This is a genomic window from Oligella sp. HMSC05A10, from assembly GCF_001808335.1.
Classification (GTDB): Bacteria; Pseudomonadota; Gammaproteobacteria; order Burkholderiales; family Burkholderiaceae_B; genus Oligella; species Oligella urethralis.
Genome location: NZ_KV792937.1, coordinates 1 through 57,671 on the forward strand (window position 1 = coordinate 1; position 57,671 = coordinate 57,671).

Consider the following 57,671-nt stretch of genomic DNA (forward strand, 5'->3'; position numbering starts at 1 on the left):
AGGAAATTTGAGGGGTTATTGCAAAGGTCTCACTTTGTGTATCTCAACACCTTTAATTCGCTTTCACACAGTTTAGGCAAATAAGCCTGCCTGATAGTCCTGAAAAGCTTGGATGATTTCCTCTCTCGTATTCATCACAAAGGGGCCATGTTGAAAGATTGGCTCATTTAGCGGCTTACCTGCAATAATTAGCACGCGGCTGTCTTCGCTGGCCGTGAGGCTGACCCCGTCAGCTTCTGGATCATTATTTAATAAAGCTAGTTGCGTCGCTGCAACTTCCGTGCCTGCGACCTCTACTCGACCGTCGTATACCACGATAAAGGCATTATGCCTTGCCGGGATCGCCGCTTCAAAGCGCTTACCGGCAGCTAGCATAACATCGAGATATAGGGGCTCCGTGTGTTCACGTTGTACGGCTCCTCGCACGCCGTGGCTTTGACCGGCAATCACCGTGACCTTTAGCCCTTCAGCTTCGCTGCCATAGCTTGGCAGTTCCGGCTGTTGGAAATCCTTGTACCAGGGCTCAATTAGCTTGTCTTTAGCTGGCAGATTTAGCCACAGTTGGAAACCACGCATCAGCCCGTTTTCCTGCTGAGGGATTTCGGAGTGAATTAGGCCACGACCGGCGGTCATCCATTGGACACCGCCATTTTCTAACAGCCCTTCATTACCTTGGCTGTCACGATGTAACATACGACCCTCGATCATATAGGTAACGGTCTCAAAGCCGCGGTGAGGGTGGTTAGGGAAGCCAGCGATATAATCATCGGGATTGTCACTGCCAAAGCAGTCCAGCATGAGAAAGGGATCCAGACGACGTTGTAAATTGCTGCTTAATAAACGGGTGAGCTTTACTCCAGCGCCATCGCTTGTCTGTTGACCGCGAAAGATTTCTTCTATCGTGCGTGATTTAGTGATTTTAGACATTGACTCATCCTGATAAATGTAAGTGGTTAGCTTTGATCTAGTCTAGTAGATGGTGCTAAGCGCCTGAAATACAAGGATAAAAGCGCTTGTTTTTATTGCCTTGCTAGGCGATTAAAGGGGGTCAATAGTTGCTCCATTCCTTTGATAATGGCTTGGCTACTCGCACGCCAAGGATTAATATCCAAACCGCCCCGCCGTGTATAGCGGGCCATAACAAATAAAGCTTCCGGCGCGCAATACTTCATTAAATCGCAGTAAATCTCTTCGACGCAGAGCTCATGAAAGCCGTTATGCTGTCGATAGGAGACGATATAGCGTAAAAACGCCGCCGGATCGATAGTCTGCCCTTGATAGGCAATGATCACTGTGCCCCAGTCGGGTTGATTGGTGACAGGGCAGTTGGACTTTAATAAGTTCGAATACAGGATGCCTGCTTGTTCGGCTTGTTCCGCTTCTGCGTCTGTCTCGCTATCGAGTAGCTGTAGTAAGGCCGGATTGGCGTCATAACAATCAATGCTTATCGCTAAGTCATCGACACAATCACCGAGTGGTTCGATGATTTGCGCGTCTTGCCACGACTGAGGGGACAGTAGTTGAATCGTGACTTTGCCACCGGCCGCTTGGCTGAGGTCCTTCGTCATGCGCTCGATCACTTGTTCGGGGGCATCGAATTTGCTCTGATTAAAGGAATTTAGATAAAGCTTAAAGGATTTAGATTCAATCAGGTATGGGTTGGACACTGCAAAATCAAAAGAGGCGATAGCTACCACTGGTTTACCTCTACTGTCTAACCAGGAGATTTCAAAGGCAGTCCAAAGATCAGCGCCAATCCAGTTAGGCGTGTTTGCGGCGCGCGAATCCTCACGTGTGACGACACGGGCAATGGGAAAGAGTAGGCTTGGATCGTATTGATTGGGGTACTGTGTTGTTTGCCCCAAGTTGCTATCACTGATTTGTTTAGGCATTGCTTTTTCTAATAAGTTGAACAATATGTTGTTGCTTCGTTGGATTCTCTTCTAAGTCGGGAAAAGGCTCGCTATCAAAGGCGGTATCACCCTCTGGATTATCTTGAAAATCAGGGCGTAAATTGACAAAGTCAAACAGCTCCCGGTCCATCAGATGCGACGGTACGATATTGGCTAAGGCTTTATAGGTATTCCAGACCTTTTTAGGACTTTCCTTTTCCCATTGGCGAATCATGCGATTAATTTCCTGCCGCTTGAGATTTTCCTGAGAACCGCAGAGATTGCACGGGATAATCGGAAAATTCTGCAACTCGGCAAATTTAATAATATCGCTCTCAGCGACATAAGCCAGGGGTCTAATAACGGTATGCTTGCCATTATCCGAGACCAACTTAGGTGGCATGGACTTGAGCTTTGCCGCGTAAAATAGGTTTAAGAAAAAGGTCGCTAAAATATCATCCCGATGGTGACCTAGGGCGATTTTATTGCAGCCGAACTCCTCAGCAACGCGATATAAAATGCCTCGGCGCAAGCGTGAGCATAATGAACAGGTGGTTTTACCCTCGGGGATCACACGCTTTACAATGGAATAAGTATCCTGATTTTCAATATGAAAGGGTACACCGATACTGCTTAAATACGTCGGTAGCACATGCGCTGGAAAGCCTGGTTGCTTTTGGTCCAGATTGACCGCTAGCAATTCAAAGCGTATTGGCGCACGCTTTTGTAGGGTGCGCAGCACTTCCAGTAGGGTATAGGAGTCCTTGCCGCCGGATAGGCAGACCATGACCTTATCACCGTCTTCGATCATGTTGTAATCGGTGATGGCTGTGGCTGTTTCACGAATGATTTTTTTAGTCAGCTTGTTATTACGCTGACGTTGGCGCTCCGATAGCTCGGACTCATGCTCATTTACGGTAGAAGTAGCTTGGTTTATACTCATAGACTTATAGTGGCTTAGCGGCTTACATTAAACTCAATGCCCACGGCATCACAATCATCAAAGGCTGAGGGCTTGCTGATGCGCAGTTTAACCGCCACCACTTCGCTAAAGTCATTGAGTAAGCGAGTGGTAATCATTTGCCCTAGCGCCTCCACCAGATGGACGTGCTTGCGTGTGCATTCTTCAATAATGGCTTGACGAAGCTGTCTATAATCAAGCACAGTCTTAATATCAAGATCGTTAACATCTTGTGTGGGTTGGACGCTGATCTCAACGTCTACATAAATGCGTTGTGTGTTTTTCAGCTCACGCGGTAACACACCGATGCGCGCCTCAATCGCAAGGCGCTTAAAAAAGATGGTAATGGTATTCATAGTATCGATTCAATGTGATTAGGCTATATTTTAGTCTCTTGGACGGAGAAATGCTTGTTTGAAAAGGATTTATGACAATGAGAACAGAGACGATTGCTACGGAAGCGACTGCTTATGATTCAATCATTGTCGGCGCAGGTGTGGCCGGTGTTACCTGTGCTGTTTGGCTTAAACGCATGGGCTATTCGGTGTTGTTGTTAGAGGCGACACAGCAGATTGGTGGTATGTGTGCGCGTAATCCCTTTATGGATGAGTGGAATCCTACCGCACCAGGGCTTAGCGGTAAGGAGGTTGCAGCTAATTTAGTGCGTAGTTTAGCCGCAGCCGAGATTGAGGTGCAGTTGCAGCATCAGGTGCAGTCGGTTGAGTCTAAGGCGGAGGGCTTTAGGCTACAAGTCGTTGCGCCAACTCAGCAGCAAGTATATGTTAGGGCTAAAAAGCTGGTGGTTGCTACTGGTGTGGATTATAAAGTGCCCGCAGAATGTGTTGGTCAGTCATTTGATGATGTGTTGATTGGCGCAGGCGCGCGCTTAAATAATTACGATTTTAAAGCGAAGCGCGTTGCGGTATTAGGGGGTGGGGACAATGCCTTAGAAAATGCGGTCTTTGCCCTAAACCGTGGCGCAGCCTCAGTACATGTGTATGCCAGAACCTTGCGTGGACAAAGCCATTGGTTAACGCGTTTAAAGGCTGAGCAAATAAGCGTGGGAGACTATGACTTTGATCCACAACAGAAAAAAGTCGCTCAGCAGTTTTATGATGTGGTTTTGGTATTTTATGGCTATGAGCCTCAAGCCCAGTGGCTCAAGGGGCTACCCATTGACCTTGATGATAAAGGCTACATTGAGGTGGATTTTCGTACGGCACAAACGGCGGTGCCCTCTCTGTATGCTATTGGCGAGGTCACACGAAGGCAGCATCCTTGTGTGGTCACGGCGATGGCTGATGGGGTGACAGCGGCTAAGGCAATACAGCGGGCGTTGGATTTAGGGGTTTAGTGTGTGGCTTTGTGAAGCGCAGCACAGATGCTTGGCAAGGTATGGATAAAGCGCAAGCTTGGGCGGTGCAAAATATCCACATCAACGCTAATTAGCTGCTCGGCTTGCACAGTGAGACCAAGCTTTTGCAGGCGAGCTAAGACAGCAGCTTGGGCGAGTTGTTTGCCATTGGCTTGATCGCTGCGATAGCCGTGGATTATAAATTCTGGCCGCTTGACTAAGAGTGCTTCCGGATCGACTAAAAAACTGCTTTGCTTGAGCTCAGCAAAGATATTCTCAGCCTGACAGCCTTTAAGCGCTGCGCTAAGAAAGCTCTGATCGCTGATACTGTAGAGGGGTTGCTCAGCAATCAGAAAAAATACACTTTTGCCTTGACGACTTGCGTACGTGGCGGTCATCTCATGCCAAGCCATTTCGACCTGTTGAATTTTATCTTCGATGAGCGCTGCTTTTTGGGGATCCGTTTGTGCTAGGGCTAGCAGTTGACGCCAATCAGCAAAAAGTGCCGGCACGCTCTGTGGCTGAGAAATCCATAGTCTCATGCCGAGCTTGCGGGCGATTTTTTCAATGCTGACTGAGCTTGAGTAGCTTAATAAAATATCCGCACCATAGCGTAGCAGTAGCTCTTGATTGGGCTCCAAGCCAGAGCCAATGCGGGGTAGCTTTTTAGCTGCTGCTGGGTAGTTGCTATACGCATCCACCGCAACTAATTGCTGTTGCAGCTCTAAATCATACACCATCTCGGTCAGATGTGGTGCCAAGCTAATTAGCCGTGGAGGCGACTGTTCAAGCGCCCACGCCTTGGTGGTGAGAAAGAGTAAATTTAAGCTTAAAGTAATTAAGCAAAGCCATTGTTTTATCTGCATTGGATAAACTAAAAAAGCTGCTTATGGGAAGCTTAGATTTTACTCCCACTTAAAGCAGCTTTTGAAGGAACTAAGGAACAATTATTGCTTGGGCTGCCAACTTAGGTTGACAAAGACATTGCTGCCTTGGCCGCGATAGCCGTGACTTGGCGCATATTTTTTATCGAACACATTATTCCAATGAAGTTGTGCCGAGAATTCCTTGCTCAGTTGCGCTTTGGCAGATAAATTCACAATGCCATAACCGCCTAAACGCTTTTCAGGTGTGTTGTCCTTATCATCAAAGCGTGAGCCGATGTGCATAAACTCAGCGCCTAACTCAAAGCGTTCATAACGTTGTACTACACCAGCACGATAGACTTGACGCGCCCGACGTAATAAACGCTTTTTAGTGCTGTCATCCTTGTGATCCAAGAAGTCTGCACCTGCGTAAATTAGCGTAGTGCCAAAATCGTGGGAGGCATTTAGGCTGATACCACGAATGCTTGCTTTTTCCGTGTTACTGGTAGAAGCTGGGAACATGCTAAGGTCATAGGGATTGATCAAGTCACGGTACTTACTATGAAAAGCACGTAAACTGGCTGAGCTAGTCTCATTTTCAAAGCTAATATGGGCTTCGAGATTACGCGATTTTTCAGGTTTTAGCTCGGGGTTGCCCTTAAAGCCCCATTCAAGTGGTGCATAGAGATCATAAAAGCTTGGCATTCTAAAACCAGTATTTGCCGCCACCCCCACAGTGACTTCCTCTGTGATATCCAGGTCATACGCTAAGCTACCGGTCGTGCGAGCGCCATAATCTGTGTAGCGATCGTTTCGGATGCTTGCTTGCACATGATGACGATCCATAAAATGGCCTTGGTAAATCGCACCAAAGGAATTGGTGTTGCGTTTGTTTTTATCAAATTGGCTTGAAGAAGCAATGCGCTCTTTGTAGCCTTCATAAAACACGGAGATGATTTGATCCGGCGTGAGGCTGAAGTCATGCTGCCAGCTAAAACTATTTTGATAGTTGCGATTATTTGAGTCACCGAAAGGACCGTTGTTAAACATGGAGGTTTTCACAAAGCCATAGCGCAAGGTGCTCTGCCACCAATCGGTGATTTTATTGCTGTTGCTAACACCGTAAACCTGCTGACGCTGTTTGACATGGGCACCGACGGGATCAAATTGACCCGCATCATAATCCCCATTTAAATAACTATTAAAAAAGTGCACACCAATGCGTTGTTCAGGCGCCCAGGTCCAACCGAAGCTGCCACTTAGGCTATGTTGCTGATAACCGTCATCGTCTGGATGATAGCTAAAGACATTGTCTTTGGTGGTGGCATTATAACCATCGGATCTGGCATAAAGCGCATTGAGGCTGTAATCAAAGGTGCCATCAGCGCCTGAGAAGCCAGCGCCACTGCGGGCCGTACCCTGGCTGCCAAAGCCAATATCTGCATAGGGGCTAAAGTCGCGGATCTCACCAGGAGCCACTTCGGTCACTAAATTAACCACTCCGCCCATGGCACTTGAGCCCCATAAACTGCTGGCAGAACCACGAACCATCTCAACCCGCTCAAAGGCACGAGGATTGAGGGTGCCCCATGGGATACTGTTACCGCTCACCGGATTATTGATGCGGATACCGTTTAGCATAATCAAGTTTTGATCACCCCATGCACCGCGCATGGAAATACCTGATGTAGTCTGCGGACCGCCACTATCGTACATTTGGATGCCGGGTTGGCGTGCTAGCGTGCGCAAAATCGTAGCGTCAGTTGATTGACGTAGTTGCACGCCGTCAATCACTGAGATATCACCAATGGCACGATCGATGGTTTGGGCACTACGAGAAGCAATAACTACCAGCGGTGGTAATGGTTGAATTTCCGGCTGCGTATTTTGAGTGTCGGTGCTTTGTGCTGTTGCAGTAGATGTAAATACATAAGCGACAGCCAAGGCTGTCGTCAAGGAGGAGACTTTAAACATGAACAATCCTGTGAATGTGCGACCCCGCACATAATGATAAAAAACCAGGTAGATTGCGGGCTGGTATCGGGCTTGAAAAATTAGATAGGAGACAAATTAATCATTACCGTTGCGGGGGCAGCACAGTTTTGCTCAGTTCCTAAAGGAGTGGGTGGAGTATGAGCAGCCTGTTTCCCATTTAACTTACGCAGCGACAGAATGGTGTTCTATTTAGCCGTAAGCACCCATCAATCCTGCAAGTATTGTAACAAAAATTCATTTTTTTATTAGGCGAGGGCTCATAATTAGGGGCTTTCGCCTAATAAGTGGTGTTTAAAAGCAACAAAATGTTATCAGCTCACACCAGCCCAAACTGCTTTTAAAGCGCCGTGCCTTTAGCATCAAGTGTGTGAGACGAAGTCTAGGCCGTGTTTAGTGAAGCGGGCTGACGTATAATATAAGACTTTATTTTTCTTTGTTTTAAAGGGTTTGTCGTGTCTTATCCAACCTTGCCTTATCCAATCGATTCTTATACACATGGGGCGGAGTTTGTCCGTCGTCTCAGCGGCGATGATATTTTGCTGCTGGATGGGGCGATGGGAACGATGATTCAGACCTACAAACTGGGTGAGCAGGATTTTCGGGGCGAGCGTTTTGCCGATCATCATAAGGATGTAAAGGGTAATAACGAGCTACTTTCTCTGGTGCGTCCAGATATTATCGCTGCCATTCATGAGCAGTATTTAGCGGCTGGCGCAGATATTATCAGTACCAATACCTTTGGTGCGACGCGCGTGGCGCAGGGTGATTATGATTTGCCAGAGATTGCTTATGAGTTGAATAAGGCCTCGGCTGAGTTGGCCAAGGCCGCCGTGTTGAAATACAGCACCCCAGAGCAACCCCGTTTTGTGGCGGGCGCCTTAGGACCGCAGCCTAAGACTGCTTCCATTTCCCCCGATGTGAATGACCCCGGTGCGCGTAATATCACCTTCGACCAATTAAGAGATGCCTATACGGAGCAGCTCCATGGCTTACTTGATGGCGGAATTGATATTGTTTTATTAGAAACAATTTTCGATACGCTGAATGCCAAAGCCGCTATTTTTGCGGTTGAGACGGTGTTTGAAGAACGTGGTGTGCGCTTGCCTGTGATGATTTCCGGTACGGTGACCGATGCGTCTGGTCGTATTCTTTCCGGTCAAACGGTTGAGGCCTTCTGGAACTCCGTGCGCCATGCGCGACCGCTGACCATCGGCTTAAACTGTGCCTTAGGCGCCGCCTTGATGCGACCTTATGTGGCGGAGCTGGCTAAGATCTGCGGTACCTATATCTGTGTTTATCCTAATGCCGGTCTACCAAACCCCATGTCTGAAACCGGTTTTGACGAGACGCCCGATGTGACCTCCTCCTTACTTAGGGAGTTTGCAGAGGCGGGCTTTGTTAACGTGGTTGGCGGCTGTTGCGGTACCACGCCTGAGCATATTACTGCCATTCGGGAGCAAGTACGTGGTGTGCCGGCACGCAAGGTGCCCGACATTCCAATTAAGACGCGTTTGTCCGGTTTGGAGCCCTTAAATATTGATGAAGACAGCTTATTTGTCAACGTCGGGGAGCGGACTAACGTAACTGGCTCTAAGGCTTTTTTACGCTTGATTCGCGAGGAGAAATACGACGAAGCCTTAGCGGTGGCGCGCCAGCAGGTGGAAAATGGGGCGCAGATTATTGATATTAATATGGACGAGGCCATGCTAGATGCTAAGCAATGCATGGTGCGTTTTCTGAATCTCATCGCTTCGGAGCCAGATATTTCACGGGTGCCGATTATGATCGATTCTTCCAAGTGGGAGGTGATTGAGGCCGGCCTGAAGTGTATTCAAGGCAAAGCGGTCGTTAACTCGATCTCCATGAAAGAGGGGGTGGAGGAGTTTAAAGCGCATGCAAAATTATGTATGCGCTATGGTGCTGCCGTGGTAGTGATGGCATTTGATGAGCAGGGTCAGGCCGATAATCTGCAACGGCGTATCGAGATTTGCGAAAGAGCCTATCGGATCCTGGTTGATGAAGTCGGTTTTGCACCGGAAGATATTATTTTCGACCCCAATGTCTTTGCCATTGCCACCGGGCTGGAAGAGCATAATCGCTACGCCATGGACTTTATCGAAGGGGTGAAGTGGATTCATGAGAATCTGCCGCATGCACGTATTTCCGGTGGTATTTCCAATGTCAGTTTCTCGTTCCGTGGTAATGAAGTGATGCGTGAAGCCATTCATACCGTCTTTTTATATTATGCCATTCGTGAGGGATTGACCATGGGCATTGTTAACGCCGGTATGTTGGGCGTGTATGCCGATTTGGATCAGCTCACCCGTGATTTGGTTGAGGATGTGATTTTTAATCGCAGTGAGCCGGTAGGTAAAACCGATCCGCATGATACCCGAACTAATACTGAACGTCTGGTGGAGCATGCAGAAAGCGTGCGCGGCAACGTCGTGCGTAAAGAGGAGGATCTGAGTTGGCGTGAAGCGCCAGTGCGTCAGCGCCTGATTCACGCCATGGTTCATGGCATCACAACCTATATTGTTGAAGACACAGAAGAAGTTCGTCAGGAAATTACCAATGCCGGCGGTCGTCCGATTGAGGTGATCGAAGGGCCGTTAATGGACGGGATGAATATTGTGGGTGATTTGTTCGGCGACGGTAAAATGTTCCTACCACAGGTGGTCAAGTCAGCCCGTGTGATGAAGGAAGCAGTGGCGCATTTGGTACCTTTTATTGAGGAGGAAAAGCGCCAGATTGAAGCGGCCGGAGGTGATGTACGCGCCAAGGGTAAAATTGTAATTGCTACGGTCAAGGGCGATGTACACGATATTGGTAAAAATATTGTGGACGTGGTACTGCAGTGTAATAACTTCGACGTGGTGAATATGGGCGTGATGGTACCCGCTGCCGATATTCTTAATAAGGCCAAAGAGGTCAATGCAGATATTGTTGGTCTGTCCGGTCTGATCACCCCCAGTCTTGAGGAAATGCAGTTTGTGGCGGCGGAAATGCAACGCGACCCTTATTTTACGGAGCGCAAAATTCCTTTAATGATTGGCGGTGCTACCACGAGCCGTGTACATACCGCAGTTAAAATCGCCCCGAATTATGAGGGACCAGTGATCTATGTGCCGGATGCCAGCCGTTCGGTGGGTGTTTGTACGGCCCTCGTGTCGGATGATGTGGATAGCTTTGTCGAAAAACTCGACCAGGAATATGAGCAGGTGCGTCAGCGTCATGCGAATCGCAAGGCCAATCCTATGATTTCCATTGAAGAAGCGCGGGCGAATCGGGTTGCCATCGATTGGAGCAATTACACCCCACCCAAGCCGAAGTTTATTGGCCGTCGTGAGATCGTGAATTTTGATTTGGCGGAGATTGTAAAGTATTTTGACTGGGGACCGTTCTTTAATTCGTGGGGGCTTTTCGGTAAGTACCCAGCCATTCTAGAGGATGAGGTCGTGGGCAAAGAGGCGCAAGAGCTATTTGCAAATGCCCAAGTCATGCTTAAAAAAATCATTGACGGTCGCTGGTTGACCGCCAGTGGCGTGGTAGGCTTTTATCCTGCCAATTCGATTAATGATGACGATATTGAGCTGTATACGGATGAGTCTCGTTCTGAGGTACTACTGACTTGGCGCAATCTACGTTCTCAAGGCAAAAAGCGTACTGGTATCGCTAATAAATGCTTAGCGGATTATATTGCCCCTAAGGCGAGCGGTGTCCAAGACTATATTGGCATGTTTGCCGTTACCGGTGGTTTGGGTATTGAAAAGCATGTTGCACGGTTTGAGGCCGAGGGCGATGATTATTCATCGATTATGATTAAGGCGCTAGCCGATCGCTTTGCCGAGGGCTTGGCGGAGGCCTTACACCATCGTGTACGTACCGATCTCTGGGGCTATGTGCCGGATGAGCACTTAGATAATCAAGCCTTGATTGATGAGAAGTATCAAGGCATACGGCCAGCGCCCGGCTATCCAGCCTGTCCTGAGCATACGGTCAAAGCGGCAATGTTTGAGGTGCTGGCGCCTGAGCATATCGGTATGCAACTCACTGAGAGTTATGCGATGATTCCAGCTTCTAGTGTGTCCGGTTTTTATTTTAGTCACCCCGAGTCTTCATACTTTAATGTGGGCACCATTGGTGATGATCAGTTGCATGATTATGCTGAACGTTGCAATATCTCTCTTGGACAAGCAAAACGTCAGCTTAGCAGCGTGCTTGAGTAGAGTTTAGCTTTAATCGATAAGGGGGGTAACATGGCGCGTTTTGGTTCACTCAAACAAAAGGAATTAGGCGATTTTCTGCGTCAGGCGCGAGCTAAGGTGACTCCCGGTATGGCGGGGCTACCCAATTATGGACGCCGTCGCACGCCGGGACTACGGCGTGAGGAGGTGGCTCAATTAAGCGGCATCAGTGTGACATGGTACACCTGGATTGAGCAGGGTCGTGACTTGAGAGTGTCGGCTGAGGTTTGGTCGGCACTAGCTGATGCGCTGCATTTAAACCCGGTGGAACGAGCCTATTTATTTCAACTCGCTGAGCAAAGTGATCCGGATCGGGAAAAGGCCTCCGCCGGTAGTTTGCCATTGTCCTTGGCGGATTCGGTGCAACAGATAAGCACACCTGCCTATATTCTGGATAGGTATTGGAATATTCTTTATTTTAATCCGCAGTTAGACGATCTGTTTGCTAACTGGCCTAGCCGTCAGGGTGCTAGCGCTGCGAATTTGCTGCGTTTTATTTTCTTAGAGCCCCAGGCGCGCCATATTATCGTCGATTGGGAGGAACGGGCGCGGCGTTCAGTGGCCGAGCTACGTGCTGATATTGCGCCTTTTATGGAAGAGAGTGAGGTGCGAGAGTTTCTCGACAGCTTTAGCAGTCTCAGTGGGGAATTTGCTCAGTTTTGGGGGCAGCGTGCGGTGCAAGCCAGAGAGGGTGGCAGTCGCAGCTTTAATCATCCGCAATTAGGTGAATTAAGCTTTGAACAACTCACCTTCAGACTGGCCACGCATCTGGACTATAAATTAGTGATGTTAATTAAGCACTCATACGCTACTGCTTGAGATAGGACTTGGCACCTCCGTCGCATGCTGTAACATGAGGGGCTAGCTCTTAACTAGGAGCTCCATACCGGTGCCCGCTTTTGAATAAAGGCATCAATGCCTTCGGCCACATCATCCTCCATCATATTTTGTGCCATTACCTCGCTCGCATAGGCATAAGCCTCGGCGAGCGGCATTTCAAGTTGCTGATAAAACATGCGTTTGCCATAACGAACCGCAGCATTGCTTTTGGCGACAATATCATTGACTAAACTCTGTACCCGTGCGTCAAGCTCGGCGGGTGTTACTACGTCATTAATCAGCCCCCACCGTTGAGCGCTGTGGGCATCAATAAAGCGTCCGGTAAAGAGCATTTCAAAGGCTTGCTTAGTTGGTACATTACGACTTAATGGCACCGCCGGGGTAGAGCAAAAGAGACCGACATTGATCCCTGATACGGCAAACTTCGCCGTGTCCGCACTTATCGCTAAATCACACGCCGCCACTAATTGACAACCGGCAGCGGTGGCAATGCCTTGTACCTTAGCAATGACGGGGACTGGCAAAGCACGAATTAGTTGCATTAACTGGCCGCAGTGAGTAAAAAGCTCACGGTAGTAATTTAAATCGGGTTTGCTGCGCATCTCCTTAAGATCGTGCCCGGCACAAAAAGCTCGACCCTGCGCCTCAATCACCACGCAACGTAGTGTCGTGTCCTCCTGCAAGGGTGCTAAGTAGTCGATTAAAGCCTGTAGTAGCGCCTCGGATAAGGCATTAAACTGATGGGCTCGATTTAGGCTAATGGTGATCACGTCCTCTTCGCGACGGGTGAGGATCAGTGCTTGATCAGCGTTGGGCATATTGTCTCCTGGTGGCTGTTTTTATTTTTATAAGCATAACATTTTCAAAAGCCTAGGGTAAATGTCTGACTGCGGCCAAGGCTGCCTAATTTGGTAGAATAGCCCATCTTTTATGGATTTAGAATGTTGGATGAATTATGCCTAATCAATTAAAGACCCCTACACAACAGGGTGGATGGGCCGAGCTCTTGGGTGGTCGCAATGGTTTAAGAGCGATCGCACTCTGCGGGGGCGTGGCGGTGCATGCGATTAATGTCTATATCGTCACCACGATTATGCCTTCGGTGGTGCGAGATATCGGTGGGATTGATTACTACGCATGGAATACCTCCTTATTTGTGGCGGCATCGATTATCGGCTCCACCGTAGCCGTACGCCTAATGGAGCGCTTGGGTTTACGTTCTGCCTATTTACTGAGCATTTTTGTGTTTATCTTGGGTTCTATCTTGGCTGCGCTTGCGCCCAGCATGCCTTTTCTGCTGTGTGGCCGCACTATCCAAGGCTTGGGTGGTGGCGTGATGCTTGGGCTCAGCTATGCTTCGGTGCGCTTGGTCTTTGCAGCACATTTATGGTCCCGTGCTATGGCATTGATCTCAACCATGTGGGGTGTGTCGACCCTAACCGGTCCCGCCGTCGGTGGTTTATTTGCCGAGCACGGTGCCTGGCGCCTAGCACTCTGGTCAACCGTGCCAATCGCCTTGGTTGTAGCTTGCTTGGTGTTAAGCCAAGTGCCCCAGCGAACGGTTGCCATGGACACGCATACAAAAAGCGAGTTGCCTTTGCTTAAGATTCTGTTGTTGAGCCTTTCCGTGATTATTCTGTCCTTGGGCAGTTTAGGCGATTCGTGGTTACTTAGAATAACGGTGTTATTGGCGGTGGGCCTGATTTTGTTTTTTATTGCACGCAGTGACTTAACAGGGGATAAGCCTTTATTTCCGACTGCACTGTATTCTTGGAAGCATCCCGTAGGGGCGTTGTTTGCAGGCGTGCTGTTACTTAGTATGGGGGTGACCACCGAGGTTTTTATCCCGTACTTTTTGGAGAATATTCATGGCCTGCGCCCCTTATTCGCTGGCTATATGGCAGCATCCATGTCTGCAGCGTGGACAGTAGGTACGCTTAGTACGGCATCTAAGTCGAGCCAGACGGTTAATAAGCTACTGTTTTATAGCCCTTTACTTTCCGCTAGCTCTTTATTCATTTTAGGCTTGTTGATGCCGTGGCAAGCACTGAGTAGCGAATGGTCTTTGGTCGGCTTATTAATTATTCCTTTATTTGGTATTGGCTTAGGGGTGGGCATGTCTTGGTCGCATATCTTGGCGCGTATTTTAATGGCTGCCGATAAGGGGCAGGAGAATCAGACCTCGAGTGCCATTACCACGGTGCAATTGTATGCAGTTTCTTTGGGTACGGCCTTGGGCGGTATGATTGTAGCAATGGCAGGTTTTAATCGGGGCGACTTAGCCGGCACGCAATCAGCCTCGGCTGCGTTATTGCTTAGTTTTGCGGTGCTGCCTTTGGTGTTTGTGATGCTCTCTAAAGCGGCCCGCACAGGCTTTAAGTAGGCGCTGTGGGAATAGTTACAATTACTTAAGGTTGAATGCTTTAAGCTTTGATAATATGAATAAATTCAATTACCGGAAGGGTAATTTAAAAGTCTGCGTAATGCTATTTTATGGTTACAAGGATTTCACCATATGAGACTAGGAGAAATAGGATGAAAATCAAATCAATGCGTTTAGGTGGTATGGTTTTAGCAGCGACCTTAGTGGCTGGTTGTGCCACTCAAGGTGGTCAGACAGCAGCGGGTGCTGGTGTGGGTGCTGCCGTGGGGGCTGGTTTGGGCGCACTGATCGGTGATAGCTCCAAAGCGGCTGGTATTGGTGCCGGTATCGGTGCTGTAGCAGGTGGCATTGTTGGTTATAACTGGGATCGTCTACGTGGCAATATCAACAAAGCCGGCGGTCAAGAGTTAGGTATTACAACGACTCAGATGCCTGACGGTAGTCTCAAGGTGTATATCCCTGAAAATGCCACTTTTGATATCGGTAAATACGATCTTAAGGCGGATTTATATCCTGTCTTAAACCAAGTTGCTGCTGAGATGAATACTCATCAGCAATTGCGTGTGAAGTCCGTTGGTCACACCGATAGCACGGGTTCGGTTTCAATTAACCAGCCACTATCTAATAACCGCGCTTCTGCAGTGACGAATTACTTAGCCAGTCAGGGCGTAGCTCAAGGGCGTATGATGGTTGAGGGTCGCGCTGCCAATGATCCAATTGCCTCTAATGATACCGCCGAGGGTCGTCGTATGAACCGTCGTGTTGAATTGTTCTTGTATGCGGTTGAATAAGCGTCGCTGAGTTAATCGCATAATACAAAGCAGAGCCTAGGTGCTCTGCTTTTTTAATGACCGCGAATCACTTGCCCCTGTCGCTGAAAAAAATAACGTTGCTGGATAATGTGCGCTTGAGGGTCAAAACTGCGTTCAGCCAGAAAGCTGCTACCATCCTTGAAGATTAAAACAATGCTTGAGCTACGGGTGCCGTAATCTGGGCTGATAATAAAGGGGCTGCTGAGCAGTTGTTCAAGTTCCTTAGTAATACCGGTTTGAGGTAGTCGCTCCGGTGCAGCTTGCTGCGTATCTGCCAAGCGCGCAAATACCTCCCCCGTAAAATCACGAACGAAGCTGCTCTGAGGCTCGTGAAAATCATGAGGGCGAAGTGCTGATACATCCACCTGCGCTAAGCTTTTGCCAAGGGCCTCTGTCTTGGGCCATGGGGTGTATAAATTGGCGTTGGAGAGGGTGTAACTACCCGCTTTGAGGGGGTGTAAATGCTGCTTGTGGGAGCAGGTATCTGCTGCAATAAGGGCGTAATTGCTTAAGTAATAAAGTGCTTTAGCATCACCGAAGATCAGATTAAAGCCATTGTAGCTGTCTAAGGGGCCTTGCTTCTGAAGCCACTGCGCTAAGGGATCTGCATCGTGCCAATGCGCTGGATCTGCCGCATGATGTCGCAGGGCATTAAGTACTAAAGCACCACGACTAGTCGCGGTGCTTTTGAGCGCCATGGGATGGCGAATATTGGTAATTAATGCGGCACCGCCTTGGCGATTCATACCTAACCACGTACCACCGGCTTCTAAGTCGCGACCGGCAATGATCGTATCGTGATCTGGCCAGATATCGGTATAGGCCGTGGGACGACGGTGAAATTCATCGCGATTAGCCGCTATAAATAATGCAATCTCTTGCTCTGGTTGAAAGCGTAGATAGGCGATGCACATTTAATTAATACAAGACCTAGTGCTTGCCGTCGGCCTTAAGTAGTAGTTGGTAAATTTGATCCTTAAGTACAAGCTTTTCTTTTTTGAGCTTATCAATTTCTAAGTCTGCATGGATGGCCGTAGCCGCATTTTGCTCCATGCGAATGATCTTGTGATCAAGTTCGTTATGCTGATCGAATAGCTTTTCAAAGTGTGCATCTTCTTGGCGAAGCTTAGCGATTAGATCTCGATATTCAGGGAACATATGTTTATATCCTTTATGAAGAGTTAAAAGCCTGAATTGCTGTAGCAATTGTTAAAAACTAGGAAAGCACTGAAATGACTTGCTCAATCACCAGCACCTACCTATATTATCCATGAAAAAGGACTACCTGATGGTCGCTTCTGCCTCATAGTCAAGAATTTCCTGAATGGTGTTGTCAGGATTCATAATGGCCACTTTAGGGCGGTGATTTTTTGCTTCTTCGTCAGTCACATAGACGTAAGACATGATAATCACGACATCACCTTTTTGTACTAAACGAGCGGCGGCGCCATTAAGGCAAATTACACGACTACCGCGCTCGCCCTCAATGACATAGGTTTCTAAACGGGCGCCGTTGTTATTGTTCACAATGGCGACTTTTTCATTGGCTAATAGACCCACAGCATCCATGATGTCGCGATCGATAGTCACGGAGCCGATATAGTTTAAGTCGGCTTCGGTCACCACAGCGCGGTGGATTTTGCTGTTCATCATAATACGCATCATAGTTTTCTCTGATTTAAGTTAATTACTTGGAGCTAAGGTGTGCGCTGAGGGGCTGGTTAAAATCCGGCGTCTTTGCCTTGTATCGAAACCTGTCGCCGATACTCGGGCTTAATCAAGCATTGATTTAAAGCGGCGGCTAAACTGTCGCTTGATATTGCTCGTTAAACCGCTCTGGTACGGCTTCTCGGGCAAGTAAAGCTGCCCCAGCGCTGATGGATAAAGCGTGATATTGTAAGGCATTCATTATACAAATGTTTTTAAAAGCTTGCTTAAAAAGCTAAAATAACCACAGTTCGAGATTTTTACTGTTTTTGATTAGGATGTATTATGCAAATTAGTGAGGATAACATCACCCTTATACGCCCAGACGATTGGCATCTGCACTTAAGAGATGGTGAGGCATTGGCTCATGTGGTGGCAGACACCGCTAAGCAGATTAAACGCGCTGTGATTATGCCGAATCTGGTACCACCGGTCACCACCACGGCGCAGGCGCAAGCCTATCATCAGCGTATTATGCAGGCCTTAGCAGACTCCCCAGATGCGCAGGCGGATCCCTCCTTATTAGGCTTTGAGCCCTTGATGACACTGTATTTGACAGATAACACCGCCGCCGAGGAGATTGTTCGGGCTAAGGCTTCTGGCTTAGTTTACGCAGTCAAGCTGTACCCAGCCGGCGCCACTACCAATTCTGACGCTGGCGTGACCGATCTGTTGGGGAATTGCTCTGCGGTGTTGGAACAGATGCAGCAACTCGGGATGCCATTATTAGTGCACGGTGAGGTCACTGATCCGACGATTGATGTATTTGATCGCGAGGCGGTCTTTATTGATCGGGTGATGCTGCCTTTGCGTCAACGCTTTCCTGAGTTAAAGGTGGTGTTTGAGCATATTACAACCAAAGAGGGGGCGCACTATGTGCGGGATGCAGAGGGGCCAGTAGCCGCCACGATCACGCCGCAACACCTACTGTATAACCGCAATGCTATTTTTACTAATGGTTTGCAGCCACATTATTACTGTCTGCCGGTTTTAAAGCGTGAGGTGCATCGACAAGCGCTGGTAGAAGCGGCGACTAGCGGTTCAGGACGCTTTTTTATGGGCACCGACAGTGCGCCCCATGCGCGCGGTCTGAAGGAGCAGAGTGGTGGTTGTGCGGGTTGTTATTCAGCGCTGCATGCCCTGGAGCTTTATGCGCAGGCATTTGATATGGCTGGCAAACTTGAGCAGTTAGAGGGCTTCACCAGTCTGTATGGTGCGGATTTTTACGGTTTAGCACGTAATACCGAGACCATTAGCTTAAAGCGTCAAGCCTTTGAGGTGCCGACGCACCTACCGTATGTTAATGGTGATACCCTCGTGCCATTGGCTGCAGGTACCACCTTAAACTGGACCTTTGAAGCTTAACAACTCGTTCTCGGAGTAGTAAATGACAGCAGATGCGAAGCGCATGGTGGATTTGCAGCAGGCAGCGGCGGTGGATGCCTATTTTTATCAGCATTTAATTGCCCAAGATAGTTTATTGGCGGAGGTGTTGGAGCGCTCAAAGCAGCACCCGATCCCTTTTGTTCATGTGTCACCTACACAGGGTAAGTTATTAAAGCTCTTAGTGCAGATGATGGCCGCCAAGCGGGTCTTAGAGATTGGTACCTTAGCCGCTTATAGCACCATTTGGATGGGCTTGGCATTGCCCGAGGACGGTAAAATCATCACCTTAGATTATGATGCAAAGCATGTGGCGATTGCGCGTGACAATATTGCATTTGCGGGAATGAGCGATAAAATCGAGGTACTTGAGGGGCCCGCAGCCGATACCTTGCAGCGTCTAATCGATGAGGGCTGTGAACCCTTTGATTTTGTGTTTATTGATGCTGATAAGGGGAATAATCCACGTTATTTGGAGCTGTGTTTACAGCTGTCGCGACCGGGGACGGTGATTATCGGGGATAATGTCGTGCGTCATGGTAAGGTAATCGATGAAAACGCACGCGGGTCTAATATCAAGGGGCTACGTAGCTTTTTTGAGTTGATGAGTCAGCATCCGCAGCTTGATGCGACCGCCATACAGACGGTGGGTGCAAAGAGCTGGGACGGCTTTTCAATGGCTATTGTGAAATAAGCGCATAGGCCATCGCTTAGTTGCTCGTTTTGCTCTCAAGCAATTCCCAACGTTCAAATAGCGTGTCCAGTTCATCGCTTAGTTGTAGCAACTCCTCTTGAATGGCTTGTGCTTTGGCTGAGCCCTCGGCATAGGTATCCGGGTGGCTCAGTTGCTCTGATAATTGGGCTTGCTTAGCCTCAAGTGCTGCAATTTTTTCGGGTAGTTGGTCTAGCTCTTTTTGTTCCCAAGGGCTGATGCGATTGCTGCGTGCGCTGCGTGGCTTAGGCGCTTCCTTGGGTTTGTCTTTAGCTAGCTCAGCCTGAATGCTTGGCTGCGTCTTGGCTTTATCTTTGCTCGCTGCGGTGGCTCTGGCGGCAGCGCTTTGCTCCAACCAGTCCTCATAGCCGCCCACGTAGTCGCGCCAATGACCATCACCCTCATAAGCAATGGTTTGTGTCACTACATTATCCAAAAAGCTGCGGTCATGACTGACGAGTAGGACGGTGCCATTAAAGTCCTGAATCAGCTCCTCTAGTAGCTCTAGGGTTTCAATATCTAAGTCATTGGTGGGTTCATCCATGACTAAGACATTGGCGGGGCGTGCAAAGAGTCGCGCCATCAGGAGACGCGCTCGCTCGCCACCGGAGAGGCTGCTAACTGGAGATTGCGCACGTGCCGGTGGGAATAAAAAATCACCTAAGTAGCTCATCACATGCTGGCGCTTATCGCCAATCTCAACCCATTCGCTACCAGGATTGATCACTTCGGTGAGCTTGGCATTTTCATCTAATTGCTCACGCATTTGGTCAAAGTAGGCGATATTAAGATTGGTGCCGAGCTTTACCGTGCCTGCGGTGGGCTCTAAACGGCCCAAGATGATTTTGAGGAGGGTGGTTTTACCGACACCGTTGGGACCGATTAGGCCGATACGGTCACCGCGCAAAATCGTGGTGCTATAGTCCTTGATCACTTCCTTGTCACCAAAACGATGCGAGATATGCTCTAATTCGGCAACGATTTTGCCGGAGCGATCGCCGGCATCAATGGCAAAGTTCACCTTGCCTTGTACTTCGCGGCGAGCCTGACGCTCGACTCTAAGTGCCTTAAGGCGACGTACCCGACCCTCGTTACGCGTACGTCTTGCCTCAATGCCTTTGCGAATCCAGACTTCCTCCTGCGCTAGAAACTTATCAAAACGCTCTTGCGCCTTGGCTTCGGCAGCGAGCCACTCGGCTTTATGTTCCTGCCAGCGACTAAAGTTACCAGGAAAACTCAATAATTGACCGCGGTCCAACTCAACAATGCGATTAGTGACATTATCCAAAAAGCGACGGTCGTGAGTAATGATCATGCAGCTGATGCCGCTACTTTTAAGCTGTTGTTCTAACCAGGCAATGCCTTCAAAGTCTAGATGGTTTGTCGGTTCATCCAGCAGCACTAGGTCCGCTTGTTCAACAATGGCGCGCGCTAAGGCAATACGCTTACGGGTGCCGCCCGATAAGCCAGCAATTTTAGCTTCGGGGTTGAGACCTAATTCATCAATAATCGCCTCGGCGCGGGAGGGCTTGGCCCAATCCTCGGTCGCTAAGTAATCACCAGCAATCGTATCAAGTACGGTTTTATCAGGATCTAAGTCCGGCTCTTGCTCTACCGTGATGACCTTAAGACCACCTTGGCGTTGGATCTCGCCATCATCAGCTTCGCTACGACCATCAATTAAACGCAGCAAGGAAGACTTACCGGCGCCATTGCGACCGATTAAGCCGATGCGCTCGCCTTCAGCAATGATCAAGTCGGCCTGGTCTAGCAGCGCATGATGACCATAGGATAGGCTGACGTTGATAAGGGAAATAAGGGCTTGTCCTGACATAAAGCGATGTATAAACAGTAAAAATTGCACAAAAGAAGCTAATATTATAGAGGAACTGCCATGTTTGCGTTAAAAACCAGGTCTTGCGCTGTGTGGCGTTGTTAGCCTGAGTTGTTGGAGCCATAGATGATAAGAGCATTTTTTATAAAGAGTTTAGTCTGCTTTTTAGCATTCCTTAGTGGCACTGTTTATGCCCAAAGCCTCCGCTTTGACTTGTTTGATAATAAGGGTCCCGTGAGTCATGAAAGTTATCCGGGTAAGTACTTGCTTATGGCGATTGGCTACACCTCCTGCCCTGATATTTGCCCAACCACGCTTTATGAATTCGGTGCCGTCATGCGCGCGATTAAAAATCCGGATGCCATTCAGCCATTATTTGTGACGATTGATCCGACGAATGACGAGGTAAATCGTTTAAATGCTTATACTGGCTTTTTTGATAAGCGTATCGTGGGTTTATCAGGGACTAAAGAAAATATCAAGCACTTTGCCGATCAATTGGGGGCGACCTATGGCTATAGTCTGCATGGTAAACGAATCGAAGACCCAGCGCCTGGCATGTCCTACGCGGTTTATCACAGTGCGTTAATCTATTTGATTGGACCCGATCGTGAGCTGCTTGATGTGTATGACTATCAGATCGGGGTAGAGGGGCTGGTAGAGGCGCTCGATGAGGTGCTAGGCAGCCCTGAGGCTGAGGCTAATCCTAGTAGCGCGATGTTATCTGCCAGACAGACGTCGGAGGCCGCGGTGCGAGCGCCTGCGAAAGTGACGCCGGCACTAAACTGTGAGCTGCCGGAGGGCTTTGTTGACTCTAAAGAAGCCCATGAGTTATCGACACTACTTGATTCCGCTCCCGCATCAAGGGTGAGCTTATTAAATTTGTGGGCCACTTGGTGTGCACCATGTCGTGTAGAGTTGCCCATTCTGGATACGTTTGCAGGGTCACAAAATGATATGTCGGTGATTGCTTTAAACTTAAATGAACCGACAGAAAGGGTTGCCGAGTTTTTTAAAGCCCAGGCGATAAAAAATTTGCAGCCACAACGGAGCGAGGATAATGCGCTTTTACGTCGTCTGGGTGGTATCGGCTTGCCCTTTAATGCACTATTTGTTGATGGTCAGGCGGTGGCCATTAAAAACGGCGTCATTAAAGAAACCGAGGGGCTCAGTCATTACGCCCAGTGTGTTAAGGCACACGCAGTGAGCCAGTAGCCAGAGTTAAATTAAGCAAATGAGGTGTTAATATGAAAAAGTGTGTATTTTTGAGTGCCATGCTCGTGGCTTTTGCGCAAGTAGCAGTGGCAGAAACGACGGTCACAAGCGTGGATAATTGCGTGATTCAGGAGGTTTTGCCTGGCAAAGCCATGACTGGCGCCTTTGTGACCTTTCACCATCAGGGGCCTGCAGTGGATATTATTGCGGCGGAGATTCCAAGTATTACTTCACACGTTGAGTTGCACTCCATGGGGCTAAAAGACCATGTGATGACCATGATTCCATTGACTAATCCTAGCCTGGAAGCGGGTATAAGAGAGTTTAAAAAAGGCGCTGATCACGTGATGCTGATGAGCATTCCAGAGGAGAAACTGCCTAGGGTTGGTGAGATCCATACCATGACGTTTAAATTCAGCAATGGGACGGAAGCCAGTTGTGACGCCATGGTTAAGTCAATTGATGAGATTATGCAAGCAGCCGGTATTAAGATGACTCACTAAGCGGGTGATGTTGGGCTTGGGTGTATCAAGGAATTTGTTATGAAACGACGTGATTTTCTTCGCTACTCGCTTGCGGGCGGGCTGGTGCTGTCTCAACCGCAGCGATTGTTAGCAGCCACTGAGCTACAGTTGCTTGAGCATCTGAGTTTATATAATCCAACGCGTTATTTGTTTATTATAGATAGCGAGTCTGCCTTTATTACGGTGTTAGATGTTAAAAGTGGTCAGCAGATTGATTTATTGAATTTTAATCTCAAGCCGGAAATTGTCGAAATTTCTCGTGATGACTCCATCATGGTGGTTGCCAGCAGTGAGTCTCAGGACTTGATTTTGTATGATCTTAAAACGCGTTTGCAACGTGTCGTGGCATTACCTTCACCGATTCAGCGGGCTGTGTTTATCCCGCAGTCTACATTGCTAGCGATAGGGATGCGTGATCAGCTCGGTCTGGTGAATTATCAGACCGGCGCCTTAAAGCTATATTCATCGCCCTTTGATCTTGGCGCTATCGATGAGCAGGGCTTTAGCTTGTTATTTAGCTCATTTACTCGAACGTACTGGCTACTAGACAAACATAAACCTCATATCTATCATAGGTCGAGCTACGATGCGGAGGATGCGCCTTGGGCAGTCACGGATTTGTCCGAGCGACTTACTATCAATTCGGGCTTTGATGGTGGGGTGGTCACCCCGGGTAACTACATGATGGCACTAAGCGCCACAGGGTCTAATGAAGGCTATGTTTACTATATTGATGAGGATCGCTTGTACAGTACCGGGCCCATGGGCTCAGCTGATGCTCATCAAGCCATGGTGAGACCATATATTGATTCATTCTTTAGGCGTGCGCTTTTTGCCAATGCGGGCGGCCATGTGGCTTTGTTTGACTTTGAGAAAAGCAAGGAAGCCACGCATTTTACCGTTGACTTTTCCCCACGCGAGTTCCGCACCGGTTGGCTAGAAACCACCCTGATATTGGGCGGTGATAAGGCCTTGCAGTTTCAGTCCTTTGATGACCCGAAGGATAAGACCTTAATTGAGCTACCAGCTGCTGTGGCGGATATGTGGGTGAGTGGCGATAGTAAAACACTTTATCTGACGCTCGAGGATGGTGAGCCGCAAGTATTGCGCTATGATATTCGTCGCCGAGAGCCATTAGCGCCATTGTTGATTCATGGTGTGATTAAAGGCGCCGCTTTGCGTATGGGCAGTACCAATAGCGTTTGCCACTAGCGATAGGCTAAAAAAATACAAATACGCCTGGTTTAGGCTTGGAACTTCCTTGGATGCGATAGAATCTAAGCCGAGGGCAAGTTGGGCAATCGCGTGCTTATAAGTACGAGGAAGGTCCGGACTCCATAGGACAGAGTAGCGGCTAACAGCCGTCCATGCCTTTGGCATGAGGAATAGGGCCACAGAGACGAGACTGTTATGAGGGCTTAAGCAATTAGGCACACAGGTGGCGACTTCCACTTGTTGATATAGTGCATTGAGTTGCATTGTAGAAGCATAGCAGGGTGAAACGCGGTAACCTCTACTCGGAGCAACATCAAATAGGCGTACGTACTGCGTCAAGCAGCTAAGGGCGGTCCGTCCGAGTATGCGGGTAGATGGCAAGAGCTTGTTAGTAATAACAAGCCTAGATGAATGATTGCCAACGATTTATCGTTTACAGAATCCGGCCTATAGACTTGCCCCTCCTTTCTTTTTTCGCAGATTCCCACTCGGCCACGCTAATTGTCATAGAAAAGCAAGTGATTGCGATTGCTGTTGACCCTTGGCGCCCACTTCGATGATGAAAAACCACTGTTTTAGTATGGTTTATGCCACTTACATTTACTTTCTTAGATAACTAGTTGAGATTTAAATAAATTATCCCTGCCATGGCAGGGTTTTTTTTGCGCCTAAAAGCATGATTTTGCTTGAAAAAAATAGAAAAATGTCATAAAGTGGAGTAAAAGGGTTATGAAGTGGTATTAAGTGGGATACAAAAATTAAAAGTGGGATAGGGTAGTGATTTTCCAAGGGAACCATCCATTAACGATAGACGCGAAGGGCAGGATCATGATCCCGGCCCGGTACCGTGACGTCTTATTGGAGGGTGCCAAGGGAGAATTAACCTTCACTTGTAATTTTGACGGCGGTTTATTGGTCTATCCACGGGCTCAATGGGAGTCCAAATTGGAAGAGATTATGCGCTTACCCGCTAATCGCGCTTCAGTTAAGAGAACCCTGCTCGGTAACGCGTTTGACGTGGATATTGATAAGGCGGGACGGGTCTTGATCCCAGCACAGCTCCGTGAACGAGCGAGCTTGGATAAGGAGGTGGTGTTGGTAGGTATGGGTCGTCATTTTGACCTATGGGATGCTGCGAAGTATGAGGCATTAGTAGCAGTCGATTTAGAGGCCGGTCTACCAGATGATCTCGATGACTTCTCACTATAAGAGCTAGCGATGAGTCAGGATTTCAGCCACACCACCGTTTTGCTGCATGCTACGGTCAACGCTTTAGTAGACCCGCACTTCAATGCGAAGTCCAAAGCTGTGCATTCTCCACTGCCCGCACAGCAGAAAGACGGCGTTTTTGTTGACGGGACTTTTGGTCGAGGTGGTCATAGCCGTTATTTGCTTAGCCATTTAAGCCCTAAAGCGAAGTTATTCGTGTTTGATAAGGATCCCGCAGCGATTGAAGTGGCGGCAGCGTTACGAGCTGAGGATCCGCGTGTGATTGTTGTGCATGATGCATTTTCTAGCATGGCTGAGGTATTGGCTGCGCATGGAATTGGCAAAGTGCAGGGCATCATGATGGATTTAGGGGTGTCTTCACCGCAATTAGATGACGCTGCCCGCGGTTTTTCATTTATGCGTGACGGCCCCTTGGATATGAGAATGGATACCAGTCGCGGCATCACAGCCGCCGAATGGTTAAATACCGCCTCATTCGATGAAATTAGAGGAGTGATAAAAGACTATGGCGAAGAACGGTATGCTTTCCAGATTGCAAAGAAGATTGTTGATCGCCGGCAATCCGGCCCATTTCGTAGTACGCTCGAGCTCGCCCAGCTCGTCGCTAGCGTCGTCAAGTCGCGCGAAAAGGGTCACCACCCGGCAACTCGCACCTTTCAAGCTATACGGATTCACATCAACCAAGAACATGAGGAGCTTTCACGCAGCCTCGCGTCAGTGCTAGATTTGTTGGATGTGGGTGGGCGTTTGGCGGTCATCAGCTTTCATTCACTGGAAGATAGGCCGGTGAAGCAAGCAATTGCCCAAGCCTCCACCTTAGATCCGGCGTTGGCCAAGTTGCCGCTACGTGAGACGGAGTTGCCTGCAGCGCGTCTAATCAATCTTGGCAAGGTGCAAGCCTCCGCCGAGGAGATTAAGCATAATCCGCGCTCGCGTTCGGCGATGTTACGGGTGGCAGAGCGTACTGCCGCTGAATAAGGGCTAAGGCGTTGGCATGTTAAGAGTATTGATTTTCGGTTTAATCGCTTTTTTTATTTATAGCGCGATCGAGTTGGTAAGTGCACGTTATGAACAACGGCAGCAATTTACTCAAATTGAACGCGCGACTCGGGTTGAGCGTGAGCTGGAAACGCAATGGCGATTTTTGGAGTTGGAACGAGCGCAATTAACTAGCTCCATGAATATTCGCAGTGAGATCGAAGAAAAGCTGAAAAAGATGCATTCGCCCCAAGTGAATGAAATTATTTACATCAAAGAGTCTGAGCTTAGTCCCATTAGCGAAGTTGGTTCAGAATAGGTAAAAAAATGAAATTTAAAAAAGTTTTACAACATATTCAGCGTTCAAAAAGTCGCAATACGCGCGGCTATAAGCCCCAACTTCGCTTTTTTAATGAGCCGGTGATCGAGAATAAACTGCCTAAATGGCGCAGTTTGTGTATTCTTGGGCTGTTTGTCGGTGGCTTTACCATCGTTTTGGGACAGGCTTTTTATCATCAAATCTACAATAACGACTTTTTACGTGCCGAGGGTGAAAAGCGTTTTGAGGTGAATCAGACCTTGCCGGCCAATCGTGGTCGTATTGAAGACCGCAATGGTGTCTTTTTGGCCACCAGTGTGCCGGTGCGTGCGGTGTGGATTATTCCCGAGGAATTGCAACGAGCCACGCCCGAACAATTTAAGTTTTTAGCTGAGTCGGTTGATTTATCCGTGGCCAGTGTTAAAGAGCGCATGGAAAATCATATGGGTAAGACCTTTGTTTATCTAAAGCGCCAAGTGCCGATGGATAAGGCAGAGAGCTTGCGCGAGCAAAAGTTGCCCGGCGTGTATTTTTTACCTGAGGTTAAGCGCTCCTATCCTCAAGGGCCAATTACTGCCCATTTGGTTGGTTTTACCAATATCGAAAATAACGGTATTGAAGGGATTGAAAAGCATTATGAATCCCGTCTAAGCGGCGTTGATGGTAACCGTACCGTACTGCGCGATCGTCTGGGACGAGTGATTCAGGACGTTTATGCGCAATCACCGGCGCAAGATGGGGAAAATGTCAGACTCACCATTGATAGTCAAATTCAGTATTTAAGCTACCAAGCACTAGAAAAAGCGGTCAAACATCATGCAGCGGATTCCGGTGGGGCGGTCGTCATCGATACCCAAACGGGTGAAATTTTAAGTATGGTCAGTTACCCGAGTTACGATCCAAATGATCGCTCGGCGCGTAAGGGTGCGCTACTTAGAAATCGGGCAGTGACGGATGTGTTTGAGCCGGGCTCAATTATCAAGCCTTTGGTGGCGGCATTAGCATTGGATGCTAAAGCGATTTCTTTAAACACAAAGTTTGCGACTGGTAACGGTAGTTATCGCTATCAGGGTCATACCATTACTGACGTTAGCCGTTATAACGGTACCTTGGATGTGGCGGGTGTGATTCGCCGCTCCAGTAATATTGGTATGACCATGATTGCTGAGCGTTTACGCGCTGAGCAAATGTGGACGGTCTTTAAAGCCTTGGGTTTTGGTACTGCGCCAGAAATTGGTTTCCCTGGCATTGCCACTGGTAATTTAAGACCGTGGGAGCGTTGGCGTTTGATTGAAAAAGCCACCATGTCCTATGGTTATGGTGTCTCTACCTCCTTGCTGCAAATCGCCCATGCCTATACCACCTTGGCGCGTGATGGCGATATGGTTTCTTTATCTTTAATTCGTAGTGAGAAACCAGCCAAGAGTGTACAAATTTTTAGTAAAGAAACGGCCAGAAATGTACGTCGCATGCTAGAGGAAACCGCCGGTCCTAATGGTTCGAAAATTCAGGCGATGGTCGAGGGCTATCGCATTGGTGGTAAGTCCGGTACCGCACGTAAAATTGTTAACGGTAAATATAGCCGCAGTGACTATCGTGGTTCCTTTGTTGCGGTGGCACCGATTTCCAATCCACGCATTGTGGTGGCAGTCACGGTGGATAATCCACGTAAAGCAGGCTATTTCGGTACTCTAATTGCTGGTCCTGCGACGGGTGAAATTATCAGTGGTACCTTAAAGTATTTAAGTGTGCCACCAGATCTTAATGTCGTCCCTACCTTAGAGGCAAATAATAGCAAGGCAGCAGCTGCATCCGCTCGCAATCCGCGCGGATAATTATCACGCAACAGTGCAGGAAGTGTTATGCAAGAGCAAACTAAAGAAATTACGGCGATTGTGCAATGGCTACGTCAACATACTGAAAGCCGAGCCGACCTCAAACTTGATTCCAGAGACATCCGAGCGGGGGATGTCTTTGTTGCATCTAAGGGCTTGCATAGTGATGGCGCACAATTTATCCCAGCGGCAATTGATAATGGAGCGGCAGCAATTTTAGTTGATGCCGCTTCAACGCATGTGGCCGAGGTGCTAAGCGAAGCGGCTAGCGCAGTGCCGCTATTGGCAGTAGACCATCTGAAAGGCTTATTGGGCAAGCTAGCGGATGAATGGTACGGACGTCCATCAGAGTCAGTCAAAGTCGTTGCGATTACCGGTACAAATGGTAAAACCTCATGCGTCAGCTGGGTAGCTCAAGCCTTAAATTTAAATAATACACCGTGTGCCACTATCGGTACCTTGGGCGTGATATTACCAGATGGTAGAAACCTAGGCGGCTCCTTAACCACACCGGATGTGCTCAGTCTGCATCGTATATTGGCCTATTTGCGGGACCATGAGATTTTCACGGTGGCCATGGAAGCTTCCTCTATTGGTCTGGAACAGGGTCGTATGGACGGCATACGCATTGATATTGCTGGATTTACTAATTTAAGTTTAGACCATTTGGACTACCATCAGAGCATGGCTGAGTACGAAGAGGCCAAGGCGATTTTATTTACTTGGCCCGATTTAAAGCTGGCTGTACTGAATGCCAATGATGAGGCTGGTTTGCGTTTGGCGAAGCGCTCAGTGGCTGCCAAGACCTTAACTTACTCGCTTGATGTGGATTCTGCTGCTGATATCCGTGCTTTGCATTACACCTTCCATGACTATGGTTTGTCCTTTATGCTGCACACGGCTCAAGGTGATACGCAAATTTTAAGTCGCTTAGTGGGCGAGCATAATATTTCTAATTTATTGTTAACCGTCGGTATTTTAGAAGGGCTGGGCTGGGGTTTAAGCCGTATTAGCAGAACACTGAGTCAGCTAGAAGCGGTTGCTGGCCGTTTGGAAACGGTCGAACCACTAGTGAATACACAAAATAAACCACTGGTGGTGGTGGACTATGCGCACAGCCCCGATGCCCTCAAGCGGGCACTAGAAGCAATACGCCCTAATGCGGCGGCGCGTGATGGGCGCTTGATTTGTGTGTTTGGTTGTGGTGGCGATAGAGATCGTACCAAGCGCCCGGTGATGGCTGAGATTGCTGAGCAACTAAGTGATTTAGTTTATATCACCAGTGATAATCCGCGCACTGAGGACCCGCATCGGATTTTAGACGAGATTGTGGCTGGTCTTTCTTCGCCATCGGCAGCGAAGTTAGCCATGGTAGAAAGACACCGAGATTACTCCATTCTCTATGCGATTTTGCACGCTGCGCCTGAGGATGTGATTTTGATCGCCGGGAAAGGCCATGAGGATTATCAGGAAGTGCATGGCGTGCGTCATTACTTCGATGATCGCCAATGGGCTAGTCTAGGCTTGTTGATGCGTGATGCCTTGGATATTAGTACCGATACGCGTCAATTACAGCCAGGGCAGTTTTTTGTGGCCTTAAAGGGTGAGAATTTTGATGCCCATCGCTTATTGGCTGAGGCTCAAGCTAAAAAGGCTCTAGCCGCTTTAGTCTCCAGTCCTGATAAGCATATCAGCTTGCTGCAAATTCAGGTCCACGATACCCAAGAGGCATTGATGACCATGAGTAAGGCATGGCGCAGTTTATTTAGCTTGCCGGTGATTGCAGTGACGGGCAGTAATGGCAAAACGACCACCAAGGAAATGATCGCGGCCGTTTTAAAAGCAGCCTATGCTGATAATTACCTAGCCACCGAGGGAAATTTAAATAACCATATCGGCGTGCCACTTAGCTTATTAAGACTGCGTGCTACACAGCAAATGGCGGTTTTTGAGTTGGGCATGAATCACCCTGGGGAAATTGCTGTGTTGGCGGATTTATGCCGACCAACGGTGGCGGTTCTAACCAATGCGCAGCGTGAACATCAGGAGTTTATGCAAAGTGTGGAGGCCGTCGCTCAAGAAAACGCCTCAGTGTTTGCGTATTTGGCCACGGGTGGCGTGGCGGTTTATCCGGCGGCCACAGAGTACACCGCTTTGTGGGATGAATTAAGTCGCCATCGTCAAGCCTTGCGTTTTGCGATTGCAGCGCCGACAGCAGAAATTTACGCCAGCGATTTGCAACCACAAAACGCTGGTATTGATTTTGTCTTGCATGCGCATGATAGTAGTACTGAAATTAGTCTACAAATCCCGGGTGAGCATAATGTGAGTAATGCGCTTGCTGCCGCAGGGGCTTGCTTAGCAGCGGGTGTGCCAGTGGCTCAAATAAAGCAGGGCTTGGAAAGCTTTGCTCCGGTCAGTGGACGCTTACAAAACTATGTGCTTAAAAATGGCACGCACTTAATTGATGATAGTTATAATGCTAATCCAGATTCTGTGCGCGCGGCGATAGATGTGCTAAGTGCTTTACCTAGCCCAAGGCTGTTGGTCTTAGGTGATATGGGCGAGGTGGGACCTGAAGGACCGCAAATGCACCGTGAAGTGGGTGCTTATGCCAAGCAAAAAGGCATTGAGTATTTGTTGACTTTTGGTGCCGCGACTGAGGCAAGCAGTCAAGCCTTTGCTGAGGGCGCTCAGCATTTTACGGAGCTGCCAGACTTACTCAAAGCCTTGGCTGAATTAGCGCCAGCAGCTGTATTAGTAAAGGGTTCTCGTTCGATGCGTATGGAGCGCGTGGTGCAGGATTTACTAGATAAACAGGAATAATAAATCTCGCTAGTAACGGGGAATGTACTCATGTTATATGAGCTCTTTAAGTATTTAAGTAAAGATTATAGTTTTTTTTCGGTTTTTGATTATTTGACCATGCGTGCACTGATGGCCAGTGCGACGGCATTGCTTATCGGTCTCGTCGCAGGACCAAAGGTGATCCGCAAGTTGTTAGAGATGAAGGTCGGGCAGGCGGTGCGTCAATATGGTCTTGAAAGTCACCTGGTCAAAGACGGAACGCCGACCATGGGCGGTGTCTTGGTGCTAATTTCTATTGCGCTGTCCACCTTGTTATGGGCTGATTTAAGCAATCGTTTTGTGTGGGTCGTGCTCTTTGTGACCGTGGGCTTTGGTGCTATCGGTTGGAGTGACGACTATCGTAAGGTGGTCTATCGCAACCCTGAAGGCATGTCGTCCAAAGAGAAGTTTTTTTGGCAATCAACCATTGGTGCCATCGCCGCGCTTTATTTGAGCTTTGCTGTATCAGCACCCGCCTCCGGCGATTTATGGCCATTATTTAAAGATTGGGTCATGAGTGGATTCACCATGCCGCTACCCGCACAGGCCGATTTGATTGTGCCTTTCTTTAAGAGTGTTAGCTATCCGCTAGGGGTATTCGGTTTTGCTATTCTTACCTGGTTGGTGATTGTGGGCGGCAGTAATGCGGTGAATCTGACCGATGGTTTGGATGGTTTAGCGATTATGCCGACCGTGATGGTGGGCGGGGCGCTAGGTGTTTTTGCCTATGTGGTCGGTCGTGTCGATTACTCAAGTTATTTACTCTTTCCCTATATTCCGGGCGCTGGGGAGATGTTAATTCTCTGTTCTGCCTTGGGCGGCGCGGGTTTAGCCTTTTTATGGTTTAATGCCTACCCAGCGCAGGTGTTTATGGGTGATGTGGGGGCATTGGCTTTAGGTGGGATGCTAGGCTGTATCGCCGTGATTGTACGCCAGGAAATTGTGTTTTTTATTATGGGTGGCGTGTTTGTCGTTGAAACGCTGTCCGTCATGCTCCAAGTGAGTTGGTTTAAATACACGAAAAAGCGCTATGGTGAGGGGCGACGCATCTTATTAATGGCCCCTTTACATCATCATTTTGAGAAAAAAGGGTGGAAAGAAACCCAAGTGGTGATTCGTTTTTGGATTATCACTATTATGTTGGTGTTAATTGGTCTTTCGACCTTAAAATTACGTTAGTTATCTTTTTCAATTTATTCTTTTAGAGTTAGGCCATGGCACAGCACAAAGACTTGTCTCAATCGCATGTATTAGTTTTAGGCTTAGGTGAGACCGGTGTCGCCAGTGCTTTATGGTGCTTGCGCCAAGGTGCTAAGCTGCGTATTGCCGATACCCGTGATGAGCCGGCGGGCCTGGCTGAGATTGAAGCGGCTGCTAAGGCGCAGCCGGCAGCGAAGATTTCCTATGCGCTAGGAGCCGCCTCGCTCCAAGCGAGCACCTTAGCGGGGATTGATTCACTGGTGCTGAGCCCCGGTTTATCGCCTAATGCCTCACCGGTGCGGGAGTTTTTGTCCCAAGCCGAGGCGCAGGGAATTGAAATTATCGGTGAGATTGAGCTCTTTGCTCGCGCCTTGCGTGATTTAAAGGCTAGCCGTGATTATGCGTGCGAGGTCGTTGCTATTACCGGTACCAATGGCAAAACCACCGTCACCATGATGGTGCGTGATATGCTGGAGACCGCTGGTTTGACGGCAGTTGCAGCGGGTAATATTAGTCCTGCTGCTTTGAGTGCATTGATGCACGCCTTGGATACCGATGCCCTGCCTCAAGTCTGGGTGCTAGAGCTATCTAGCTTCCAGTTGGCAACGGTACAATCTTTGCTGCCTAAGGCGTCGGTGGTCTTAAATTTAAGTCAGGATCATTTAGATTGGCACGTGGATTGGGCAGATTATGCACAGCATAAAGCTAAGCTTTTACAGTTAAGTGAGACTAAGGTGGTGGCTCGAGCCGATCCGGAAGTGTTAGCGATGGTGCCTGAGGTGGCGGCAGTCGAGGTGATTAGTTTCGGCGAGGATGAGCCGTCCTTACTAGGTGATTTAGGGATTCAGACATTGGGTGGCATGAGTTGGCTTGCCGCCTCCTGTGACGATGAGGGGTTCGAGACGCCATTGAGTGCGGGCGCCAAAAAAAGAAAAGCCGAAGCCTCAACTCGTACACCAGCTCATTTAAAGCAATTGATGCCGGTTGAAGCCTTGCCCGTTAAAGGGCGCCATAATGCGCTGAATGCCTTAGCTGCACTCGCGCTGTGTCGTGCGCTGGGGCTTAATTGGAGTCCGTTACTGCGTGCGCTGGCTGCCTTTAAAGCGGCTCCGCATCGGATGAATTTTGTACGCAGCATCGCCGGGGTGGATTTTATTAATGACAGCAAGGGCACCAATGTCGGCGCTACTTTAGCCGGCATTAATGGCTTAGCGCAGTCTCTGGTCGTGATTCTAGGGGGGCTCGCCAAAGGGCAGGATTTCAGTCCTTTATTAGCACCATTGCAGGAAAAGGCTAAAGGCATCATCTTAATCGGGCGCGATGCAAAGTTAATCGAAGCGGCATTGAGCGCAACAGGTTTGCCAATTAAGCACGCCGACTCCATGCAAGAGGCCGTGGTTGAAGCGATGCGTCTCGCCACCGCAGGCGATATTGTGTTATTGTCGCCAGCCTGTGCCAGTATGGATATGTTTAGCAATTATATGCAGCGTGGCGAGGCCTTTGCAGAGGCGGTACAGGATTTAGCGCATGAATATGGAGAAATTTAAATGAGTCTGAGCATGCGCGAGCGCTTTGTGCGTGAGGCGGAACCGGGGATTAATGAGGTTTCGCCCACTCGCAGTAAAATGCGCGACTATGATCTGGGGCTATTATCCATTATCGGCGTGATTTTGGTGCTGGGTTTGGTGATGGTGTATTCCTCCTCAATTGCGCTGACGGATGGACCGAGTAGTGAGGTCGTTAAATTCAACCGCTACTTTATGATGCAAGCCATTTATATTTTTATCGGCTTTTGCGGCATGTTCACGGTATTCAATATCAATATGGACAAATGGGAGGAGCTGTCCTTTCTCTTTTTTGGGGTAGCTGCGGTCTTATTGTTACTCGTCCTCATGCCCTTTATCGGCCGTGAGATTAATGGGGCAAAGCGTTGGATCCCCTTAGGGCCGGTCAATTTTCAGCCGAGTGAGATGATGAAAATGGCCATGGTGCTGTATGCCTCACGGTATGCAATTCGCTTTCGTGATGCCATTGGCTCTTTAAAACCCTTTGAGGGCTTTGTGTGCGGTGTGTTGCCGATTGCAGCCTTATTGGGATTGGCTTTGATACTGACCTTCCTTGAGCCCGATTTAGGCGCTTCCATGGTGCTCGCCTCCATTTGTGTCGGGGTTTTGTTCTTGGGTGGTCTGCATAGTTTTTACTTGGCTGGTCTTGGTCTATTAGGCGTGGGTTTGGTCAGTGCTGCCGTGTTATTCAGCTCTTGGCGCCTTAAGCGCTTGTTTGCTTTCTTAGATCCCTTTAGTGAGGAGTATGCGCAATCCTCAGGCTATCAATTAGTGCACTCCTTAATCGCTATCGGTCGTGGTGAATGGACTGGTGTGGGTCTAGGTTTTAGTATTGAAAAATTACATTATTTACCAGAGGCACATACCGACTTTATATTGGCTGTGATCGGTGAGGAACTGGGTTTTGTAGGTATTTTGACGGTAGTGATTCTGTATTTCTTACTGATTTTTAAATGTTTTAAGATTGGTCGCGTAGCCATTGCCATGGACCGCTACTATAGTGGTCTGGTGGCACAGGGGGTGGGTATTTGGATTGGTTTCCAAGCCTTATTTAATCTCTGCGTTTGTTTGGGTTTATTACCGACCAAGGGCTTAACCCTGCCGATGATCAGTTTTGGTGGTTCAGCCATGGTGATGACGCTTTGTGCACTGGGACTGGTGTTCAGAGTAGACTATGAAAATCGTCAATTAATGCGTGGTTTGCCTATTTCAGGCGTGCCTGCGCCAAGGTATGTGTGATGAGTGAAGCAATTGACCCAGCGGTTACGATGACAACTGATGCGCCAGAGGCGGCGGTGTTAGCGCCTACGATTCTAATCATGGCGGGTGGTACTGGCGGTCATATTATGCCGGGTTTGGCGGTGGCTGGTGAGCTGGAGCAGCGTGGCTGGAAGGTCTACTGGTTAGGTAATCCCGAGCGCATGGAGGGTGAACTTGTCCCCGCACGCGGTATTCCATTATTGCCAATGCGCTTTGCGGGTTTGCGCGGCAAGGGTCTGGCCGCTTTACTTAAATTGCCTTTTACCTTAGCGACGGCGCTACTTGATGCGCGTCGAGCGTTTAAAAAGGCAAAGCCTGATGTGGTCTTGGGCATGGGCGGCTATGCAGCGGTGCCGGGCAGTATCATGGCGTTTTTAAGTGGCAAGCCAATCGTGCTGCATGAGCAAAATGCGGTCGCTGGTAGTGCGAATAAGCTTATCGCTAAGTTGGCTAAGCGTGTGTTAATGGCATTTCCTAGGGCCTTAGCAAATGGCACAGTGGTTGGTAATCCGGTGCGTGCTGAGCTGTTAAAGCTAGCGCCACCCGAAGCGCGCTTTGCTAATCGCTCTGGACCCTTAAGGTTGCTAGTCGTCGGTGGTAGTTTGGGGGCGCTCGCTTTAAATAATTTAATTCCACAAGCGCTGGCCCAGATACCGGCGGCCCAGCGTCCGATGGTGACCCATCAGTCCGGTGCGGCACATCTTGAGATACTAAAAAATAATTATCATGAAGCCGGGGTAGAGGCAAATTGCGTCGCATTCATTGATAATATGGCAGATGCGCTTGCAGAAGCGGATTTATTAATTTGTCGTGCTGGTGCCATGACAGTCGCTGAGGTGGCTGCCGTGGGCGTGCCAGCATTGTTTGTGCCCTTACCGGGGGCGATTGATGATCACCAAACGGCCAATGCTCGTTGGTTGGCTGATGCCGGTGCGGCGGAGCTAAAAGCTCAATCCGCTTTAACTGCCGAGTGGTTGGCACAGTATTTAGTGTCGCAACAGCGAGCGCAACTATTATCAATGGCGTCTAAAGCACGGGCCATGGCGCTGCCCGGTGCGACGCATACAATTGCTGATGTTTGTGAGCAATTGGCTAGGGAATAAAATGAAGCATAGAATTAGAAATATTCATTTGGTTGGTATTGGCGGCTCAGGCATGAGCGGTATTGCCGAGGTCTTGATTAATCAGGACTATCAGATCAGTGGTTCGGATATTAATCGGAGTGCCGTCACGCAGCGTTTAGAGCAACTGGGCGCAAGAATTTTTTACGAGCATAGTGCGACCAATATTGATGCCGCTGAAGCGGATGTGGTGGTGACCTCGACCGCTATTTCTGGTGGTAATCCGGAGGTGTTAAACGCCCGTGCACAGGGGATACCGGTGGTCTCGCGCGCCATGATGCTAGCTGAGTTAATGCGTCTCAAAATGGGTATTGCAGTGGCCGGGACGCACGGTAAAACGACCACCACCAGCTTTGTTAGTAGTATTTTGGCAGAGGCCAAATTTGATCCCACCTTTGTGATTGGCGGTAAATTAAATTCCGCCGGCACCAATGCCTATTTGGGCAAAGGTGATTATATTGTGGTTGAGGCCGATGAGTCGGACGCATCTTTTTTAAATCTATTGCCGGTGATGGCGATAGTGACCAATATCGATGTAGATCATATGGACACCTACGGGCACGATGTGGCGCGCTTACGTAGTGCCTTTGTGCAGTTTACCCAAAATTTACCCTTTTACGGTACCGCCATTTTGTGCGTCGATGATGATAATGTCCGTAAAATTATCCCCTTTATTTCTCGTCCTATTGTGACTTACGGCTTTGATGAGGACGTTGATTATCGAGCGAGCGATATTCGTAGTGAAGGTGCGCAAATGTACTTCACTGCCCACAGAAAATGCGGTCGTCGCCGTCATTTGGCACCCATCGAGGTGACGCTGAATCTGCCTGGTCGTCATAATGTGTTAAATGCCTTAGCGGCAATTGCTTTAGCGACTGAACTAGGAGTAGAGGATGAGGCGATACTAACCGCACTTAAAAACTTTAACGGAGTGGGGCGCCGCTTTAGCTTTGTTGGTGAGTTTGAAGCCCAAGCCATTAACGGTGGTGGTAAGTTTACCGTGATTGATGATTATGGGCATCATCCGGTGGAGATGGCTGCCACCATTGCCGCCGTCCGCGGTGGTTGGCCCGATCGACGTTTGGTGTTAGCGTTTCAGCCACATCGCTATAGTCGTACCCGTGATTGCTTTGAAGAGTTTGTGCGTGTCCTCGGTCAGGCCGATGAGGTGATTTTAACTGAGGTCTATGCAGCAGGGGAGTTGCCGATTAGCTTTGCCAGTGGTGAGGCACTATCTAAGGCAATCGCTCAAGACGGTAAGGTGCAGCCACAATTTGTCCCCAATATAGAGGATTTACCACAAGCAATTCTGTCCTTTGCGCGGGGCGGTGATATTGTCATAACCATGGGTGCCGGTTCTATCAGCAAGGTACCTGCTAAAATCTTGGAGATTGCAAATGGCTAATACAACGCAGAATTTAGGTAGGGTCGGTGTGATTTATGGTGGCGTCTCAGCCGAACGTGAGGTTTCGCTGAATTCCGGTGCTGGTGTGCATGCGGCTTTGTTGGAAAAGGGCGTGGATGCGCATCTCTTTGATTTGGGTAAGCATAGCTTAGCCGAGTTAGAAGCACAGAAATTTGATCGTGTCTTTATTATTTTGCATGGTCGCTACGGTGAGGATGGTTGCATTCAGGGTGCACTGGAGATTATGGGTGTGCCTTATACGGGGCCTGGGGTGATGAGCTCGGGCGTGGCGATGGATAAAATCATGACAAAACGTCTTTTTATCGAGCAAAATATCCCCACGCCAAAGTATGTTGAGGTGCGTGACGCTGAGGATTTGCAGGCAGCGGTGAAGCAGCTCGGTCTGCCGATGATTTTAAAGCCAGCCCATGAGGGCTCAACCATTGGTTTAACCAAGATTGAAAATGCTGAGCAATTGGACGAGGCCTTAGCCCAAGCAACGCAATACGATAAGGTGTTATTAGCAGAGGAGTGTATCGTTGGTCGCGAGCTGACGGTGGCTGTACTTGGTAAGGGCGCAGAGGCACAGGCCTTGCCCATTATTGAAATTATTGCACCGGATGGGAATTATGACTTCCATAACAAATATCATTCCGATGAAACGCAGTATATTTGCCCAGCTGATTTACCTGCTGAATTAAGCGAAAAAATCAAAGCGCTATGTGTACAAGCCTATCGCACCATTGGTTGTGAGGGCTGGTCGCGGGTGGACGTGATGTTAAATCATGCAAATGAGCCGTATTTATTGGAAATTAATACAGCACCAGGTATGACGAGTCACTCTTTGGTGCCAATGGCGGCTAAAGCTGAGGGTATGTCCTATCCAGAACTATGTGTAAAAATTCTTGCCTCTGCTGATTTAAAAGTCGGTCGCAAGGGTTAAAATAGAGTGTAGCAGCTTATTTTTACCAAGGTGTTTTAGTGATATTTTCGGATCCCCGTTTTATTAACCGTATTGCCGGTTTTTTAACCGTAGTCGGGGTGCTTATTCTGCTTGGAGCCTTAGGCTATCGGGTGATGAATTTGCCGATGTTTAATATCACACGCATTGTGTTGGAGCCTAAGCAGGGGGATGTTTTATCCTATGCCTCGCCAGCTAGTATTCAAAGCACATTAGATGGGCAGGTGCAAGGTAATTTCTTTACACTTGACTTGCTTAAGGTGCAGCGCATTTTAAGCTCATCGCCGTGGGTGCGTCATGTGGATATTACCCGTTTATGGCCAAATGGCTTATTACTACGGATTGAGGAGCATGAGCCCTTTGCTTTATGGAATGACGAGGCATTGATTAACACCTGGGGTGAAAAGTATTTAGCGAATCGCGGTGAAGTCGATCGGCTTGATGACTTACCGCAGTTTTTTGGACCGGATGGATCGGAGCACTTAGTAGTACAGCGTTATGCAGAGTTGGTACGGTGGTTAAGTCCTATTAGTTTAAGTATAAAGGAACTGGGTCTAAGTGACCGTTATTCATGGCGTATTTTATTGGATAATAATATCACCGTGATTATAGGGCGCGACCCCGGGGCTGAGATTGCTAACCCATATGACGGTATGGGGGCGATGAGCTTTGCCGAAACCATTCAGCGTTTTGTACGCAGTTGGCCAGCATTGTTAAAACGAATTGACGGAAGACAGGTAGAACGCATCGATCTCCGCTATACTAGGGGTTTTGCAGTTACTTTTGCGGATACAGCCGGTTCTAAATCCTCCGATAAGCCATAAGTGAGTTATTTGAAAGATGAGTCGAGACCACAATAAGGATGTTATTGTTGCCCTGGATATAGGTACGAGTACGGTCGTAGCTATTGTCGCCGAGTGTTTGCCTGATGGTCGCTATGAGGTCATCGGTGTGGGTCAGGCAATTTCACGTGGCATGCGCAAGGGCGTGGTGGTAAATATTGAGCAGATTGTTGGCTCAATCCAGCAGGCGCTTGAGGAAGCTTGCCTGATGGCGGATTTTCGTATTCGTGAGGTTTATACCGGCATTGGCGGCAGCCACATTAACAGCTTTAACTCCAGCGGTATGGTGGCCGTGGTTGACAAGGAAGTCAGCTATGCCGATGTGCGCCGTGTGCTCGACACGGCCAAGGCGGTGAATATCGCCAACGATCATGAAATTCTTCATGTGATTACACAGCAATACACCCTCGATAAGCAGGAGGGTATTATCCAGCCGGTCGGTATGGCAGGTATTCGTCTTGAGGTGCGGGTACATATTATTACCGGTTTACAGAGCGCAACGCAAAATGTGGTTAAGTGTATTCGCCGTTGTGGGCTGGAGATTCGTGGATTAGTATTTCAGGCCTTGGCAGCCAGTCAGGTGTGTTTGACGGCTGACGAAAAGGAATTAGGCGTAGCCTTGGTTGATATCGGTAGTGGCACCACCGATGTGGCGGTTTGGCATGGCGGTGCCTTACGTCATACGGCGGTGTTCCCTCAAGGGGGTGATCAAATCACCAATGATATTGCCACCATGTTACGCACGCCGACACCGGACGCTGAGGACATTAAGTTAAATTACGGTGCCGCTAAAGCCAGTTTGGTCAATACCTTAGAAACTTTTGAGGTGATCGGTTTGGGCAACCGTGAAGCTCGGGAGATGGAGCGTCACGTCTTAGCTCAGGTGATTGAGCCGCGAGTCGAGGAAATCTTGATGGGCGTGATGAATGTGATTGCCGAATCTGGTCATAAGATCACCGGTTTGGTATTGACCGGCGGTACGGCATTATTACCCGGGATTCAGGAGCTGGCCGAGGATATGTTCCAAGTGCCAGTGCGTATCGGGGTGCCGATATATGATGGTAGCTTATCAGATGTGGTTTGTGAGCCGCGTTTTGCTACCGCAATGGGTTTATTAAGCTATTCGCGGATGCAGCAATATGCGCAACATGGCGATATGCCCAAAGAAGGTTTATTAAAACGTCTTTGGAACTTTATTACGAATAGTTTATAGTTTAGAATAGGTATTGCAGTGGAGTCGGGTGGAGATTTCTCAAAGGCAGTGCGAATGACGCATTGGCTCTTTCTTTGAGGTGATTTCCATGTTTTCATCATAGGGAAGTAGGAGTTATTTTTATGAGCATGGATTTAGGTTTCAAGTTCGTTGAGCAGGAGCAGCCTCAAAACGGCACGATTATCAAGGTGATTGGTGTGGGTGGTGCCGGTGGCAACGCCGTCAATCACATGATCGCCAAGGGTCTTAAGGGGGTTGAGTTTATCAGTGCTAATACTGACGCTCAAGCACTCGCCAGTTCCAAAGCTGAGCAAGTGATTGCCTTAGGTAAGACCGGTTTAGGAGCTGGTGCCAAGCCTGAAAATGGTCGCGCAGCAGCAGAGGCGGCACGTGAGCAAATCCGTCAGGCCTTAAGTGGCGCCCATATGGTATTTATTACCGCTGGTATGGGTGGTGGTACTGGTACTGGCGCAAGTCCAGTAGTAGCACAAATTGCCCGTGAACTTGGCATTCTTACAGTGGGTGTGGTTTCAAAGCCTTTTGGTTACGAGGGTAATCGCCGCATGAACGCAGCTGAAGCGGGTATTGAGAGCTTGTCTGAGCATGTTAACGCATTAATTGTGGTGCTTAACGATCGCTTAGAGGAGATGCTAGGCGGTGAAGCCACCATGCAAGAGTGCTTTGTGGAAGCCGATGATGTATTACACAATGCTTGCGCTGGTATTGCTGAAATTATTAATGTTGAGGGTAATATCAACGTCGACTTCGAAGACGTGAAAACCATTATGAGCGAGCAGGGCCAGGCGATGATGGGTACGGCTACTGCTTCTGGTGAGGACCGTGCCAAAAAGGCAGCCGAAGAAGCTATCGCTTGCCCATTATTAGAGGGTGTGGATCTCAATGGCGCACGTGGCGTATTAATTAATATCACCGCCAGTAAGAGCATCACTCAGCGTGAAGTACGTACAATTAACGAGGTGATTACAAGTTACGCCGATAAGGACGCCGTGATTATTTCCGGTATCGCTTATGACGAGGCTATGGCTGATCAGATTCGTGTGACTGTGGTTGCTACCGGTCTTGGTCGTAAAAAGCCTGAGATTGTAGCGCAAAACTCTGAGGAGCAGCTAGCTCGCACCGGTACGGATGATGCCACGGCAGTGATTCAAAATTTCCGTAGCGCAAGCGGCGGTTTCAATCCGATTCGCACGCCACGTAGTGCACGTAGCGCTCAGTATAATGTCGGTTTTGGTGATGTGAGCTCGACTGACACACCTAGCTTTACTCGTCGTTCCTTAACGGAAGAAGAGCGTAACGACAGTGATGTGCCAGCCTTCCTACGTAAGCAAGCGAATTAATTACGAGTTTTGTGCTTAGTTGCTAGCGGGGCAGAGGCTGTTGTTTTAGCTTCTGCTACTCGCAGTTAATGCTCATCACTTTAATTAAGGGTGCGTGACACCTTAGCGAGCCAATACTGTCTAATCATAGGTATTGGCTTTTTTTTGTTACAAAAATATGTCAATTCGTTTAGTTAGTAAAATCTAAATTTTAGACGCGGCTGGGGCATTTACTTAGGTTAAAATGCCTGGTAAATAAGAATTGATTGCAATAGATTTGATGGAAACTTGCCATGTTAAAACAAAGAACGATACAAAAGGCGGTCTCAACCATAGGTGTTGGCGTACACTCTGGTCAGCGCGTTGAGCTGACTTTGCGCCCTGCAGAGCCTAATACGGGGATTGTCTTTCACCGTATTGATACGCCCGAGATGATTGATTTTCCTGCCTTTGCGGAAAACGTCGGTAACACACGCATGGCCTCAGTTCTTGTCAATGGTGAATACCGTGTTTCCACGGTTGAGCATCTGATGTCTGCACTTGCCGGATTAGGTATTGATAATCTGCATATTGACCTAAGTGGTGAAGAGGTGCCGATTATGGACGGTAGTGCGGCAACCTTTGTGTATTTGATACGCTCTGCCGGCATTGTTGAGCAGGATGCGCCTAAGCAATTTATTCGCCTCAAGCGAGTGGTCGAAGTGATTGAGGGTGAGGGTGATAGCGCCAAGTGGGCGCGTCTTGAGCCTTATCCAGGCTTTGCTTTAGCTTTCTCTATTGATTTTAAGCATCCAGCCATTGCCTCCACGGCAAATTTTGCTGAGGTGGATTTTGCGGTAGATTCTTTTAGCAAAGACATTGCGCGTGCCCGTACCTTTGGTTTTGCCCAAGAGGTTGAGTTATTGCGCTCAGCCGGTTTAGGTCGTGGTGGTAGTTTAGACAATGTGATCGTGCTGGATGAATATCGTATTCTCAATGAAGACGGTCTGCGCTATGACGATGAGTTTGTTAAACACAAAATCCTAGATGCGATCGGTGATTTGTATTTGGCCGGTAAGCCCTTGCTCGCTAAATATGTCGCGTGTAAGTCGGGCCATGATCTGAATAATAAACTGGTACGTGCCTTATTGGCACAGCCTGATGCCTATGAAGTTGTGACCTACGAAGCTGAGGTCGCCAAGGCCGCAGGTTTTGGTCGTGATTGGCAGCTTGCCTAGTTGAACACGTCGCTCACAAGTCTAGGTGGTACTTCTTATCACCTTTAACTCTACATTTTGCAATGCCAGGCCGTGCTTATTAAGATGGCGCATCATGCTCGGGGCGAGTTGCTTAATTTTTGCGGCACAGGCATTGTTAGCGACCGCTAATCGTAGCGTGCCACCTGTATAATTAATAATCAAACACTGCTTTGTTAGTTCAGTGCCTAAGACACTGACTAACAGCGGTTGTAGCTTTAAAATCGTACGTGCCCGTTGTAGAACCTCGCCCGTTGCTTGCTCTTGTTCTAACCACTCAATAGCGGTGTGAAAGTTGGGCGGTTGACGATAATTACGATGTGATTTCATACTAAGGATGTAGCTTTGGCTAAAAAATTTGTATCACCTCGACGAGCCAAACAAAAAACGCAAAAGGTTTGGTCATTTAGCATCACCGTCTTGTGTGTCTTTATTGCCCTGGTGTCAGGTGCTTTGCTAGAGCGCCGCTTTGGCTATCAGCAGACAAAAGGGACTGTTGAGGCCACGAGGGATATCTCTAGTGTACCGCAAAACCCCGCTCAACAACATTTGATTGAACAAAGCTTGGCACAACTGGCGCAGCAATTAGCTGAAGCTAAAATTATGCTTGAAGACATCACCCGACTGACTAATCGCCTAAGTAGTGATAGCGCCATAAACCTCGGCATTGGTGGCAATACTTTAGCGCAGCCGAGTTTAAGCGAGGATGCGAAACCGATGGAGGAGTTTATTGATGAGGGCGGTTACTCCGGTGAGAAAATCGGTCGTGAGCTTGATCTGCTTAAGCAAAAGCTTAATTTGCAGCTAAATCGTGTACGTACCTTCGATGTTTTAATGCAAAGCCGTCAAATTGCCTTAGATAGGGTGCCCACTGGGATACCAGTATCGATGCTGCAGGCGCGTATGACCTCGCCGTTTGGTTGGCGCTTACATCCCGTAAGTGGTGAGTCGCGATTGCATGCCGGGGTGGATTTTGCAGCGCCTAAGGGCACACCGATTTATGCGGCCAGTAGCGGGGTGGTGGCGAGTTCAAGCTATGTCTCTGGTTATGGTAATTTAGTTGAGATTGATCACGGCTCGGGTGTCAGTACGGTATATGCGCACAATAGCGAAAATCTGGTGGAAGCGGGTGATTTGGTGACGCGTCGTCAACTGATTGCACGCATTGGTAATACCGGTAATTCGACCGGCGCGCATTTACACTTTGAGGTGCGAGTGGATGGGGTACCCATCGATCCCATACTGGTCTTAGGTAAGGATCTCTCGCAAGTCAAGCTAGGTGCCGGCAGTTCTTTCTTAGATACACTGAAGTTATTAAGTCAAGAATAAGTGCACAATTGCTTTTTGATAAAAAGCCACGGCAATATCTTGATATCTACAAACTTAGCCTCAAATACACAGGCTGATAGGTTAAACTGTAGGGCAATACCGCTTCATCACTTGGGGTCGAAGTCGGTCTTTTTAATATTCACACTATTAACAATATGATTTCCATTATTAAAAAAATCATCGGTAGCCGTAATGATCGACTACTCAAACAATACCGAAAAATCGTAGCCAAAATTAATAAACTAGAGCCTGAGATGCAGGCTTTGAGTGATGAGCAGTTAGCCGCTAAAACCACCGAGTTTAAGGAGCGATTAGCGGGTGGTCAGAGCTTAGATGATATTTTGCCTGAGGCATTTGCGGTAGTGCGCGAGGCCTCCGTACGTGTGTTGGGGATGCGCCATTTTGATGTGCAGTTAATCGGTGGTTTAGCACTCCACCAGGGTAAGATTGCCGAGATGCGTACCGGTGAGGGTAAGACTTTGATGTCTACCTTGGCGGTGTATTTAAATGCCCTAGCCGGTGAGGGGGTGCATGTTGTTACGGTTAACGAATACTTAGCGGCGCGTGATGCTCGCAATAATGGTCGCCTATATAATTTTTTAGGCTTAAGTGTGGGTGTGGTTGCTTCGAATCAGAGCAACCCTGAAAAAATTGCCGCCTATCGCGCTGATATTACCTACGGTACCAATAATGAGTTCGGCTTTGATTACTTACGTGACAACATGGAGTATCGGGTTGAGGACCGTCGTCAGCGCAAGTTGTATTATGCGATTGTGGATGAGGTTGACTCGATTCTCATTGACGAGGCGCGCACCCCATTAATTATTTCCGGTCAAGCCGAGGATAATACTGAGCTTTACCAAAAAATGGATGCGGTGCCAGCGATGATGACGCGCATGGCCCATGAGCCACGTCCGGATGAACCGGAACCCGAGGGTGATTTCTGGGTGGATGAAAAAGCCCAACAAATTCATTTGTCCGAAGCGGGTCATGAAAAGGCGGAGAACATCTTACGTCAACTGAATATTTTGCCTGAGGGGCAGTCCTTATACGATCCGCGCAATATCAGCTTAGTGCATCATTTGATGGTGGCCTTAAGAGCGCATAATCTTTTCCACCGCGATCAGCACTATGTGGTGCAGGATGGTGAGGTTGTGATTGTTGACGAGTTCACCGGCCGCTTTATGAAGGGTCGACGCTGGTCAGATGGTTTACACCAAGCGGTTGAAGCCAAAGAAAAAGTTCAGATTCAAAATGAAAACCAAACCTTAGCCTCTATTACGTTCCAGAACTATTTCCGGATGTACGAGAAGTTGGGTGGTATGACCGGTACGGCAGATACTGAGGCCTATGAGTTCCAGCAGATTTACGGGTTAGAGACGGTTATTATTCCGACCAATTTACCGATGATTCGTGAGGATCAGAACGATCAGATTTTCAAGAATGATGAGCAGAAGTTTGCCGCTATCATTAAGGACGTACATGATTGCTACGAGCGTAAGCAACCCGTCTTGGTCGGTACCACCAGCATTGAAAACTCTGAGTTATTATCGAATCTTCTGAAAAAAGAGGGTTTACCGCACGATGTATTAAATGCTAAGCAGCACGCACGTGAGGCAGAAATTGTCGCCGAAGCGGGTAAGCCAGGCGCCATTACCATTGCCACCAATATGGCAGGTCGTGGTACCGATATTGTGTTGGGCGGCAGCATTGAGAAAAGTATTAATCTGGTGATGGCCGACGATTCGCTTACTGCGGAACAAAAAGCATCTCGTATCAAGGAGATTCGCGAGGCGTGGGCGCCGATTAACCAACAGGTTAAGGAGGCCGGCGGTCTACGTATTATCGGTACTGAACGACATGAATCACGACGTATTGATAATCAGTTGCGTGGTCGTGCGGGGCGTCAGGGTGACCCAGGCTCATCGCGTTTTTATTTAAGCTTGGATGATCCTCTGATGCGTATTTTTGCGGGTGAGCGCGTACGTGCCATCATGGAGCGACTCGGTGTTGATGGCGAGCCGATTGAAGCCAAAATGGTAACCCGCTCCATTGAGTCTGCTCAGCGCAAGGTAGAGAGTCGCAACTTTGATATTCGTAAGCAATTACTTGAGTTTGATGATGTGGCCAATGATCAGCGTAAGGTGATTTATGGTCAACGTAATGAGGTATTAGAGTCTGCCTCATTAACGGATATTCTCGCTAACATGCGTCATGACGCCATGGCTGAGGTGGTGCACCAATACGTGCCTGCTGAGTCAATGGAGGAGCAGTGGGATATTCCAGCCTTGGAAAATGTCTTAGCTAGCGAGTGGAAGTTAGAGGTCCCTGTGAGTCAATGGCTTGCTGAAGATAGCAATTTAGACGATGAGGGAATTTTGGAACGCGTGCTTGAAGCGGCTGATAAGCATAACCAGGAGAAAATTGACTTGGTGGGCGAGCAGTCATGGGCGCAGTTTGAGCGTTCGGTGCTATTGGATCGCATGGATGCTAGCTGGCGCGAGCATTTATCGGCACTTGAGCATTTGCGTCAGGGGATCCATTTACGTGGTTACGCGCAACGCGATCCTAAGCAAGAGTACAAAAAAGAGGCATTTGCTCTGTTCTCCCATATGTTGGATCGTATTCGTGATGAAGCCGTGAAGATCTTGATGACGGTTCAAATTCAAGCACCTGAGCAGGTGGCTGAGGCACAGCAACAGCAGTCATCAGTGAAAAATATGCAGTACCACCATCCTCAGGCCGATGGCGCTGAGGATAGCGCTGACGGCGTCACTGTCTCTGATGAGGGTGATGTGTCCGCTGGCGGTATCACGGTTAAAAATATGATGAAGCATGTAGGTCGTAATGATCCATGCCCATGCGGTAGTGGCAAGAAGTACAAGCACTGCCATGGCAAGTTAAGCTAGTTTTAGCGATAAATTTGTCCCGTATAAAAGCTCACTAGTTCATGAGGATTAGTGAGCTTTTTTGATGAATCTTTTGATCTATCTCAAGTTTTTTATCTGATTCTCTCTATAGAATAAAAGATAGAGGTGCAGTCTTATCGGCTTATCAATGGCTTATGCCCTCAATTGTTTTTCTTCCTCATATCAATTGATTTGTTCTTGTCGTTATTTAGCGTAGTCATTGCTAAAGCATAGTGTGTCCTCTAGTCTCGATTTAACTATTTGGAGGAATTCATGAGTGATCTTAAGTGCTCAGTGCAGGCTCAAGAAAAGCTAAGCATCGCCACCTTATTGATGTTGGTGCTGATGTCTAGCGTGACCTTCATTGCGATTTTGTCAGAGATGATGCCCGCTGGTGTGTTGGATCATATCAGTGAGGGTTTGGCTATTTCGGTTGAAAGTGCCGGTCAGATGATCGGGCTCTATGCCTTAGCGAGTGCCATTGTGGCGGTACCATTAGTAACGGCAACGATGCGCTTTAATCGTAAGCCATTATTGCTGTGGTTATTGTTTGGTTTTGCCTTATCCAATATTGTGGTAGGCTTTTCTAGTTCCTATCTGTTGACCCTTGCGATGCGTCTTATTGGGGGTGCCATGGCGGGTATTCTTTGGGCCATGATTACCGCCTATGGGATGAAGATCGTATCGTCCAATCATCATGGGATGGCCATTGCCATCATCATGGCGGGCACCACCCTTGGGGTGAGCTTTGGCATGCCCTTGATGACATGGATTGGTACCGGTTGGGGTTGGCGCATTGAGTTTTTTGCATTGGGTGCGCTGATTGTGGGGATTATGGTGTTGGCCTTTTTCTTCCTACCGTCGGTGCCGGGTGAGCAAGTCACTCAAGAAAATAATCCCTTAAGCCTTTTAAAAAATAAGCATGTGTTGAATATTTTATTGCTTACTTTGCTTGGGGTGATGGCGCATTATGCGGTGTACACCTATATCACGCAGCTAGTGGACAGGGTCAATGTGCCTGGCGGTATTGAAACGGCCTTGCTGTTATTTGGTATTGGCTCCTTTATCTCCATTATGTTGGCAATGCGCTTTACCGATACGAGTTTACGTCGATTTACCAGCTTGATGTTCTTGTTAGGGGCGCTGGGTTTGGGCATGCTGTATTTTATCGCTCATTATTATCTGGCAGCTTATATCGCTTTTTTCTTATGGGGCATTTCCTTTGGGCCGCTGGTGACTATGTTACAAACCGCAGTGGCAAGTCATAGTGAAAGTGCCAAAGCCATTGCCACCAGTGTGCAAAGTAGTATGTTTAATTTTTCGATTCTATTAGCGACTTCCTTTGGTGGTTTTTTATTAGCTCATGCAAATATCATGGCGGTGGTGATGTTGGCCGTGATTTTATTAGCTGCAGCCACGATGATTTCCTTTATCTCCAAAGGTACCTTAGGTGAGCAGTAGTAGCTTTACCCTGATTGAAAATAGGAGTTTAAAATGACTAAGAAATTTATTAATGCGACAATTTATCGTCAACCCGATGCCAAAGAAATTTTAATTGAGGACGGTAAGTTTAAAGCCATTGGCAATCATTTACCCGATGCCAAGGAGGTCATTGATTTAGAGGGTAAACTGGTTTTACCTCCCTATGTTGATTCACATATTCACTTGGATTATGCCTATACCGTGGGTGAGATGGAGGGTATTGGGGCCAAGACAGGCACGCTGTTTGAGGCCATTGAGAATTGGCCTAAATACAAAGCGACGATGAGCAAAGAAAGTGTTAAGGCGCTTGCCCGCAAGGCGATTTATGACGAGGTATCACAAGGGGTGCAGCATATTCGTACCCATGCGGATGTCACTGATCCGAAGTTTACGGGTTTCAAGGCTTTGATGGAGCTTAAAGAAGAGCTAGCCGATAAGGTCTATATCCAGATTGTGGCCTTTCCGCAAAATGGTATGTACACTTACAAAGGTGGTCGTGACTTAGTCGAAGAGGCATTAAAAATGGGTGCCGAGGTGGTGGGTGGCATCCCTCACTATGAGCCTGCACGTGAGTTTGGTGAGAAGTCGGTCCATGATACGGTGGAGTTAGCGCTGAAATACGACCGTTTGATTGATGTCCACTGTGATGAGATCGATGATCCGAATGCACGCTTTGTGGAGCTACTGAATGCTTTAGTCCTCATGGAGGAGTATGGTGTGCGTACCTCTGCGAGTCATACCTGTTCTTTTGGTTCAGCGGATGATGCCTATGCTTTCCGTATGTTTGACCTCTTTATGAAGAGTAAAATGAATTTCGTTTCCCTACCGACTGAAAACGCCTACTTACAGGGTCGTCAGGACACCTATCCGAAGCGTCGCGGTCTTACTCGGGTTAAGGAATTTATGCATATGAATATTAACGTGGCCTTTGGTCAAGACTCCATCAATGATCCATGGTACCCATTAGGGAATGGCAACTTGATGAATATTTTGGATAATGGTATCCACCTCAGTCAGTACGCCAGTCCTGAGGAGCTAGAAAATGCCTTTGATCTGATTACTTATAATGGGGCAAGATGTCTGAATATTCAGGATGAATATGGTCTAGACGAGGGTAAGGCTGCGAACTTCATTGTCTTAGATGAGAAGACAGTCTTTGATGCCATTCGTCGCCGTGTGGATGTGGTGATGTCCGTGCGCAATGGCGACTTCCTCTTTAAGAAAAAGCCGCAAGCGTTTGAGGTTGAGTTTAAGTTGTAGGAAGAAAATAGGGTGTAGCGATGTCTTGGCTACACCCTTTAATTTATCGTGAGCGCTATATATCACGCTGCTTGTCTTGGAGCGCATCACCACCACGCTCGTATTTATGAGTTGTCAAATTTACTTGAGAGACCTTAGTAACAGCAAGCGCTGAAAAATCATCCATGTCACGAGCGGCTTTATTGCGCATTTTGAACTGCCAAGCGGCGGCTAGCATTGAGTTAGCGCTTGTTCTCAGTTGGTATTCAGCTTGTTAGATATATAATTACTAGCGATAAGAGCGCCGTTTAGTCTTCTTGGCTTATCCCAGGGGTAAATCTGGGGCGTCTGGAGGGCTAGGCTGAAAGATGTTATACTTTGGCTCAATCAATATTAAATATTTTTATCTTTATACCCATGTAAGTTATCGCTACCTCCTTTTTTGCTTTGTTTTTCTGTTGTTTAATAAAGCACAGTGGGTAGCTCATGGCGTCTTTATTTTTCCTTGCTGTTGGCTCTAGCTGCCTGCTGTGTAGAATTGGATTTCTGCATGTCTAATTTATATTCCACCTGGTTTTTTAATGCGCGTCGAGATGTGATCTCGGGGCTCTTAGTTGCCTTGGCACTCATCCCCGAGGCCATTGCTTTTTCTATTATTGCTGGTGTAGATCCTAAAGTGGGCTTGTATGCCTCATTTAGTATCGCCACCATTATTGCGTTTGTAGGTGGCCGCCCAGGCATGATTTCGGGTGCGACTGGAGCCATGGCTTTGCTAATTGTGTCTTTAGTTAAAGACCATGGTCTCCAGTATCTGTTAGCGGCTACCATTTTGGCAGGCTTAATTCAAATCGTAGCAGGTATGATTAAACTGGGTGGCTTGATGCGCTTTGTGTCTAAGTCAGTGGTCACGGGTTTTGTCAATGCGTTGGCTATTCTTATCTTCTTAGCCCAGCTGCCTGAGTTAACGAATGTGACTTGGCATGTGTATGCATTGACCGCGTCCGGTTTGGCTATTATTTATCTATTGCCGCGCATCACGACTGTGCTTCCTTCTCCTTTAGTTACGATTGTGGTGTTAACGGCTATAACGATGTGGTTTGGCATTGACGTGCGCACAGTGGGAGATATGGGGGAGTTACCAGATACGCTACCTATTTTTCTCATTCCCGATATCCCTTTTAATTTAGAAACCTTACGGATCATTTTTCCTTACTCCTTGACCTTAGCGGTAGTGGGTTTATTGGAGTCGTTGATGACGGCTTCTATCGTAGATGACATGACCGATACTCCTAGTAATAAAAACCGCGAAAGTATGGGGCAAGGTGTAGCAAACGTGGCTACAGGTTTTTTGGGAGGGATGGCAGGCTGTGCCATGATTGGGCAGTCGGTGATTAATGTGAAAGCGGGTGGTCGAGGTCGTTTATCTAGCTTATGTGCAGGTGTTTTTCTGCTGATTTTGATTGTGTTTTTAGGAGATTGGGTTAGCCAGATTCCTATGGCTGCATTGGTTGCAGTGATGATTATGGTTTCGATTAGTACCTTTGATTGGCAATCGGTTAAAAATTTGGTGGTGCACCCCAGAAGTTCTAGTGTCGTAATGATCGCTACGGTAGTGGTGACTGTTTGGACGCATGATCTAGCAAAAGGCGTACTAGTAGGCGTGTTGTTATCAGCCATCTTTTTTGCGCACAAAGTAGTGGATATATTATGTGTGCATAATTATCTTTCCGAGGATGGGACGTTCCGTATTTATAAAGCTAAAGGGCAGCTGTTTTTTGCGTCAGCAGGGCAGTTTGTTGACAGCCTGGATTTAAATGAGCCTATCAAGTCAGTACACATTGATTTGTCTGAGGCGCATATTTGGGATTTAACAGCAGTTGAGGCTTTAGAGAGGGTGCGCACTAAGTTGAGTCATAAAGGGGTGAAAGTTTACTTTATTGGTCTGAATAAGCAGTCCCGTCGTATTATTTTACAACTGGCAAACGAGCCTAAAAAATTATTAGCGGTGTCTCGTTAAGTCATTTATTTTAAAGAAAGAGCCTGATTTTATAGATCAGGCTTTTTTGTAGCCATTGATAGCATTTCCACTATATTCGCATTATTGAAATAGCTGATATCTTTAAACACTGACCAACGAAGAAGTTATGAATGAGCTTTGGGTATCCCCTTTGCATTATGTGTATAGCAGCCGGTGAGGTCTGCCCTATTTGTCCGGCTCATCCCGTTACAGCGCATTGGGGCTATGCCTATCTTTCTAAGCTCGGTGACTCAGAAGAGGAAAAGTTAGCTAAGTTGAGCCTCAAGCTTAGCGGCTAAGGCTGTTCTCATACAGTTGCTTGCGCAGCTTGTCTGTGAGTGCCTCAATGCTATCGCCATGGCTCGGCTGTGAATGTTCAGCCTCTGCACCATGCTTTTCGTTGAGTTAATAGCTATTACCATTTAGTTGCATGAGCCGTCGAAAAACTCAGTCTTGACGGTTCTATGCGAGTAAAGGGGCGCAAACTACATTCTATTTGATAAGCTTACGGATGGCGCTAAATGTGAAAGCTTAAACTATAATTGCAGTTAATAAATGAATTAAAGATAACCATAAATACCGTATTGAGATAATTATGACGAGTACACAGCAAAGAGAAGAATTACACCGCCGCATTTGGCAGATCGCCAATGAGGTTCGAGGTTCCGTCGATGGTTGGGACTTTAAGCAATATGTTTTGGGGACATTATTCTATCGCTTTATGAGTGAGAATTTTGCTCGCTTTATTGAAGCAGGTGATGAGAGTGTCAATTATGCAGCCCTATCAGATGAGGTGATGACTAAGGAGCTCATTGAGGATTGTATTCGTGTAAAGGGTTACTTTATTTACCCTAGTCAGCTCTTTCAAAATGTGGTCAAAGATGCGCATAAAAATGACAATCTTAATATCGATTTGGCCAATATTTTTGCTGCCATTGAAAATTCAGCCAATGGCTTTGAGTCAGAAAAAGATATTAAAGGGCTCTTTGCGGATTTTGATACGGGTAGTAGTCGTCTAGGTAATACGGTTGCCGAGAAAAATAAACGTCTAGCGGCGGTATTAAAAGGGGTGGCAGAACTGGATTTTGGGGATTTTGAAGAGAACCAGATCGATCTCTTCGGTGATGCTTATGAGTTTTTGATTTCTAATTATGCAGCCAATGCAGGTAAGTCTGGGGGCGAATTTTTTACCCCACAAAGTGTTTCTAAGCTGATCGCTAAGTTAGCACTGCATGGTCAGACTTCAGTCAATAAAATCTATGACCCGGCCTGCGGCTCAGGATCATTGCTACTGCAAGCGCAAAAGTACTTTGATGTGAGTAATATTGAAGAGGGCTTTTTCGGTCAGGAAATTAATCACACGACCTATAACTTAGCTCGTATGAATATGTTCTTGCACAATGTTAACTACGATAAGTTTCATATAGAGCGTGGTGATACCTTATTAAAACCGCGGTTTAAGGATGATAGACCCTTTGATGCGATTGTCTCGAATCCACCTTATTCAGTTAAGTGGCCAGGCACGGATGATCCGACCTTAATTAATGATGAGCGCTTTGCGCCAGCAGGGGTGCTAGCGCCAAAGTCTAAGGCGGATTTAGCCTTTATTATGCATAGTTTGAACTATCTATCCAGTAAGGGGCGCGCTGCTATTGTGTGCTTTCCCGGTGTGTTTTACCGGGGTGGGGCAGAAAAACAAATTCGTCAATATTTAGTTGATCATAACTATGTGGAAACCGTGATTTCGATGGCGCCGAACTTATTCTTTGGTACCTCCATTGCGGTGACGATCCTCGTTTTAGCAAAAAATAAAAGCACCACCAAAACACAGTTTATCGATGCCAGTAAGTTATTTCATAAGGTCACGAATAACAATGTGCTGTTAGATGAGCATATTGAAAAGATCATGACCGTTTTTGATAGCAAAGAAGATATCGCACATTTTGCACAGAGCGTGGACAATGAAGTCATTGCTCAGAATGACTACGTGCTATCCGTCAGTAGTTATGTCGAGGCAAAGGACACGCGCGAATTAATTAATATTACTGAGCTGAATGCAGAGATTGAAGCGACGGTGAAAAGGATCGAGCAGTTACGTGCTGAGATTGATGCGGTGATACAAGAGATTGAAGCATAAGCGAAATAATTTTATACACCATGGAGAAAAATCGGGATTTCCGATTTTTCTACCAAAGCAACTGAATATCAAGCTTTTGCGCGCTGAAACGGGCGTAATCGTGGCGGAAATTGAGAGTGCATAGGAAAAGATAAGGGAAATGAATTTTTTAGAAAAGTTGTTGGATGGTGCTGAGGTTGAGTGGGTGCCTTTGGGTGATATAACTAGCTATGAGCAACCGACAAGGTTTCGTGTTGAGTCAACAGATTATAACGACGCTTATAAGACACCTGTGCTTACTGCTGGGCAAACTTTTATTCTGGGTTATACGAATGAGGTTGAAGGGATTTACGAAGCATCTGTTAAGCCAGTGATTATCTTTGATGATTTCACTACGGCTAACAAATGGGTGGACTTTGATTTCAAAGTGAAGTCATCAGCGATGAAAATAATATCGTCAGCTGATGAGTCTTTGGTTTTGACAAAGTATATTTATTACTGGCTAAATGTCTTACCGAGTGGTCTAGTAGAAGGCGAGCATAAACGTCAATGGATTAATTGTTTTGCGAAAAAAACAATCCCAATCCCATGCCCAGACGATCCTGCAAGGTCGTTGAAAATCCAGACAAAAATTGTCCAGATTCTGGACAATTTTACGGAGCTTACAGCGGAGCTTACAGCGGAGCTTACAGCACGTGAGAAGCAGTATGAGTATTATCGAGATCATCTTATAAACTCTGCGAGTGAAGCTATAGGCTCATATGAGCTAAAAAAACTTGGCGATATTGCTGCTCTTTCTGGAAAACGTATAAGTTTCGAAGAGCTAGATGAGTCAACTTTTGTGGGCGTAGATAATCTTCTTCAAAATAAAAAAGGCAAAGTGAATTCCAATTATTTGCCGACGACTGGTAATCTCACTAAATACAAGAGTGGTGATATTTTGCTAGGAAATATACGACCCTATCTGAAAAAGATTTGGCATGCGGATAGAGAAGGGGGTGCTAGTGGTGATGTTGTAGTGATTCAGCTAACAGATAAGTCGGTTAATAGTCGTTATATCTATCATGCTTTATCGTCCGATAAGTTTTTTGACTACAACACGCAATATGCCAAAGGTGCAAAAATGCCACGTGGAGATCGGAGGAAAATCTTAGAGTTCGAAATCCCAGTCCCACCCCTCGCCGAGCAAGAACGCATCGTCGCCATTCTCGATAAATTCGATACCCTGACGACCTCAATTACAGAGGGCTTACCCCGTGAAATTGAATTACGTCAAAAGCAATACGAATATTATCGTAATATCCTTTTAAGCTTCAATAAACTAGAAGAGGCCTAGTGCCACACCTTGAGGAAAGTTAATGACAAGTCATCAGGCCATTGCAGAATCGAATAATTTTATTATCCTAAGTAAGCTTGAGCGATCCTACAGCATCGATGGTAGTTATCAGTCTGAAGCGCAATTAGAAAGTCAGCTGATCAAAGACTTACAACAACAAGGTTATGAGTACTTGGCTAATATCAAAACGTATGAAGATATGTTGGCTAATGTGCGCCTACAGTTACAAAGCTTGAATCAGCTCACTTTTAACGATAATGAATGGCAACGCTTTGTCACGGAGTATTTGGATAAACCGAGTGAGGGGCATCTTGAGAAGTCCGCAAAGGTGCATCATGACCATATCCATGACTTTAGTTTTGATGATGGGCGTCGAGCCAATATTTATCTCTTTGATAAAGATAATATTTCCCGCAACAAGCTGCAAGTTATTAAGCAGTTTGAGCAACAAGGAACGCGCCTAAATCGCTACGATGTGACGATTCTTGTCAATGGTTTGCCGATGGTACAAATTGAGCTAAAGCGTCGTGGCGTAGCAATTCAGCAGGCCTTTAATCAGGTGAATCGCTATAGCCTGGAGAGCTTCAATAGTGAGAACTCACTCTATAAATATTTGCAGCTTTTTGTGATCAGTAATGGCACCTATACTCGCTATTTTGCAAACACCACGAAGCGCAATAAAAATAGTTACGACTTCACCATTGAGTGGGCGCTTGCCAATAATCAGGCGATTAAAGACCTACAGCATTTTACCGCAAGCTTTTTTCAGAAAAACACCTTACTCAATGTGTTGCTACGCTACGCTGTCTTTGATAGCACGCAGACGCTATTAGTGATGCGCCCATATCAAATTGCGGCAACCGAACGTATTTTATGGAAAATTCAAAGTGCCTATCATGCCAAGAACTGGTCTAGGCCTGAGAGTGGTGGCTACATTTGGCATACCACTGGCTCAGGTAAAACATTAACCAGTTTTAAGGCCGCACGCTTAGCCACGCAGTTAGACTTTATTGATAAGGTCTTCTTTGTGGTGGATCGTAAAGACCTCGATTACCAGACGATGAAGGAGTATCAAAGCTTTGCGCGTGATAGCGTGGATGGCTCGCGTAATACCGCGCAACTAAAGAAAAATATTCAGAAACTTAACGATAAAATCATCGTAACCACCATTCAAAAGCTGAATAATCTGCTTAAGGATGACGAGAAATTAGCGATCTATGAGCAACAGGTAGTCTTTATCTTTGATGAGTGTCATCGTAGTCAGTTCGGTGAGGCGCAGCGCAATATTAAGCGCAAATTTAAAAAGTTCTATCAGTTTGGTTTTACAGGTACACCGATTTTTGGCGATCAGCGTGATGAACAGGGTGCCTTAATCCGTCGCGGTAATGCCTTGGATAATCACAACACCACGGCGAAAGTATTTGGTGAATGCTTACATACCTATGTCATCACCGATGCGATTAATGATCAGAAGGTGTTGCGATTTAATATTGACTATAACGATGTGAGGCCGCAATTCAAGGCGATTGAGAGGGAGCAAGATGAGCAAAAGCTAAGTGCCCATGAGAGTAATGCCGCCTTTTTGCACCCTTTACGCATTAAGGAAATTACCGAATATATTCTCGCTAATTACCGTCATAAAACAGCTCGCCAAAAGCTAGGACAGCAGGGGTTTAACGCCATGTTTGCCGTAGCGAGTGTGGACGCTGCTAGGTTGTATTATGAAGAGTTTAAGCGCCAACAAGAGGACGTTGAAAACCCATTAACAGTGGCTACCATCTACTCCTATGCTGCAAATGAAGACCTTGAAGCTGTGGGTCAACTGCCTGACGAGGGCTTTAACACGACTCGCTTACAAAGCAGTGATAAAGAGTTTTTAAGTGATGTGATTGCTGACTATAATGCGCAATTCAAGACTAACTATAGCATCGACGGACGGAGCTTTGAGGATTACT

General features: G+C 47.6%; 46 protein-coding genes, 1 other RNA gene, 2 pseudogenes and 1 riboswitch (1 of these 50 running past the window's edge). Of the genes and pseudogenes, 36 read left to right on the forward strand and 13 right to left on the reverse strand.

Annotated elements, in window-relative coordinates; translation table 11 throughout:
- Positions 1-72: 72 nt before the first annotated feature.
- From HMPREF3144_RS07865 to folB, 4 genes are all read right to left on the reverse strand, one after another.
- Positions 73-927 carry a pirin family protein gene (locus tag HMPREF3144_RS07865; protein ID WP_018026511.1) on the reverse strand — a complete coding sequence of 285 codons (855 nt, stop codon included), beginning with the start codon at positions 925-927 and terminating at the stop codon, positions 73-75.
- A gap of 92 nt (positions 928-1,019) precedes the next feature.
- Complete coding sequence (gene queF, locus HMPREF3144_RS07870) at positions 1,020-1,892, reverse strand: NADPH-dependent 7-cyano-7-deazaguanine reductase QueF (protein WP_070477321.1); 873 nt, start codon at positions 1,890-1,892, stop codon at positions 1,020-1,022.
- A complete protein-coding gene (gene ttcA, locus HMPREF3144_RS07875) occupies positions 1,885-2,835 on the reverse strand; it encodes a tRNA 2-thiocytidine(32) synthetase TtcA (protein WP_083290424.1) in 951 nt (316 codons plus the stop codon). The genes queF and ttcA overlap by 8 nt, the downstream gene beginning before the upstream one ends.
- A gap of 14 nt (positions 2,836-2,849) precedes the next feature.
- Positions 2,850-3,209 (reverse strand): dihydroneopterin aldolase, encoded by a 360-nt coding sequence (gene folB, locus HMPREF3144_RS07880; RefSeq protein WP_018026514.1) that lies wholly within the window; start codon positions 3,207-3,209, stop codon positions 2,850-2,852.
- Positions 3,210-3,286: 77 nt separating this feature from the next.
- Between folB and HMPREF3144_RS07885 the strand changes: the two genes are divergently transcribed.
- A complete protein-coding gene (locus HMPREF3144_RS07885) occupies positions 3,287-4,207 on the forward strand; it encodes an NAD(P)/FAD-dependent oxidoreductase (protein WP_070477323.1) in 921 nt (306 codons plus the stop codon).
- Here HMPREF3144_RS07885 and HMPREF3144_RS07890 read toward each other — a convergent pair.
- Complete coding sequence (locus HMPREF3144_RS07890; protein ID WP_070477325.1) at positions 4,204-5,073, reverse strand: ABC transporter substrate-binding protein; 870 nt, start codon at positions 5,071-5,073, stop codon at positions 4,204-4,206. The genes HMPREF3144_RS07885 and HMPREF3144_RS07890 overlap by 4 nt on opposite strands.
- Before the next feature lie 81 nt (positions 5,074-5,154).
- Positions 5,155-7,047: a TonB-dependent receptor plug domain-containing protein gene (locus HMPREF3144_RS07895; RefSeq protein ID WP_070477327.1), complete on the reverse strand. Its 1,893-nt coding sequence runs from the start codon at positions 7,045-7,047 to the stop codon at positions 5,155-5,157.
- Between the two features lie 40 nt (positions 7,048-7,087).
- A riboswitch (cobalamin riboswitch) is annotated at positions 7,088-7,290 on the reverse strand.
- 230 nt (positions 7,291-7,520) lie between these two features.
- Between HMPREF3144_RS07895 and metH the strand changes: the two genes are divergently transcribed.
- Together metH and HMPREF3144_RS07905 are read left to right on the forward strand one after the other, a co-directional pair.
- Complete coding sequence (metH, locus tag HMPREF3144_RS07900; RefSeq protein WP_070477329.1) at positions 7,521-11,297, forward strand: methionine synthase; 3,777 nt, start codon at positions 7,521-7,523, stop codon at positions 11,295-11,297.
- 30 nt (positions 11,298-11,327) lie between these two features.
- Positions 11,328-12,134, forward strand: a complete 807-nt coding sequence (locus HMPREF3144_RS07905) for a helix-turn-helix transcriptional regulator (protein ID WP_081941461.1) — start codon at positions 11,328-11,330, stop codon at positions 12,132-12,134.
- Between the two features lie 53 nt (positions 12,135-12,187).
- Here the strand turns inward: HMPREF3144_RS07905 and HMPREF3144_RS07910 are convergent, their stop codons facing one another.
- Entirely contained in the window at positions 12,188-12,973 is a 786-nt protein-coding gene (locus tag HMPREF3144_RS07910; protein WP_070477331.1) for an enoyl-CoA hydratase, read from the reverse strand.
- A gap of 137 nt (positions 12,974-13,110) precedes the next feature.
- Here HMPREF3144_RS07910 and HMPREF3144_RS07915 point away from each other — a divergent pair, with 137 nt between their 5' ends.
- Complete coding sequence (locus tag HMPREF3144_RS07915) at positions 13,111-14,538, forward strand: MFS transporter (RefSeq protein ID WP_070469867.1); 1,428 nt, start codon at positions 13,111-13,113, stop codon at positions 14,536-14,538.
- A gap of 152 nt (positions 14,539-14,690) precedes the next feature.
- Complete coding sequence (locus HMPREF3144_RS07920) at positions 14,691-15,329, forward strand: YiaD family glycine zipper/OmpA-like lipoprotein (protein WP_036557321.1); 639 nt, start codon at positions 14,691-14,693, stop codon at positions 15,327-15,329.
- 53 nt (positions 15,330-15,382) lie between these two features.
- Here the strand turns inward: HMPREF3144_RS07920 and HMPREF3144_RS07925 are convergent, their stop codons facing one another.
- From HMPREF3144_RS07925 to panD, 3 genes are all read right to left on the reverse strand, one after another.
- Positions 15,383-16,264: an NRDE family protein gene (locus tag HMPREF3144_RS07925; protein ID WP_070477333.1), complete on the reverse strand. Its 882-nt coding sequence runs from the start codon at positions 16,262-16,264 to the stop codon at positions 15,383-15,385.
- A gap of 16 nt (positions 16,265-16,280) precedes the next feature.
- On the reverse strand, positions 16,281-16,508 hold the full coding sequence (locus HMPREF3144_RS07930; RefSeq protein WP_018026524.1) for an HP1242/YdcH family protein: 228 nt from the start codon (positions 16,506-16,508) through the stop codon (positions 16,281-16,283).
- Positions 16,509-16,631: 123 nt separating this feature from the next.
- Positions 16,632-17,015: an aspartate 1-decarboxylase gene (panD, locus tag HMPREF3144_RS07935; protein WP_018026525.1), complete on the reverse strand. Its 384-nt coding sequence runs from the start codon at positions 17,013-17,015 to the stop codon at positions 16,632-16,634.
- Positions 17,016-17,342: 327 nt separating this feature from the next.
- Here panD and pyrC point away from each other — a divergent pair, with 327 nt between their 5' ends.
- Positions 17,343-18,422, forward strand: coding sequence for a dihydroorotase (pyrC, locus tag HMPREF3144_RS07940; protein ID WP_036557326.1), 1,080 nt, complete (start codon positions 17,343-17,345; stop codon positions 18,420-18,422).
- A gap of 22 nt (positions 18,423-18,444) precedes the next feature.
- Positions 18,445-19,134, forward strand: coding sequence for an O-methyltransferase (locus HMPREF3144_RS07945; RefSeq protein ID WP_018026527.1), 690 nt, complete (start codon positions 18,445-18,447; stop codon positions 19,132-19,134).
- 16 nt (positions 19,135-19,150) lie between these two features.
- Here the strand turns inward: HMPREF3144_RS07945 and HMPREF3144_RS07950 are convergent, their stop codons facing one another.
- Complete coding sequence (locus HMPREF3144_RS07950; protein WP_070477335.1) at positions 19,151-20,986, reverse strand: ATP-binding cassette domain-containing protein; 1,836 nt, start codon at positions 20,984-20,986, stop codon at positions 19,151-19,153.
- Positions 20,987-21,112: 126 nt separating this feature from the next.
- On the opposite strand from HMPREF3144_RS07950, the gene HMPREF3144_RS07955 reads away from it, so the two are divergent.
- The 19 genes from HMPREF3144_RS07955 to lpxC all read left to right on the forward strand — a co-directional run bounded on the left by HMPREF3144_RS07955 (position 21,113) and on the right by lpxC (position 43,270).
- Positions 21,113-22,201 (forward strand): SCO family protein, encoded by a 1,089-nt coding sequence (locus tag HMPREF3144_RS07955; protein WP_070477337.1) that lies wholly within the window; start codon positions 21,113-21,115, stop codon positions 22,199-22,201.
- Between the two features lie 32 nt (positions 22,202-22,233).
- Positions 22,234-22,704, forward strand: a complete 471-nt coding sequence (locus HMPREF3144_RS07960; RefSeq protein WP_070477339.1) for a copper chaperone PCu(A)C — start codon at positions 22,234-22,236, stop codon at positions 22,702-22,704.
- A 39-nt stretch (positions 22,705-22,743) separates the two neighbouring features.
- Positions 22,744-23,937 carry a YncE family protein gene (locus HMPREF3144_RS07965; RefSeq protein WP_070477341.1) on the forward strand — a complete coding sequence of 398 codons (1,194 nt, stop codon included), beginning with the start codon at positions 22,744-22,746 and terminating at the stop codon, positions 23,935-23,937.
- A 73-nt stretch (positions 23,938-24,010) separates the two neighbouring features.
- Positions 24,011-24,406: RNase P RNA component class A (rnpB, locus tag HMPREF3144_RS07970), an RNA gene on the forward strand.
- A 314-nt stretch (positions 24,407-24,720) separates the two neighbouring features.
- Complete coding sequence (gene mraZ / locus HMPREF3144_RS07975; RefSeq protein WP_026156842.1) at positions 24,721-25,149, forward strand: division/cell wall cluster transcriptional repressor MraZ; 429 nt, start codon at positions 24,721-24,723, stop codon at positions 25,147-25,149.
- Positions 25,150-25,158: 9 nt separating this feature from the next.
- Positions 25,159-26,148, forward strand: coding sequence for a 16S rRNA (cytosine(1402)-N(4))-methyltransferase RsmH (rsmH, locus tag HMPREF3144_RS07980; protein ID WP_018026533.1), 990 nt, complete (start codon positions 25,159-25,161; stop codon positions 26,146-26,148).
- 16 nt (positions 26,149-26,164) lie between these two features.
- On the forward strand, positions 26,165-26,467 hold the full coding sequence (gene ftsL, locus HMPREF3144_RS07985) for a cell division protein FtsL (RefSeq protein WP_018026534.1): 303 nt from the start codon (positions 26,165-26,167) through the stop codon (positions 26,465-26,467).
- An 8-nt stretch (positions 26,468-26,475) separates the two neighbouring features.
- On the forward strand, positions 26,476-28,302 hold the full coding sequence (locus HMPREF3144_RS07990) for a peptidoglycan D,D-transpeptidase FtsI family protein (RefSeq protein WP_081941463.1): 1,827 nt from the start codon (positions 26,476-26,478) through the stop codon (positions 28,300-28,302).
- A gap of 27 nt (positions 28,303-28,329) precedes the next feature.
- Positions 28,330-31,128 carry a bifunctional UDP-N-acetylmuramoyl-L-alanyl-D-glutamate--2,6-diaminopimelate ligase MurE/UDP-N-acetylmuramoyl-tripeptide--D-alanyl-D-alanine ligase MurF gene (gene murF, locus HMPREF3144_RS07995; RefSeq protein ID WP_070477343.1) on the forward strand — a complete coding sequence of 933 codons (2,799 nt, stop codon included), beginning with the start codon at positions 28,330-28,332 and terminating at the stop codon, positions 31,126-31,128.
- Between the two features lie 30 nt (positions 31,129-31,158).
- The gene (gene mraY / locus HMPREF3144_RS08000; protein WP_018026537.1) at positions 31,159-32,328 is read left to right on the forward strand and encodes a phospho-N-acetylmuramoyl-pentapeptide-transferase; all 1,170 of its coding nucleotides are present in this window, start codon (positions 31,159-31,161) and stop codon (positions 32,326-32,328) included.
- 35 nt (positions 32,329-32,363) lie between these two features.
- Positions 32,364-33,896 (forward strand): UDP-N-acetylmuramoyl-L-alanine--D-glutamate ligase, encoded by a 1,533-nt coding sequence (gene murD / locus HMPREF3144_RS08005; RefSeq protein WP_070477345.1) that lies wholly within the window; start codon positions 32,364-32,366, stop codon positions 33,894-33,896.
- Positions 33,897-35,153: a putative lipid II flippase FtsW gene (gene ftsW, locus HMPREF3144_RS08010; RefSeq protein WP_102705467.1), complete on the forward strand. Its 1,257-nt coding sequence runs from the start codon at positions 33,897-33,899 to the stop codon at positions 35,151-35,153. It abuts the gene before it with no gap.
- 56 nt (positions 35,154-35,209) lie between these two features.
- Positions 35,210-36,277, forward strand: coding sequence for an undecaprenyldiphospho-muramoylpentapeptide beta-N-acetylglucosaminyltransferase (gene murG / locus HMPREF3144_RS08015; RefSeq protein WP_210394304.1), 1,068 nt, complete (start codon positions 35,210-35,212; stop codon positions 36,275-36,277).
- A gap of 1 nt (position 36,278) precedes the next feature.
- Complete coding sequence (gene murC, locus HMPREF3144_RS08020) at positions 36,279-37,700, forward strand: UDP-N-acetylmuramate--L-alanine ligase (protein WP_048768670.1); 1,422 nt, start codon at positions 36,279-36,281, stop codon at positions 37,698-37,700.
- A complete protein-coding gene (locus tag HMPREF3144_RS08025; protein WP_018026542.1) occupies positions 37,693-38,643 on the forward strand; it encodes a D-alanine--D-alanine ligase in 951 nt (316 codons plus the stop codon). The genes murC and HMPREF3144_RS08025 overlap by 8 nt, the downstream gene beginning before the upstream one ends.
- Positions 38,644-38,681: 38 nt before the next feature.
- Positions 38,682-39,485, forward strand: a complete 804-nt coding sequence (locus HMPREF3144_RS08030) for a cell division protein FtsQ/DivIB (RefSeq protein WP_083290425.1) — start codon at positions 38,682-38,684, stop codon at positions 39,483-39,485.
- A gap of 16 nt (positions 39,486-39,501) precedes the next feature.
- Positions 39,502-40,716: a cell division protein FtsA gene (gene ftsA, locus HMPREF3144_RS08035; RefSeq protein ID WP_018026544.1), complete on the forward strand. Its 1,215-nt coding sequence runs from the start codon at positions 39,502-39,504 to the stop codon at positions 40,714-40,716.
- A gap of 122 nt (positions 40,717-40,838) precedes the next feature.
- Positions 40,839-42,074 carry a cell division protein FtsZ gene (gene ftsZ / locus HMPREF3144_RS08040; RefSeq protein WP_018026545.1) on the forward strand — a complete coding sequence of 412 codons (1,236 nt, stop codon included), beginning with the start codon at positions 40,839-40,841 and terminating at the stop codon, positions 42,072-42,074.
- 272 nt (positions 42,075-42,346) lie between these two features.
- Positions 42,347-43,270 (forward strand): UDP-3-O-acyl-N-acetylglucosamine deacetylase, encoded by a 924-nt coding sequence (lpxC, locus tag HMPREF3144_RS08045; protein ID WP_018026546.1) that lies wholly within the window; start codon positions 42,347-42,349, stop codon positions 43,268-43,270.
- 21 nt (positions 43,271-43,291) lie between these two features.
- On the opposite strand, the gene HMPREF3144_RS08050 is transcribed toward lpxC, so the two are convergent.
- Positions 43,292-43,618, reverse strand: a complete 327-nt coding sequence (locus tag HMPREF3144_RS08050) for a DciA family protein (RefSeq protein WP_070469857.1) — start codon at positions 43,616-43,618, stop codon at positions 43,292-43,294.
- Positions 43,619-43,633: 15 nt separating this feature from the next.
- On the opposite strand from HMPREF3144_RS08050, the gene HMPREF3144_RS08055 reads away from it, so the two are divergent.
- The 5 genes and pseudogenes from HMPREF3144_RS08055 to HMPREF3144_RS08070 all read left to right on the forward strand — a co-directional run bounded on the left by HMPREF3144_RS08055 (position 43,634) and on the right by HMPREF3144_RS08070 (position 50,268).
- Complete coding sequence (locus tag HMPREF3144_RS08055; protein ID WP_070477347.1) at positions 43,634-44,617, forward strand: M23 family metallopeptidase; 984 nt, start codon at positions 43,634-43,636, stop codon at positions 44,615-44,617.
- A gap of 155 nt (positions 44,618-44,772) precedes the next feature.
- Positions 44,773-47,311: pseudogene (gene secA / locus HMPREF3144_RS08060) on the forward strand (preprotein translocase subunit SecA); the annotation flags it as partial.
- A 140-nt stretch (positions 47,312-47,451) separates the two neighbouring features.
- Positions 47,452-47,526, forward strand: a pseudogene (locus HMPREF3144_RS12035) (SEC-C metal-binding domain-containing protein); the annotation flags it as partial.
- Positions 47,527-47,799: 273 nt separating this feature from the next.
- A complete protein-coding gene (locus HMPREF3144_RS08065) occupies positions 47,800-48,987 on the forward strand; it encodes an MFS transporter (RefSeq protein WP_070477351.1) in 1,188 nt (395 codons plus the stop codon).
- Positions 48,988-49,020: 33 nt separating this feature from the next.
- The gene (locus tag HMPREF3144_RS08070) at positions 49,021-50,268 is read left to right on the forward strand and encodes an amidohydrolase family protein (RefSeq protein WP_018026551.1); all 1,248 of its coding nucleotides are present in this window, start codon (positions 49,021-49,023) and stop codon (positions 50,266-50,268) included.
- A 55-nt stretch (positions 50,269-50,323) separates the two neighbouring features.
- On the opposite strand, the gene HMPREF3144_RS11960 is transcribed toward HMPREF3144_RS08070, so the two are convergent.
- Positions 50,324-50,458, reverse strand: a complete 135-nt coding sequence (locus HMPREF3144_RS11960) for a hypothetical protein (protein WP_256388364.1) — start codon at positions 50,456-50,458, stop codon at positions 50,324-50,326.
- A 339-nt stretch (positions 50,459-50,797) separates the two neighbouring features.
- On the opposite strand from HMPREF3144_RS11960, the gene HMPREF3144_RS08075 reads away from it, so the two are divergent.
- From HMPREF3144_RS08075 to HMPREF3144_RS08090, 5 genes are all read left to right on the forward strand, one after another.
- Positions 50,798-52,264 carry a SulP family inorganic anion transporter gene (locus tag HMPREF3144_RS08075; RefSeq protein WP_070477353.1) on the forward strand — a complete coding sequence of 489 codons (1,467 nt, stop codon included), beginning with the start codon at positions 50,798-50,800 and terminating at the stop codon, positions 52,262-52,264.
- A gap of 131 nt (positions 52,265-52,395) precedes the next feature.
- Positions 52,396-52,563: a low molecular weight phosphatase family protein gene (locus HMPREF3144_RS12040; protein WP_371441269.1), complete on the forward strand. Its 168-nt coding sequence runs from the start codon at positions 52,396-52,398 to the stop codon at positions 52,561-52,563.
- Positions 52,564-52,859: 296 nt separating this feature from the next.
- Complete coding sequence (locus HMPREF3144_RS08080; RefSeq protein ID WP_070477355.1) at positions 52,860-54,401, forward strand: type I restriction-modification system subunit M; 1,542 nt, start codon at positions 52,860-52,862, stop codon at positions 54,399-54,401.
- Between the two features lie 139 nt (positions 54,402-54,540).
- Positions 54,541-55,716, forward strand: a complete 1,176-nt coding sequence (locus HMPREF3144_RS08085; protein WP_070477356.1) for a restriction endonuclease subunit S — start codon at positions 54,541-54,543, stop codon at positions 55,714-55,716.
- A gap of 22 nt (positions 55,717-55,738) precedes the next feature.
- Positions 55,739-57,671, forward strand: partial view of a type I restriction endonuclease subunit R gene (locus HMPREF3144_RS08090; protein WP_070477358.1) — the 5' portion only. 1,211 nt of this gene lie beyond the right edge of the window; only the first 1,933 of its 3,144 coding nucleotides appear in the window; the start codon lies at positions 55,739-55,741; its stop codon lies off the right edge, out of view.

Bases quoted from the DNA above. Each gene is read 5' to 3' on its own strand.
- HMPREF3144_RS07865 (WP_018026511.1), bottom strand. From the start codon at position 927: ATGTCTAAAATCACTAAATCACGCACGATAGAAGAAATCTTTCGCGGT.
- queF (WP_070477321.1), bottom strand. From the start codon at position 1,892: ATGCCTAAACAAATCAGTGATAGCAACTTGGGGCAAACAACACAGTAC.
- ttcA (WP_083290424.1), bottom strand. From the start codon at position 2,835: ATGAGTATAAACCAAGCTACTTCTACCGTAAATGAGCATGAGTCCGAG.
- folB (WP_018026514.1), bottom strand. From the start codon at position 3,209: ATGAATACCATTACCATCTTTTTTAAGCGCCTTGCGATTGAGGCGCGC.
- HMPREF3144_RS07885 (WP_070477323.1), top strand. From the start codon at position 3,287: ATGAGAACAGAGACGATTGCTACGGAAGCGACTGCTTATGATTCAATC.
- HMPREF3144_RS07890 (WP_070477325.1), bottom strand. From the start codon at position 5,073: ATGCAGATAAAACAATGGCTTTGCTTAATTACTTTAAGCTTAAATTTA.
- HMPREF3144_RS07895 (WP_070477327.1), bottom strand. From the start codon at position 7,047: ATGTTTAAAGTCTCCTCCTTGACGACAGCCTTGGCTGTCGCTTATGTA.
- HMPREF3144_RS07905 (WP_081941461.1), top strand. From the start codon at position 11,328: ATGGCGCGTTTTGGTTCACTCAAACAAAAGGAATTAGGCGATTTTCTG.
- HMPREF3144_RS07910 (WP_070477331.1), bottom strand. From the start codon at position 12,973: ATGCCCAACGCTGATCAAGCACTGATCCTCACCCGTCGCGAAGAGGAC.
- HMPREF3144_RS07915 (WP_070469867.1), top strand. From the start codon at position 13,111: ATGCCTAATCAATTAAAGACCCCTACACAACAGGGTGGATGGGCCGAG.
- HMPREF3144_RS07920 (WP_036557321.1), top strand. From the start codon at position 14,691: ATGAAAATCAAATCAATGCGTTTAGGTGGTATGGTTTTAGCAGCGACC.
- HMPREF3144_RS07925 (WP_070477333.1), bottom strand. From the start codon at position 16,264: ATGTGCATCGCCTATCTACGCTTTCAACCAGAGCAAGAGATTGCATTA.
- HMPREF3144_RS07930 (WP_018026524.1), bottom strand. From the start codon at position 16,508: ATGTTCCCTGAATATCGAGATCTAATCGCTAAGCTTCGCCAAGAAGAT.
- panD (WP_018026525.1), bottom strand. From the start codon at position 17,015: ATGATGCGTATTATGATGAACAGCAAAATCCACCGCGCTGTGGTGACC.
- pyrC (WP_036557326.1), top strand. From the start codon at position 17,343: ATGCAAATTAGTGAGGATAACATCACCCTTATACGCCCAGACGATTGG.
- HMPREF3144_RS07945 (WP_018026527.1), top strand. From the start codon at position 18,445: ATGACAGCAGATGCGAAGCGCATGGTGGATTTGCAGCAGGCAGCGGCG.
- HMPREF3144_RS07950 (WP_070477335.1), bottom strand. From the start codon at position 20,986: ATGTCAGGACAAGCCCTTATTTCCCTTATCAACGTCAGCCTATCCTAT.
- HMPREF3144_RS07955 (WP_070477337.1), top strand. From the start codon at position 21,113: ATGATAAGAGCATTTTTTATAAAGAGTTTAGTCTGCTTTTTAGCATTC.
- HMPREF3144_RS07960 (WP_070477339.1), top strand. From the start codon at position 22,234: ATGAAAAAGTGTGTATTTTTGAGTGCCATGCTCGTGGCTTTTGCGCAA.
- HMPREF3144_RS07965 (WP_070477341.1), top strand. From the start codon at position 22,744: ATGAAACGACGTGATTTTCTTCGCTACTCGCTTGCGGGCGGGCTGGTG.
- rsmH (WP_018026533.1), top strand. From the start codon at position 25,159: ATGAGTCAGGATTTCAGCCACACCACCGTTTTGCTGCATGCTACGGTC.
- ftsL (WP_018026534.1), top strand. From the start codon at position 26,165: ATGTTAAGAGTATTGATTTTCGGTTTAATCGCTTTTTTTATTTATAGC.
- HMPREF3144_RS07990 (WP_081941463.1), top strand. From the start codon at position 26,476: ATGAAATTTAAAAAAGTTTTACAACATATTCAGCGTTCAAAAAGTCGC.
- murF (WP_070477343.1), top strand. From the start codon at position 28,330: ATGCAAGAGCAAACTAAAGAAATTACGGCGATTGTGCAATGGCTACGT.
- mraY (WP_018026537.1), top strand. From the start codon at position 31,159: ATGTTATATGAGCTCTTTAAGTATTTAAGTAAAGATTATAGTTTTTTT.
- murD (WP_070477345.1), top strand. From the start codon at position 32,364: ATGGCACAGCACAAAGACTTGTCTCAATCGCATGTATTAGTTTTAGGC.
- ftsW (WP_102705467.1), top strand. From the start codon at position 33,897: ATGAGTCTGAGCATGCGCGAGCGCTTTGTGCGTGAGGCGGAACCGGGG.
- murC (WP_048768670.1), top strand. From the start codon at position 36,279: ATGAAGCATAGAATTAGAAATATTCATTTGGTTGGTATTGGCGGCTCA.
- HMPREF3144_RS08025 (WP_018026542.1), top strand. From the start codon at position 37,693: ATGGCTAATACAACGCAGAATTTAGGTAGGGTCGGTGTGATTTATGGT.
- ftsA (WP_018026544.1), top strand. From the start codon at position 39,502: ATGAGTCGAGACCACAATAAGGATGTTATTGTTGCCCTGGATATAGGT.
- ftsZ (WP_018026545.1), top strand. From the start codon at position 40,839: ATGAGCATGGATTTAGGTTTCAAGTTCGTTGAGCAGGAGCAGCCTCAA.
- lpxC (WP_018026546.1), top strand. From the start codon at position 42,347: ATGTTAAAACAAAGAACGATACAAAAGGCGGTCTCAACCATAGGTGTT.
- HMPREF3144_RS08050 (WP_070469857.1), bottom strand. From the start codon at position 43,618: ATGAAATCACATCGTAATTATCGTCAACCGCCCAACTTTCACACCGCT.
- HMPREF3144_RS08065 (WP_070477351.1), top strand. From the start codon at position 47,800: ATGAGTGATCTTAAGTGCTCAGTGCAGGCTCAAGAAAAGCTAAGCATC.
- HMPREF3144_RS08070 (WP_018026551.1), top strand. From the start codon at position 49,021: ATGACTAAGAAATTTATTAATGCGACAATTTATCGTCAACCCGATGCC.
- HMPREF3144_RS11960 (WP_256388364.1), bottom strand. From the start codon at position 50,458: ATGCGCAATAAAGCCGCTCGTGACATGGATGATTTTTCAGCGCTTGCT.
- HMPREF3144_RS08075 (WP_070477353.1), top strand. From the start codon at position 50,798: ATGTCTAATTTATATTCCACCTGGTTTTTTAATGCGCGTCGAGATGTG.
- HMPREF3144_RS12040 (WP_371441269.1), top strand. From the start codon at position 52,396: ATGAGCTTTGGGTATCCCCTTTGCATTATGTGTATAGCAGCCGGTGAG.
- HMPREF3144_RS08080 (WP_070477355.1), top strand. From the start codon at position 52,860: ATGACGAGTACACAGCAAAGAGAAGAATTACACCGCCGCATTTGGCAG.
- HMPREF3144_RS08085 (WP_070477356.1), top strand. From the start codon at position 54,541: ATGAATTTTTTAGAAAAGTTGTTGGATGGTGCTGAGGTTGAGTGGGTG.